Genomic DNA, 55,740 nt, shown 5'->3' on the forward strand with positions numbered 1-55,740 from the left:
GCGAGGAACATTCTCGCGGTCGGGCATGGCCGTCTACCTGTAGGAATCCCCGTCCTTTAGGGTGGGGAGGATGTCAATAGCTTAGACGAGCCGCGCAGGGTGCAATTTCGGCCCCGCTCCGCTAGCATTAGCGATCTTCCGCTCGATCAGGCTACGATGGTTTTTCGATGAGTTATCAGGTTCTTGCACGTAAATGGCGCCCGCGCTCGTTCCGCGAAATGGTCGGCCAGACCCATGTGCTCAAGGCCTTGATCAATGCCTTGGACAACCAGCGGCTGCACCACGCCTATCTGTTCACCGGTACCCGGGGCGTCGGCAAGACTACCATCGCCCGCATCATTGCCAAGTGCCTGAACTGCGAAACCGGTATCACCTCCACGCCGTGCGGCACCTGTTCGGTCTGTCGCGAGATCGATGAAGGGCGCTTCGTCGACCTGATCGAGATCGACGCCGCCAGCCGCACCAAGGTCGAAGACACCCGCGAACTGCTCGACAACGTGCAGTACGCGCCGAGCCGTGGCCGGTTCAAGGTCTACCTGATCGACGAAGTGCACATGCTTTCCACGCACTCGTTCAACGCCTTGCTCAAGACGCTGGAAGAGCCGCCGCCCTACGTCAAGTTCATCCTCGCCACCACCGATCCGCAGAAGCTGCCGGCCACCATCCTGTCGCGCTGCCTGCAGTTCTCGCTGAAGAACATGAGCCCGGAGCGCGTGGTCGAACACCTCAGCCACGTACTGGCGGCCGAGAACGTGCCGTTCGAGGCCGATGCGCTGTGGTTGCTCGGGCGTGCCGCCGATGGTTCGATGCGCGATGCCATGAGCCTGACCGACCAGGCCATCGCTTTCGGTGAGGGCAAGGTGCTGGCCGCCGATGTGCGCGCCATGCTCGGCAGCCTCGACCATGGTCAGGTCTACGGTGTGTTGCAGGCGTTGCTCGAAGGTGATGCGCGGGCGCTGCTGGAGGCCGTGCGGAACCTGGCCGAGCAGGGGCCGGACTGGAGCGGCGTACTCGCCGAGATGCTCAATGTGCTGCACCGCGTGGCTATCGCTCAGGCGCTGCCCGAGGCCGTGGACAACGGCCAGGGCGATCGTGAGCGCGTGCTGGCCCTGGCGGCGGCGCTGCCGGCCGAAGACGTACAGTTTTATTACCAGATGGGCCTGATCGGCCGTCGCGACCTGCCCCTGGCACCGGATCCGCGCGGTGGCTTCGAAATGGTCCTGCTGCGCATGCTGGCGTTCCGCCCTGCGGATGCCGAGAATGCGCCGACACCGGTGCTAAAGCCGGTGGGGATCAGCCAGGCCACAGCTGATCCTGCGAAACCGGTGGCAGCGATAGCGCCGGTGGCCGAGGTGCCAGCCGTTGTTGCGTCCGAGCCTGTGATTGAAAGCATTCAGGCGGTAGTGCCCGAGCCCGAGCCCGTCGCAGAACCAGAGCCGGAACCAGAGCCGGCGCCCGAACCGGTGGGTGCACCGCCAGCGGTTGCGTCGGTGCAGGAGGTTGTCGATCTGCCCTGGGAAGAGCCTGCTGTGGCGCCCGTGGCAACTCGTCCGACGCCAGCGCCCGCCGAGATCCCGGCGCCTGTCGCCAGCCAGCCGGACCACGACGAGCCGCCGTTCGATCCGTCCGCCTATTCCCCGGCCGGCATGGAGCGCGATGACGAGCCGCCTATGGACGAGGATTACTACGTCGGCGAGAGCGACCCGGTCGGCTTCAGCTACCTGGACGAGTTGGCCGAGCATGTCCAGGAAGAAACGCCCGCCGCCGCGCCCGAGCCGCTGCCGGCAGCGGCCCCGGCGACCGGTCTGGCCCTGCAATGGCTGGAATTATTCCCACAGTTGCCAGTGACTGGCATGACAGGCAACATCGCGGCTAACTGTACGTTGATAGCGGCCGACGGTGACGACTGGTTGCTGCATCTGGACCCGGGCCAGGGCGCGCTGTTCAATGCTACCCAGCAGCGCCGTCTGAACGAGGCCCTCAACCAGCACCTGGGGCGCACCTTGAACCTGCGTATCGAGCTGATCCGCCCGGAGCAGGAGACACCAGCCCAGGCCGCCTCGCGCAAGCGCGCCGAACGCCAGCAGGATGCCGTGGCCTCGATCGAGCAGGATCCGTTGATCCAGCAGATGATCAAGCAGTTCGGTGCCAAGGTGCGGCAGGATACTATTGAGCCTGTAGAGGCCCTGGTCAGCCAGGGTCAGTAACGGATAACCATGTGCCCAGCCCCTTGTCGGGCTGCACCCAATGACCCAATCGAGGTATACCCCATGATGAAAGGTGGCATGGCCGGCCTGATGAAGCAGGCCCAGCAGATGCAGGAAAAAATGGCCAAGATGCAAGAAGAGCTGGCCAATGCCGAGGTGACGGGCCAGGCCGGTGGTGGCTTGGTCAGCGTGGTGATGACCGGTCGTCACGACGTCAAGCGCGTCAGCATCGATCAGAGCCTGATGTCGACCGACGAAGACGACAAGGAAGTGCTGGAAGACCTGATCGCCGCGGCTTTGAACGATGCAGTGCGCAAGGTTGAGCAAAACAGCCAGGACAAGATGGGCAGCATGACCGCCGGTATGCAATTGCCGCCAGGCTTCAAGATGCCGTTCTAAGGCATTTTGCTTTGTGAAAGCCGCCGCTGGGGTTCAGGGGCGGCTTTTTTGATGCCTGTAGTAAGGAATTTGGCGCCTGTGAGATCGAGCGCCACCTCAACCCCCAAGACAAGCACCTAGTGGCTCGCACGCTCCAGGGCATGGTCGAATTTCCGGCAGGTTTGCTTGCCGAAAAGTGTCAACCTTGTCCCCGCACACCTGTCCACCCTGTGTCCGGTCCAGACACTTAAGGAAAGTGGCGCAAAACTGCTTGCTCCCACTTAAAGCCCCTACGCTGCGCTCTCGCTTTCACTAGTATCAGCTTTCGTTCGACAACTCGACCGAGCGTCGATGGGCCGCGCCAGTTGCAGCTTCAACCAAGGCGCGAAGCTGGCCCTGGGTTTCGAAGACATCGATTGCCGCTGCTGTCGTGCCGTTCGGCGAAGTGACTGCCACGCGAAGGTCGGTGAAATTGGCATGGGGTTGATGTTGCAGCGTTGCCGCGCCAAACGCGGTTTGTGCGGCCAGGCTGCGAGCCAGTTCCGGGTCGAGGCCCAGCTTGATGCCGGCCTCTGCCAATGCTTCGCTGAACAGGTGGTAGTAAGCCGGTCCACTGCCGCTGATGGCGGTAACGGCATCGAGCTGCTGCTCTTCGCTCACCCAATAGGCTGCGCCCACGGCCTCGAACAGGCGACTGATGACGGCTTGGCGTGAGGCATCGAAATGCTCGGTGGCGTACAGCCCGGTGCAGCCGGCACCGACCAGCACCGGAGTATTGGGCATGGCGCGTACCACCGGGCAACGCTGGCCAACGGCATTGCTCAGGGTGCGTTCGGTCACGCCCGCTGCGACGGAAACCACGGTAGCCTGCTGGCATTGATGATCAGTCAGTCCGGCCAGGGCTGCGGTGGCGTAGGCGGGCTTGACAGCGAGCACGATCAAGTCGAAAGCGCGGTGCTGCGGGACGTCTTCAAGACGGATGTAGCGACCTTGCTCGGCGTCTGCGGTGAGTCCTGGGTCGACGATGCTCAAATGATTGACCAATCCCGCTTGCAGCCAAGCATTACCCAGTGCGCCGCCCATCCGCCCATAACCAATAAAAAGCACGTTCATTGCTGCCTCGGTGTGTTTGTTGTTTTATCGGCGAATAGATTACGGTTTTTTTCAGACAAGGTGCAACCAGGTGCAACTTACACTTTGTCGCGCTTGATTGTTAATCAAGAGATGCACTGGTGACCGTGCAGTCACTGCGCACCAATTTGGTGAGTTCGGGTTTTTCTAGCTTTTTTGTGAATCAAAACAGCGCATTTTTTGGTCCATTACAAAATATTTGGAGATTAATCGTTTAATCAGGGTTGCACTTTTTTTTGCGCTTTGAATAAGATCCGCTCCGACACGGTGCAACCCGGTTGCTCTTCGCGCCAATTCACCTTGTGCTCGCCGACATAAAATCAAGAAACGTAGACTCGAATGACGCCTTCCAGCGCAACCCCCCCCTGCAATCCAGGGGCGTGGCCGAGCCTTGGTCGCCAGCCTTACTGGCAGTTCGATCGAATGGTTCGACTACTTCCTCTACGGGACCGCCGCCGCCCTGGTTTTCAACAAACTGTTCTTCCCTACTTCGATCCGGTGGTTGGCCTGTTGCTGGCTTACCTGTCGTTTTCCCTGACATTCTTTGTCCGACCCATCGGTGGCATCCTGTCCATCGCCGCGTTCATCGTGCCTTACTTCAAGTTGCTCGATACTCACACCGCTTGGGGGCTGCAAGTAGCCACGGTGATCGCCTTCGGTGTGCTCTGGGCGCCGGTGACCGCCGTGCTGGGTACCATGAGCTCGGAAATCTTTTCGACCCGTGTGCGTTATACCGGCATCACCCTGGGCTACCAGTTGGGCGCAGCCCTGGCCGGCGGTACCGCTCCGTTGATCGCTACCTATCTGCTCAGCCGCTACGACGGCAGCTGGCAGCCGGTCGCCCTGTACCTGCTCGGCACCGTGGTGATCTCGCTGATCGCCGTGCTGTCGGTGCGTACCGGCAAAGCCGACAAACCCGATACTCGAGGCGCCGTGCGGGTCTCCTGATCCAGTAGGGTTGTCATCCCATCGACAAGCCGGCTCTTCCAATCAAGGACGGGCCGGCTTGTTGCCGTCTGGGGCTAGCGATTTGACGCACAAGGCAGTGCTGGGTATAAACCGCCTCTTATTGATATGTCAGGCCTTTCCCCATGAGCTTCAGCCCTCTGATCCGCCAACTGATCGACGCCCTACGCATTCTGCCTGGCGTGGGTCAGAAAACCGCCCAGCGCATGGCCCTGCAACTGCTCGAGCGTGACCGCAGTGGTGGCGTGCGCTTGGCCCAGGCCCTGAGCCAGGCCATGGAGGGGGTCGGGCACTGTCAGCAGTGCCGGACCTTGACCGAGCAGACGCTGTGCCCGCAATGCGCCGATCCCCGCCGGGACGACACCCAACTCTGCGTGGTAGAGGGGCCGATGGATGTCTATGCGGTGGAGCAGACCGGCTATCGCGGGCGTTACTTCGTGCTCAAGGGGCATCTGTCGCCGCTGGACGGCCTGGGCCCGGAGGCGATCGGCATTCCACAACTGATGGCGCGAATCGAGGAGCAGGGCAGTTTCACCGAGGTGATCCTGGCCACCAATCCGACGGTAGAAGGCGAGGCCACTGCGCACTACATCGCTCAGTTGCTGGCCGAGAAGGGCCTGGTGGCCTCGCGCATCGCCCATGGCGTGCCATTGGGCGGCGAACTGGAGCTGGTCGACGGCGGCACGCTGGCGCATGCCTTTGCCGGGCGCAAGCCGATCGCGTTGTGACAAAGGGCCGCAGAGCGGCCCGGAAAGCGACTCAGTATTCGCTCAGGGAAAACTCGGTCAGGCAGAAGGTCGGTACCCCGGCCGCCTGCAGGCGGCGCGAGCCTTCCAGCTCGGGGAGGTCGATGATCGCTGCCGCCTCGAACACCTGCGCTCCGGTGCGGCGCACCAGGTTGACGGCTGCCAGCAAGGTGCCGCCGGTGGCGATCAGGTCATCGAAGATCAGCACCGAATCACCTTCGCACAGGCTGTCGGCGTGCACTTCCAGGAACGCTTCGCCATATTCGGTCTGGTAGCCTTCGGAGAGTACATCGGCAGGCAGCTTGCCTTGCTTGCGGAAGAGAATGAGTGGTTTGTTCAGCTGATGGGCGATAATCGAGCCGATCAAGAAGCCCCGCGCGTCCATTGCACCGATGTGGCTGAACTCGGCTTCGACATAGCGTTCGATGAACTGATCGGCCACGTAGCGCAGCCCACGCGGCGACTGGAACAGCGGGGTGATGTCGCGGAAGATCACGCCCGGTTTGGGAAAGTCCACTACCGGGCGGATGAGGGCTTTGAGGTCGAAGGCGTCGCTGTGCATCGTTGCGGGTATCCTGGAAAAACGAATGCGCCAGTATACCCTGTTCGCAGCGGGCTCAGGACTCCATTGCGCCACCGGCCAGTGCGCACAGCTGGATCGGGTCGAGGATGTGCACTTCCTTGCCTTCGGCACTGATCAGGCCATTCTGCTGGAAGCGGGTGAACACCCGCGACACGGTTTCGACCGCCAGACCCAGGTAGTTGCCGATCTCGTTGCGCGACATGCTCAGGCGGAACTGGTTGGCCGAGTAGCCGCGGGCGCGGAAACGTGCCGAGAGGTTGACCAGGAAGGTGGCGATCCGCTCGTCTGCGGTCTTTTTCGACAGCAGCAGCATCATTTGCTGGTCGTCGCGGATCTCCCGGCTCATCACTCGCATCAGCTGGCGGCGCAGCTGGGGCAGTTGCACCGACAGTTCGTCGAGGCGCTCGAAGGGGATTTCGCAGACCGAGGTGGTTTCCTGGGCCTGGGCCGACACCGGATAGGCCTCGGTGTCCATGCCTGACAGCCCCACCAGCTCACTGGGCAGGTGGAAACCGGTAATTTGCTCCTCGCCGCTGTCACTCAGACTGAAAGTCTTGAGGGCGCCGGAACGTACGGCATAGACCGAGCCGAAATTGTCACCCTGGCGGAACAGGAACTCGCCTTTCTTCAGCGGACGTCCGCGTTTGACGATCTCATCCAGCGCGTCCATGTCTTCCAGGTTGAGCGAGAGAGGCAGGCACAGGGGCGCCAGGCTGCAATCCTTGCAATGGGCCTGGTTGTGCGCGCGCAGTTTGACTGGCTCGGACATTTTCAATCGATCCTTGTGGGAAAACACACATTAGCCGTAAGGGTAACCCACGGCATGGGTCGGAAGCCAGCGCGCGCGATTGTGTCGCGGCCTGGCAGCGCTTCAGCGCTGGTGTCTGCGCAGCGCATTGCCTGCCCATAGTGGTCTTGGCAAGACGTATTGTCCATGTGGTTATTCGTCTCGGTCCTAGATGACTCGTGAGAAGCGCTGTCGGTTCTGTAGGGCCAAGTAGGCATCGAACAACATGCACACCGAACGAACCAGCAGTCGCCCCGCCGGCAGGATGCGGATGCCTTCGGCATCGAGATTGATCAGGCCGTCGCGTTGCATGCTTTGCAGTTGTGGCCAGAGGTCGTTGAAGTAGCCGCGAAAGTCGATGTTGAACGCCTGTTCGATGGGCTCGAAAGCCAGTTCGAAGTGACAGATCAACTGCTGGATCACCGCGCGGCGCAGGCGATCGTCGTCATTGCACAGCAGGCCGCGCTGGGTGGCCAATTGGCCGTTGGCGAGTGTCTCCTGGTAGGTGTTGAGGTCGCTGCTGTTCTGGCAATACAGATCGCCGATCTGGCTGATGGCCGAGACGCCCAGGCCGATCAGGTCGCAGTGCCCGTGGGTGGTGTAGCCTTGGAAATTGCGCTGCAGGGTGCCTTCCTCCTGGGCCACGGCCAGTTCGTCGTCGGGCAGGGCGAAGTGGTCCATGCCGATGTAGCGGTAGCCGGCCGCAGTGAGTTGTTCGATGGTGTTGCGCAGCATCTCCAGCTTGGCTGCGGGCGGTGGCAGATCGTTGCTGTCGATGCGCCGTTGCGGCATGAAACGCTCGGGCAGGTGGGCGTAGTTGAACACCGAGAGGCGATCGGGTTGCAGGCGGATCACTTCGTCGACGGTGCGGGCGAAGCCTTCTACGGTCTGCTTGGGCAGGCCGTAGATCAGGTCGAGGTTGACCGAGCGGTATTGCAGGGTGCGCGCCGCTTCGATCAGGGTGCGGGTCTGTTCCAGGCTCTGCAGGCGGTTGACCGCTCGCTGCACGGTCGGGTCGAGGTCCTGTACACCCAGGCTGACGCGGTTGAAGCCGAGTTCGCGCAGCAGACCCATGGTCGGCCAGTCGGCTTCGCGTGGATCGAGTTCGATTCCATAGTCGCCGTCATCGTCCTCGCACAGGTTGAAATGGCGGCGCAGGCAGGCCATCAGTTGGCGCAGCTCGGCGTGGCTGAGGAAGGTCGGGGTGCCGCCGCCAAAGTGCAGTTGCTCGACGCGCTGATGCGGGTCGAGGTGGCAGGCGATCATCTGGATCTCCTGCTCCAGGCGTTGCAGGTAGGGCGCGGCGCGACCGCGGTCCTTGGTGATCACCTTGTTGCAGGCGCAGTAGTAGCAGATATTGGCGCAGAACGGCACATGCACATACAGCGACAGGGGACGCACCGCCCGGCGGCTCTCGCGCAAGGCGTGGAGCAGGTCGAACGAGCCCACCTGGCTGTGCAGTTGCACGGCGGTCGGGTAGGAGGTGTAGCGTGGGCCGGCCGAATCGTAGCGACGAATCAGGTCGGCATCCCAACGTAGGTCGTCGAGCATGGAGGCGGTCCCCGGAAAGAGATGCAATGTCCGGAGTCTAGGGCCGCCGGTAACTGGCTGTGTTGACTTGTATCAAGGGGTATCGGTGCGCCGAGCGGCCCGCTCAATGCCCCATCAGCCAGTGTTGGTGGGGGCCTGGCAGGGTCCAGAGGCCAAACAGGATCACCAGCAACCCCCCGGCTACCCGTACGCTGCGTCGGCGCAGCAGCGTATTGACGCGTTCCGCTGCCAGTCCGGTGGCCAGCAGCACCGGCCAGGTGCCCACGCCGAACGCCAGCATCAAGGCCGCGGCATGCCAGACATTGCCCTGGCTGGCGGCCCACAGCAGGGTGCTGTACACCAGTCCGCAGGGCAGCCAGCCCCACAGTGCCCCCAGCAACAGCGCGCGGGGCATGCTCGATACCGGCAGCAAGCGCGTGGCCACGGGTTGCAGGTGCCGCCACAGCCCCCGACCCAACGCTTCGATGCGGGTCAGTCCGCTCCACCAGCCGGCCAGGTACAAGCCCATGGCGATCAGCAGCAGCGCCGCCACCACCCGCAATGCCAGTGCCGCCGGGCTGCTGGCCACGGCCCAGCCGGCAACGCCCAGCAGTAGCCCTGCGCTGGCATAGCTGAGAATGCGACCGAGGTTGTACGCCAGCAGCACGCGCAAGCGGCGGCTGCGTTGCTCGGGCGCAATGGCTAGGGTTAGCGCACCCATGAGTCCACCGCACATGCCCAGGCAATGGCCGCCACCGAGCAGGCCGAGGATCAATGCCGAGCCGAGCAGAGGGAGCAGATCAGCCACGGGGCGGTGGTTCCTGGTCGTCAGCTTCGGCGGGGTCGGGCTTGACCGCCGCCTGGTGGCGCGGATCCTGGTCGTCGAACAGGATGCTGTGGGCAGGGCTGTCCAAGTCGTCGTACTGACCGCTGTCCACCGCCCAGAAGAAGATGTACACGGCCACCCCGACGAGCAGCAGGGCGGCCGGGATCATCACATAGAGCGCGGGCATGGCGTGTTCCTTCCAGGCAGCGGTGTTTCGCTCGGGCACGGCGTCGTGTCAGCGGGCAGACGGGTCAGGCGCAGGGCATTGAGCACCACGATCAGCGAACTGACCGACATGCCGATGGCCGCCCACACCGGGGTGATCCAGCCGAGCGCGGCGAACGGCAACATGAGGCCATTATACAAGGTCGCCCACAGCAGGTTCTCAAGGATGTTGCGGCGGGTGCGCCGGGCCAGGTCGAAGGCTTGTGCCAGGGCCTGCAGGCGGTTGGACAGCAGCACCGCGTCGGCGCTGGTCTTGGCCAGGTCGGTGGCGCTGCCCATGGCTACGCTGATGTCGGCAGCCGCCAGTACTGGCACGTCGTTGACCCCATCGCCCAGCATCAGCACTTTGTGGCCCGCGGCCTGCAACGCCTTGAGGCGTTCGAGCTTGTCGTCCGGGCGCAGGCCGCCGATGGCATGGTCGATGCCCAGTTGCGCGGCCACTTCGGCGACCATCGGTGAACTGTCGCCCGACAGCAGCAGCGTACGCCAGCCCCGGGCCTTGCAGGCGGCCAGCAGGACCGGCGCATCCTCACGCAGGCGGTCGTCCAGGCCGAACCAGGCCAACGGACCGCTTGCGTCACCCAGCAGCAGCCATTGGCCGCGGGGCTCGGGCAATGGTGGGGGAGTGGCGCCACTGAGCGTACACACGAACGCAGCCTGGCCGATACGCAACTGCAGGCCGTCCACCCGTCCTTCCAGGCCCAGGCCGGGCACGTTGCGCACGGCCTCAGCCGGCAGGCTCGCCTGGCCAAAGGCGCGGGCGATAGGGTGCTCGGAGCGGTTTTCCAGGGCGGCGGCCAGGGCCAGGCAGCGTTCGGCGGAGACCGTGCCCAGTGGGCGGATGCTGCGCAGGGCCAGGCGGCCCTCGGTGAGGGTGCCGGTCTTGTCGAAGATGACCGTGTCGATCTGGTTGAGACCTTCGAGCACATGGCCACGGGTCACCAGCAGTCCCAGCTTGTGCAAGGTGCCGGTGGCGGCGGTCAAGGCCGTGGGCGTGGCCAGCGACAAGGCACAAGGGCAGGTCGCCACCAGCATCGCCAGGACGATCCAGAACGCCCTGGCCGGCTCCAGATACCACCACCCCAGGCCGATGAGCACGGCGGCGAGCAGGCTGAACAGCAGAAACCACTGCGCGGCCCGATCGGCGATCTGCGCCAGGCGTGGTTTTTCCGCCTGGGCACGTTCGAGCAGGCGCACGATGGCCGACAGCCTGGAGTCCGGGCCGAGGGCTTCGACTTCGATGTCCAGGGTGCTGTCCACGTTCAGCGTGCCACCGGTGACCCGCTCGCCGGCCTGGCGCGGCAGTGGCAGGTATTCGCCGGTCAGCAACGATTCGTCGACACTGGAGTGGCCCTCGACGATTCGGCCATCGGCCGGAATCACTGCGCCGGGCAGCACGCGTACGGTATCCCCGCGCTGCAGTTCGCGCAGCAGGATGCGCTCGGCGCTGCCGTCGCCGGCCAGGCGTAGGCACGAGGCCGGCAACAGGTTGACCAGTTGTGCGGTGGCCGCCGCGGTGCGTTCGCGGGCGCGCCGCTCCAGGTAGCGGCCGGTGAGCAGGAACAAGGCGAACATGCCCACGGTGTCGAAATACAACTCGCCAGTGCCGCTGATGGCGGTCCAGATTCCAGCGCCGAAGGCCAGGGCGATGGCCAGGGATACCGACACGTCCATGGTCAGGTGGCGCGTGCGCAGGTCTCGTGCAGCGCCCTTGAAGATCGGCGCGCAGCTGTAGAACACGATCGGAATGGTCAGAAACAGCGCCACCCAGCGCAGGATGGTATGCAGCTCGGGCGACAGGTCGATGTTGAATTCCGGCCAGGTGGCCATGGTCGCCATCATCGCCTGGAACCACAGCAATCCGGCCACGCCAAGGCGGCGCAGGGCGCTGCGGTTTTCCTCGGCCAGGCGCTCGGCAGCCTGGTCGGGCTGGTAGGGGTGGGCGGCGTACCCAATCTGGCGCAGTTCGGCCAGGAGCGTGGACAGTGGCGATTGGCGGTCGTCCCAGTTCAGCAACAGGCGGTGGTTGGAAAGGTTCAGCCGGGCTTCGGCGACGCCGGGCAGGTTGCGCAGGTGCTTTTCGATCAGCCAACCGCACGCGGCGCAGCTGATGCCTTCGACCAGCAAGGTGGCCTCGGCCAGGTCGCCGGTGTGGTGTACGAAGCCTTGTTGCACGTCGACGCGGTCATACAGCGCCAATTCGTCCTGCAACGGCCGGGGCAGTGCCTCGGGGTTGGCGCTGGTGTCGCTGCGGTGCTGGTAGTAGTGCTCCAAGCCGCCAGCGACGATGGCCTCGGCCACTGCCTGGCAGCCCGGGCAGCAGAATGAGCGGGGCTCGCCGAGCACCACGGCGGTGAAGTGGCTACCGGCCGGAACCGGCAGGGCGCAGTGGTAGCAGGGCGTGGGGTGGGTCATTACTGGCGCTCGGCACCTTGCAGCGCTTCATCGCCCAGCTGCAAGGTCACACCATGCTCGACCTTCTCTTCCTCGAACAGCCGCCACACATGATCGTCCTGGCTGCCCAGCAATTCGATGAAGCGCCGTCCCTCGACCTTGTCATCCAGTTGCCCGACATAACGCCCGGCCTCGACGCGGCTCAACGCTACCTTGCGGTCGCGCTCAGGTTGGGTCGGCGAGATCAGGTTCAGCTCCAGGCTCTGCGGGTCGCTGTTGCCGGTCAGGCGCAGGTCCACTTCGCCGGTCAGTTCGTCGAGGTGCACGCTGGCCTTGAGGTTGAGGGTCTGGGCCAGCAGTTCGCGGTCCAGCGAGCGATTGATGCCCTTGCCGGCCTCGTAGTAGTTGTCGTTGACCAGGTTGTCCGGATTGCGCACGGCGATGCTGACCATGGTCAGGCTCAGGCATACCGAGGTGGTCAGGATGCCAATGATGATCCAGGGCCAGAGGTGCTTGTACCAGGGGCTGGCGGCGGTGGCGGCAGGCATTGTGCGTGTTCTCTCTCAGCGGATCTGTGGGCCGATGAATCGGCTCTTGGCTTCAACCTGGCTGTCACCGTCATCGGCGCTCTTGAGGATGAAGGTGATTTCATTGGTGGTCGAGGGCAGTTTCTCGGGCGCGACCGACAACTGCACCGGCAGGCTGACGATGTCGCCGGCGGCCACGCTGATCTCGCGCTGGCCCTCCAGGCGCAGGTCCGGCAGGCCGGCGGCATCGAGCACGTAGACGTGGTCGCGCTGGTCCTTGTTCATGACCTTGAGGCTGTACACGTTCTCGATCCGCCCCTGGGCGTTCTCGCGGTACAGCACCCGGTCCTTGCTGACGTCGAAGCCGACCAGCGAGCGGGTGGCGAAGGCCGTGGCCAGGGCGCCGATCATCACCAGCAGCACCACTGCGTAACCGATCAGCCGTGGACGCAGCATATGGGTCTTCTGCCCGGACAGGTTGTGCTCGGTGGTGTAGCTGATCAGGCCGCGGGGGTAGTTCATCTTGTCCATGATGTTGTCGCAGGCATCGATGCACGCCGCGCAGCCAATGCACTCGATCTGCAGGCCGTCGCGGATGTCGATGCCGGTCGGGCAGACCTGTACGCACATGGTGCAGTCGATGCAGTCACCCAGGCCGTTGGCCTTGTAGTCGAAGTCCTTCTTGCGCGGGCCACGGGTTTCGCCCCGGCGCGGGTCGTAGGACACGATCAGGGTGTCCTTGTCGAACATCACGCTTTGGAAGCGGGCGTACGGGCACATGTACACGCACACCTGCTCGCGCAACCAGCCGGCGTTGCCATAGGTGGCCAGGGTGAAGAAACCGACCCAGAAGTAGGCCCAGCCATCGGCCTGGCCGGTGAAGAATTCGCTGACCAGTTCGCGGATCGGCGAGAAGTAGCCGACGAAGGTCATGCCGGTGACGAAGCCGATCAGCAACCACAGGCTGTGCTTGGCCAGTTTGCGCAAGAACTTGTTGCCGCTCATGGGCGCTTTGTCGAGCTTGATGCGCTGGTTGCGGTCACCCTCGGTGACCTTTTCACACCACATGAAGATCCACGTCCACACGCTTTGCGGGCAGGTGTAGCCACACCAGACCCGCCCGGCGAACACGGTGATGAAGAACAGGCCGAAGGCGGCGACGATGAGGATGCCCGACAGCAGGATGAAGTCCTGCGGCCAGATGGTGGCGCCGAAAATGTAGAACTTGCGCTCCGGGAGATTCCACCAGACTGCCTGATGCCCGCCCCAGTTCAGCCACACGGTGCCGAAATACAGCAGGAACAGCAGTGCACCGCCAACCATGCGCAGCCTGCGGAACAGGCCGGTGAAGGCGCGGGTATAGATTTTTTCCCGAGCGGCGTAGAGGTCGACGGAATCCTTCCCTTTGCTGGCAGGCGGGGTGACATCATGTACCGGAATTTGCTTGCTCATCATCAAGTCCCACGGCAGTGGAAAAACGCCGTGGCCAGTGCTTGCCGGCCACAGTCTGGCGCATGCGGTTAGCGCTCTGCGGTCCATGATACGCCGGTGATGGCACCGCGGGGTGGAGCTGCGACCTTTAGTCGCGTTGGGTTGGCGGGGTCAATCGTGTTATGGCGGGTGTCAATTGATCCAGGTCAGCTTGGACTGTTTTTACCAGCCTTTTCGCGGGCAAGCCCGCTCCTACAGACAATCATCGTTCCTGTAGCAGCGGGCTTGCCCGCGAAGGGGTCAGGCCTGCCTTACTCGGCCTTGGCCGGTTCCGCCTGATGCGACAGGCTGTACACGTAAGCGGCCAGCAAGTGCACCTTGTCGTTGCCCTGCAATTGTTCCTGGGCCGGCATCTGTCCCTGGCGGCCATAACGGATGGTCTGTTGCAGCTGGGCGAAGCTCGACCCGTAGATGAACGCCTGCGGGTGAGTCAGGTTCGGTGCCCCCATCGCCGGAGTACCTTTGCCTTCGGGCCCGTGGCAGGCCACGCAGTTGGCGGCGAAGATCTTCTGGCCGTTCTCGACATCGGCCTTGGCACCTTCAGGCAGGCTGCGGTTGTCGAGCTTGCTGATGACGAAGGCGGCGACGTCGGCCACACCCTGCTCGCCGATCACTTCGGCCCAGGCCGGCATCACGCCATGGCGACCGCCCATGATGGTGGTCTTGATGGTTTCCGGCTCGCCGCCCCAGCGCCAGTCATTGTCGGTCAGGTTGGGGAAGCCATAGGCGCCCTTGGCGTCGGAGCCGTGGCACACCGAGCAGTTGGAGGCGAACAGGCGACCGCCCATCTTCAGTGCTTGCGGGTCCTTGGCCACTTCCTCGATGGGCATGGCGGCGAACTTGGCGAAGATCGGTCCGAAACGGGCGTCGGCCTTGGCCATTTCCTTTTCCCACTCATGCACGCCGGTCCAGCCTGGCTGGCCGTTGGAGAACTCGGTCTGCTTGTCGTTATCCAGGTAGCTGTAGCCCGGCAGCATGCCTTTCCAGTTACCCAGGCCCGGGTACAGCACCAGGTAGCCGAGGGCGAAGATGATGGTGCCGACGAACAGCCAGAACCACCAGCGGGGCAGGGGGTTGTCGTATTCCTCGATGCCATCGAAGGCATGCCCGACGGTTTCGTCGGTGACCTCGTCGCGCTGGCCCTTGCGGGTCGACAGCAGCAGCCAGGTCAGCGAGAAGATGGTGCCCAGGGTCAGGACGGTGACGTACAGACTCCAGAAGGTTGTCATTGTTGTTTGCTCCCAGAAGCGTTTGCTTGCGCTTGCTCGACGTGGCGGGTGGCCTCGGGGTCATCGGCGAACGGTAGCTGGGTCGCTTCGTCGAAGTCCTTCTTACGCCGTGGGTTGAACACCCACAGCGCCAGGCCCACGAAAGCCACCATCACCAGGACGGTGCCCAGGCCGCGAATCATCCCGATATCCATCAGCGTCACCGTTTGCTCTTGATGATGGTGCCAAGACCCTGCAGGTACGCGACCAGGGCGTCCATCTCGGTCTTTCCCTTGACCGCGTCGCGGGCGCCGGCGATGTCCTCGTCGGTGTAGGGCACGCCGAGGGTGCGCAGGACTTCCATCTTCTTCGCGGTGTCCTTGCCGTCGAGCTTGTTCTCTACCAACCAGGGGTAGGACGGCATCTTCGACTCCGGAACCACGTTGCGGGGGTTGTACAGGTGCGCGCGGTGCCAGTCGTCAGAATAGCGACCGCCGACCCGTGCCAGGTCCGGACCGGTGCGCTTGGAACCCCACAGGAACGGGTGATCCCAGACGCTCTCGCCGGCCACCGAGTAGTGGCCGTAGCGCTCGGTCTCGGCGCGGAACGGGCGAATCATCTGCGAGTGGCAACCGACGCAGCCCTCGCGGATGTAGATGTCACGCCCTTCGAGTTCAAGGGCCGGGCGCGGCTTCATGCCTTCGACCGGTTTGTTGGTGACGTCCTGGAAAAACAACGGGACGATCTGGGTAAGGCCACCGACGCTGACGGCGATGACCATGAAGAAGGCCAGCAGGCCGATGTTCTTCTCGACGGCTTCATGCTTCATCAGTGCGCTCCCACGACGACGATCTTGGCGGCTTCCTCGGCTTGCGCCGGATTGGCGGCACGCACGGTACGCAGCACGTTGTAGGCCATCAGCAGCATGCCGGAGGCGAAGAACGCACCGCCCAGGGCACGGACGATGTAGCCGGGGTGGCTGGCCTGCAGGGCTTCGACGAAGGAGTAGGTGAGCGTGCCGTCATCGTTGATGGCGCGCCACATCAGGCCTTGGGTGATACCGTTGACCCACATCGAGGCGATGTACAGCACGGTGCCGATGGTGGCGAGCCAGAAATGCGCGTTGATCAGGCCGACACTGTGCATCTGCGCGCGGCCATACAGGCGCGGGATCATGTGGTAGACGGCGCCGATGGAGATCATCGCCACCCAGCCGAGAGCACCGGCATGCACGTGGCCGATGGTCCAGTCGGTATAGTGCGACAGCGAGTTGACGGTCTTGATCGCCATCATCGGGCCTTCGAAGGTGGACATGCCGTAGAACGCCAGCGACACCACCAGGAAGCGCAGGATGGGGTCGGTACGCAGTTTGTGCCAGGCACCGGAGAGGGTCATCATGCCGTTGATCATGCCGCCCCAGCTCGGCGCCAGGAGGATGATCGACATCACCATGCCCAGCGACTGCGCCCAGTCCGGCAGGGCGGTGTAGTGCAGGTGGTGCGGGCCGGCCCAGATGTACAAGGTGATCAGCGCCCAGAAGTGAACAATCGACAGGCGATAGGAGTAGATCGGCCGTTCGGCCTGCTTGGGCACGAAGTAGTACATCATCCCCAGGAAACCGGTGGTGAGGAAGAAGCCCACGGCATTATGGCCGTACCACCACTGGATCATCGCGTCGGTGGCCCCGGAGTAAGCCGAGTAGGACTTGAACAGGCTCACCGGCAACGAGATGTGGTTGACGATGTGAAGCATCGCGGTGACTACGATGAAGGCACCGTAGAACCAGTTGCCGACATAGATATGCTTGGTCTTGCGCTTGACGATGGTGCCGAAGAACACCAAGGCGTAGGTGACCCAGACGATGGCCAGGAGAATCGCCAGTGGCCATTCCAGCTCGGCGTATTCCTTGGTGGTGGTGTAGCCCATCGGCAGGGTGATCAGCGCACCGACGATCACCGCCTGCCAACCCCAGAAGGTGAAGGCGGCCATGCTGTCGGAGATCAGCCGGGTCTGGCAGGTTCGCTGCACCACGTAGTAGCTGGTGCCGAACAGCGCGCAACCACCGAAGGCGAAAATCACCAGGTTGGTGTGCAGCGGGCGCAGGCGACCGAAGCTGGTCCATGGCAGGTCCAGGTTGAGCTGGGGCCAGACCAGTTGCGAGGCGATGTAGACGCCCAGGCCCATGCCCAGGATCCCCCAGACCACCGTCATGATGGCGAACTGGCGGACGACCCTATAGTTGTAAGCGGTCGGACTGATTACAGTGCTCATTCTAAGGTTCCACGGTTTTGGTATTCTTGTTGGTTGGGACTTGGCGAGTGTACACAAATAAACGGTTGTAATGTGTACCGTTTTTCGCCTTTTTCTGATCGATCGGTCAAGCTTTTTCTGCCGGCGACGTCAGGCCCTGCGTCGCGTCTGCTTCGCCCATTGGAAGCGCAGTCGCTGTGGCAACAAGCTTAGTTCCGTTCGGAGGGGGTGCAAGGAGGGAGGTGCTGCGGGAGGGATGGGGCCGCAAGGCGCAGCCCCTGGTTTGTTGCAGGACAGATTATTCGGCGGTGACGGCACCTTGCGACAGGCTGTACACATAAGCGGCCAGCAGGTGCACCTTGTCGTTACCCTGGATCTCGGCCTGAGCCGGCATCTGCCCCTGGCGACCGTAGCGAATGGTCTGTTGCAACTGAGCAAAGCTCGAGCCGTAGATGAACGCCTGGGGGTGGGTCAGGTCCGGTGCGCCCATGGCCGGCGTGCCCTTGCCTTCGGGGCCATGGCAGGCCACGCAATTGGCGGCGAACAGTTTCTCGCCGTTCGCTGCGTCTGCCTTGGCACCTTCGGGCAAGGGGCGGTCATCGAGCTTGCTGAGCACGAACGCGGCGACATCGGCCACGCCCTGCTCGCCGATCACTTCGGCCCAGGCCGGCATCACCCCATGGCGACCATTCATGATCGAGGCTTTGATGGTCTCGGGTTCGCCACCCCAGCGCCAGTCGTGGTCGGTCAAGTTGGGGAAACCGTAGGCGCCCTTGGCGTCGGAGCCATGGCACACCGAGCAGTTGGAGGCGAACAGGCGGCTGCCCATCTTCAGCGCCTGTGGGTCCTTGGCCACTTCCTCCACAGGCATCGCGGCGTACTTGGCGAAGATCGGCCCGAACTTGGCGTCGGCCTTGGCCATTTCCTTTTGCCACTCGTTGGCGCCGGTCCAGCCGTTCTCGTAGCCCGGAAGGATGCCTTTCCAGTTGCCCAAGCCTGGGTACAGCACCAGGTAACCGGCGCCGAACACCAGGGTGCCGACGAACAGCCAGAACCACCAGCGCGGCAGTGGGTTGTCGTACTCCTCGATGCCATCGAAGCTGTGGCCCATGGTCTGGTCGGTGGTGCTGTTGCTCTGGCCCTTGCGGGTCGACAGCAGCAGCCAGGCCAGGCCGATCAGGCTGCCGATGGTCAGCACGCTGATATAGGTACTCCAGAAGGTGGTCATTGCCGATTCTTCCTCATGGCAGGTTCTTGCCCGGCGGGGGGCAGGCGGTCGTCGACGAAGGGCAGTAGGCGTGCTTCGGCGAAGTCATGATCGCGGCGGCGGTTGAAGACCCACAGCGTCAGGCCGATGAAGGCGACCAGCACCACCAGGGTGCCCAGCCCGCGGATCATGCCGATGTCCAGTTCCATCGCATTCACCTCTTGTTCTTGATGGCGGTGCCCAGCACCTGCAGGTAGGCGACCAGGGCATCCATTTCGGTCTTGCCCTTGACCGCGTCGCGGGCGCCGGCGATGTCCTCGTCGGTATAAGGCACGCCGAGGGTGCGCAGGGTACGCATCTTGGTGTCGGTATGACTGTTGTCGACCTGTTGCGCGACCAACCACGGGTAGGACGGCATCTTCGACTCCGGCACCACGTTGCGCGGGTTGTACAGGTGGGCGCGGTGCCAGTCGTCTGAGTAGCGGCCACCGACCCGGGCCAGGTCCGGGCCGGTGCGCTTGGAGCCCCACAGGAACGGGTGGTCCCAGACGCTTTCACCGGCAACCGAGTAGTGGCCGTAGCGCTCGGTCTCGGCGCGGAACGGGCGGATCATCTGCGAGTGGCAACCGACGCAGCCCTCGCGGATGTAAATGTCGCGGCCTTCGAGCTGCAGGGCGGTATAGGGCTTCATGCCTTCGACCGGCTTGTTGGTGACGTCCTGGAAGAACAGCGGGACGATCTGGGTCAAACCGCCGATGCTCACGGCAAACACCATCAGCAGGGCCAGCAGGCCGACGTTTTTCTCGATGACTTCATGTTTCATCAGGCACTTCTCCTCAAGCCGGCTGGGCAGTGGCGGTGGTGTCCAGGGCGACCGGTGCACGCACCGTGCGCCAGGTGTTCCAGGCCATCAGGAACATGCCGCCGAGGAAGATCGCGCCGCCTACGAAGCGCACCACGAAGCCTGGGTGGCTGGCCACCAGGGTTTCCACGAACGAGTAGGTGAGCGTGCCGTCGCTGTTCACCGCGCGCCACATCAGGCCCTGGGCGATGCCGTTGACCCACATCGAGGCGATGTACAACACAGTGCCGATGGTGGCGAGCCAAAAGTGCGCGTTGATCAGCCCGATGCTGTACATGCGCTCCTTGCCGAACACCTTGGGAATGGTGTGGTACAGCGCGCCGATGGAGATCATCGCCACCCAGCCGAGGGCGCCGGCGTGTACGTGGCCGATGGTCCAGTCGGTGTAGTGCGAAAGGGCGTTGACCGTCTTGATGGCCATCATCGGGCCTTCGAAGGTGGACATGCCGTAGAACGCCAGCGAGACCACCAGGAAGCGCAGGATCGGGTCGCTGCGCAGTTTGTGCCAGGCGCCGGACAGGGTCATCATGCCGTTGATCATGCCGCCCCAGCTCGGTGCCAGGAGGATCAGCGACATCACCATGCCCAGCGACTGCGCCCAATCGGGCAGTGCGGTGTAGTGCAGGTGGTGCGGACCGGCCCAGATGTACAGGGTGATCAGTGCCCAGAAGTGGACGATCGACAGGCGATAGGAGTACACCGGGCGCTCTGCCTGCTTGGGCACGTAGTAGTACATCATCCCCAGGAAGCCCGCGGTGAGGAAGAAGCCCACGGCGTTGTGGCCGTACCACCACTGCACCATGGCATCGGTGGCGCCGGCATACAGCGAGTACGACTTGGTCAGACTGACCGGCAGCTCCAGGTTGTTGACCACGTGCAGCATGGCCACGGTGAGGATGAACGCACCGAAGAACCAGTTGCCGACATAGATGTGCTTGGTGGTGCGTTTCATCAGTGTGCCGAAGAACACGATGGCGTAGCTCACCCAGACGATGGTGATCAGGATGTCGATCGGCCATTCCAGTTCGGCGTATTCCTTCGAGCTGGTGTAGCCCAGCGGCAGGGTGATGGCCGCGAGCAGGATCACCAGTTGCCAGCCCCAGAACGTGAACGCGGCCAGACCCGGTGCGAACAGGGTGGTCTGGCAGGTGCGTTGCACCGAATAATAGGAGGTGGCGAACAGCGCGCAGCCGCCGAAGGCGAAGATCACCGCATTGGTATGCAGCGGTCGCAGGCGGCCGAAGCTGGTCCAGGGGAGGTCGAAGTTGAGTGCGGGCCAGGCCAGTTGGGCGGCGATGAAAACGCCGAGCCCCATCCCGACGATTCCCCACACCACCGTCATGATGGCGAATTGGCGGACCACCTTGTAGTTATAGGCGGTACTGCTGGTTGTGTTCATGTATGGGTTTCCATCCACGGTTGTTTTGGCAGGCGTTACAGCGAGGCAAGCATGATTAATGGGCAAAGTGCCGGTATTGACGGGGATCAATGGGCGCAAGTCGGAAATGTCCCAGGCTTGCGCTGCGATGCGCCGCAGGTTCACGCGCATGGCAATGCGCCGTGCCTGATCCTGGCACATGGCGCGGGGGCGCCGATGGACAGCGAGTTCATGGAGGACATGGCGCGAAGGCTGACGCAACAAGGCGTTGCGGTTGTTCGCTTCGAGTTCCCGTACATGGCCGAGCGGCGTTGCGCAGGCGGCAAGCGCCCGCCCAATCCGCAGAAGGTGTTGCTCGAGCACTGGCGCGAGGTGTACCGCCAGGTGCGACCCCTGGTCGCAGGGCGCCTGGCGATCGGTGGCAAGTCGATGGGCGGGCGCATGGCCAGTCTGTTGGCGGACGAACTTGGCGCCGATGCACTGGTGTGCCTGGGCTATCCGTTCTATGCCGTGGGCAAGCCGGAGAAACCTCGGGTCGAGCACTTGGCGGCATTGCGTACGCCAACCTTGATCGTGCAGGGAGAGCGCGATGCGTTGGGTAATCGTGAGGCGGTGCAGGGGTATACGCTGTCACCTGCGATCGAGGTGAACTGGCTGGCGGCGGCGGACCATGATTTGAAGCCGCTGAAGGCTTCGGGATTCAGCCATGCGCAGCATTTGCAGGCGGCGGCTGAGAGGGTGGCGGGGTTCCTGACAGTCTGATACTGGCTTCTTCGCGGGACTAGCCCGCTCCTACAGGATCTTCACAGCAGTCCGAGCCGCGCCGGTCCTGTGGGAGCGGGCTAGTCCCGCGAAGAGGCCGGGACAGGCTACCGCTTAGTCGCGGTACTCGCACAGATAGGCGGTGTCAACGGCCACTTTCAGCTGGAACTTGCTGTCGGCCGGGACGTTGAACTGGCTGCCGGCTTTGAAGGTTTCCCAATTGTCGCTGCCTGGCAGCTTCACGGTCAGGGCGCCGGAAACCACGTGCATGATTTCGCGCTTGGCGGTACCGAACTCGTATTCACCCGGGGCCATCACACCGACAGTGGCCGGACCTTCTTCGCCCGCGAATGCGATCGACTTGACGGTGCCGTTGAAGTACTCGTTGACCTGGAACATGGGCGACTCCTGAACAGGGGATGAAAAAGGCTGGCCAGTATGCCCAAGGCCATGGGAGCCGTCATCTGCTTTCAGGTGTCACCGACTTCGAATGCGGGCAGGCACAACGGCAGCAGTCGCGCGGTGTTGCGCGCATCCTCCAGAGCGCGGTGCTGTTGCCCGCAAAACTGCATGCCGGCCAGTTGCAAGGCGCCATTGAGTCCTGCCGGTCGTTGCAGGTGGCGGGCCTTGGCAAAGCGTTGCTTGAGATTGATGTGCGCCACGCTGCGCAGCAGGCTGTCGACCTTGTGCCGCTGCCATTCCTGCACGAGTTGCTGGCGGTCGTAGTCACCCCAGCTGACCCAGGCGTGCAGCTGCCCCTGGTGGTGACCGAGCCAGCGCTCGAAGCAGGCCGATACCGTGACGAAGTCGTCGGCAGTATCGACATCCGCCTGACTGATGTGGGTCAGCTCGCGGCAGAACGGCGTCAATTGCGGTCGCCGGCGTGGCCGCACGAAACGCTGGAAGTGCTCGACTTCACGGCCTTCGCGCGTCACCAGGCTGGCGCCGATTTCAATGATTTCCATCTCCGTCACCGGCCAGCCACCCTCGTCGGTGGTGGCTTCCAGATCGATCACCAACCAATGGCCCATACCCGGCTCCCATGCAGATCCTGCTAGAGCGTAGCCAAATCCCGGCGCCACGACATCCCTGTGGCAGATTGCCGCTATTTTGGCCTATCCAGCAGTTGTGCCCGCCTGGGAAAACGCCTAGCTTAATCGCACCCTGGCATGAACCGTGATGAGTGTCCGTCTTGACTCCAGCGCCCGGCCTCAAGGCCTTGTCCACCCTGTTGATGCTGGCAGCTGCATGGCTGGCGGCACCGGCCTGGGCCGCCGAGACGATCGAGGTCAAGGTCGGTGCCGCGCATTTCCCACCCTACACCGTGCGACCCGAACAGGGCGCCGATACCGGCCTGCTACCGCAGTTGATCGACGCACTCAATACCTTGCAGGTCGACTACCGGTTCGTTCTTGTCCCCACGTCCATCCAGCGACGCTTCGGTGATTTCCAGCAGGGGCGTACCGACATGGCGATTTTCGAAAACCCGCAATGGGGCTGGCAGCAGATTGCGCACCAGAGCGTCGACATGGGGCTGGAAGATGCGGAAGTGTTCGTGGCCAGGCAGCGCGAAGGTCGTGACCAGCATTACTTCGATGACCTGCACGGCAAACGCTTGGCCCTGTTCAACGGTTACCACTACGCCTTCGCCAACTTCAATGCCGACCCGGCCTATTTGCGCCAGACCTTCGGCGCGACCCTGACCTATTCCCACGACAGCAACCTGTTGATGGTCCAGGCCGGACGGGCCGACATCGCTTTGGTCACCCGCTCCTACCTGAGCGACTTCATGACGCGTAACCCCGGCAGCCTCAATCAGTTGCTGACCTCCGAGCGCGTCGACCAGGTCTATCACCATTACGCGTTGCTGCGCCCCGGTGGCCCCATCAGCGCCAAGGCCTTTGCCGAACTGCTGCGCAACCTGCGCGACACTGGCCAGCTGGCGCGGATCTTCCAACCCTACCGCATCAGCGTGCAGGCTCCGGTCGACTAAATTCCCTTGGCATGGCCACGTTTTCCAAGTGAATCCATCTTTTTCCTGACCTGTGAGCCATGACCATGCCGTTCGATGCCGCTTCGCAGCCCCTGTCCGCGCCCCGCTGGCATGACCTGGGTGCCGATGAGACTGACCGCCAGCTAAGCCTCACCCTCGAAGGTCGACCTTTGATACAGGTCCGCCTGCAGCCCGGCGACCCCTTGCTCGTCCAACTCGTCAGTCTCTGCCCCGAGCGACCCCATCAGGCCCTGTGGGCAGCCTGCTATTGGTTGCTTGCCCGCGACCCGCAACGCCAACGCCTGGCCTGGCGTCTGCCAGAGGGCGCAGGGCAGGCCGTGTTTACCCAGGCACTGCTCAGCGGATTGTTACAGCAAAGCGAAACGCCCGAGGTGTTTCTGTGCGAACGCACGATGTTCTGGCAATTGCCGCAGCCTTGGCTGGGCGACTCGACCAGCGGTGTGTATCCGCAGCAGATGCAGATCAGCAACGGCAAGCGTCATCCCCGGCGTGCGCCTAAGCCGGTGGGCGAGGTGTACCGCCGTTTCGATGCCCGACTGGGCAGTTGGGTGTCGTTGCGCACCTTGGAGATCGACCGTGACCTGGAGCGCTTCAACCGTTGGCAGAACAATCCGCGCGTGGAGCAGTTCTGGCAGGAGGGGGGCTCGCTTGAGCAGCACCGTGAGTACCTCGACAAGCTCGCGGCCGATCCGCACACCCTGACCTTGATCGGCTGTTTCGATGACCAGCCGTTCGCCTATTTCGAGGCGTATTGGGCCAAGGAGGACCGCATCGCGCCGTTCTACGGGGCCGACGACTACGACCGCGGCATCCACATGCTGGTGGGGGAGGAGTCGCACCGTGGGCCGCATAAAGTGGCCAGTTGGCTGTCGGCGTTGGTGCACTATCTGTTCCTCGACGACCCGCGTACCCAGCGGGTGGTGGCCGAGCCACGGGCGGACAATGGCAAGATGATCGGTTACATGCACGACCAGTGCTTCCATTGCGACAAGGAGTTCGACTTCCCACACAAACGCGCGGCGTTGATGATCCTTGGACGAGAGCGCTTCTTCGACCGTTGCACGCTGGTCTAGCGACAGTGGCTGGCGGGCCGCGCGCAGGCCCGCCGCCAGACAAGCGGTTCAGCCCTGGCGGCTGGCCGTCTTGCGGCAATGCACCAGGGCATCGCGGATCATGAAGTTGACCAGGGTCGGGGAGACGCCGAGTTCCTTGGCGATGTCCTTCTGCGGCACGCCGTGCAGGCGGTACATCTCGAAGGCATAGCGGGTGCGTTGGGGCAGGTCGTCGAGGGCGTCGGCGATGTGTTCCAGGGCCGCCAGGTTGATATGGGTGGTCTCCGGCGATGCGTTCTGGATCACCACGTTCAGCCCCTCTTCTTCACTGCCTGAGTATTTCAGCTCCATCGCCTGCTTGCGATAGTGGTCGATCGCCAGGTTGCGCACGATCTGGAACAGGTAGCTGAGCTGGGCCTTGAACGACGAGGTGATCTGCGGCGCGGCGCCAAGCCGGAAGAACGCATCCTGGACCACATCCTCGGCGCGGGACCGGCAGCCGGTGATCCGTGCCGCGATCTTGACGAGGATGTTGCGGTTGTCGACGAACGCTTGCAGCAACGGTGAATCGCACTTACTTGTGGATAGTTGTTCCGCCATGGAAATCACCTAGTCTCTGGTAGGAAAGGGAGCACCCTCGACAGGGAAGCTTCCTACGACGAGCGACAAACTAGGCAATATGATAATGATTGTCAAATGCGAAAAGTAATGAATGTCTATTCGTTTCGGCTCTAAGCGCGGCGAGCTGGCGCCCCGAAGCCGGGGCGCCCCGTTCGATCAGCGTTTGCCGAGAATCCTGCCCAATACCTCAGGTTGCGGCGCCCCTTGCTGGGTTTGCAGGTTGCCGTTCTCATCCTGATAGAAAATCGCCGGAGTGGCCTGCAAGCCCAGCTCCTCGAGCAACGCCATGTTGCCTGCGAGCTTTGCCTGGACGGCTGGCGGTATCTCGTTCAGCGCCTTGAGGGTGCTGGCCTTGCCAGCTTTTTCGTGCTGCTGCAGCGCCTTGGCTGGATCCTTCGCCGCCAGCAGTGCTGCCGACTTGCCGGGGCTGTCCTCGCGAATGATGCCGACCATGATATGGCGAAGCTGCACCTTGCCCGACTCGACCCAGGGCCGCGCCTGCTCCCAGAACATGTTGCAGTAGGGGCAGTTCGGATCGCTGAACAGGTACACCACCCGCGGTGCATCGGCCTTGCCATCGGCGATCCAGGCGGCCTTTTCCATTTTTGCCCAGATAGCCTTGCTCATCGGCGCGTATACCAGTTTCTGCAACGGCTCGGCACTCAGGTCGCGGCCTTGCTCGTCGAACAAGCTCCCGACCAGCACGTGCTTGCCGTTGGGCGTCAGGTAGAACGCGATGCCGTTGTTGCGGTACTCGGCGGCGTAGCCGCGCAAGCCATCGGGGGCATCGAAGCTGCCTTTGATCACGGCGCCTTTGGCCTGCAGTTGCTGGATCGCCTTGGGCAGTTCTTCGGCCTGCAGGGGCGGTGCGGCCAGCGCAGCCAGGGTCAGGGGGAGCAGTGCAGTGAGTCGCATGTCAGTTTCCTTGTACGGCAGGGGCGGGCGCTGCGGCCCGTTCGAAAGGTTCCAGGGCATGGCGCAGGCTGCCCCGGGAGAGTTCGCCCAGGTGACTGCCGATCAGCCGCCCGTTGGCGTCGTAGAACAATGTGGTGGGCAAGGCCATCGAGCCGACGCGCTGAGCCAGTTGGCCGCTGCCGTCGAACAGCACATGGCTCAGGCTCAGGCCAGTGGTGGCGAGGAAGGTGCTGACGGTTTCCGGGGTCTCGCCTTGGTTGACGAACACGAAGCGCACGTGCGGATACTCGCCCTGGGCTTTCTGCAGCACCGGCATTTCCCGCCGACAGGGTGGGCACCAGCTGGCCCAGATATTGATGACCAGCGGCTGGCCACGGTACGTCTGCAGCGCCACCGGCTGTCCGCTGGCCGTGCGCAGGCTCAGGTCGGGTAGTTCGGTACCTTTGCTGTACAGGTGGCTTCCCAGGCTCGTCAGGCCCCAGAACAATGCACCGCTGAACAGCGCCCAGCCTAGCGATCGGCGCAGGCCCGGTTGGCGCCAGCCCTGCCACGCGGCGCCCAGCACCAGCCCGGCCAAGCCCGGCCAGAGCAGGAAGCCGCCGTCGCGGATGTCGATGATTTGCAGCGGCTCATCACGGTACATCGGCCAATAGGCCACCACGAAGCCCAGGCGGGCGCACGCCAAGCCGATCAGGAACAGGTTGAACAGCGCCGACTCGGGACTTTCGCCACCACGTCGGGCGACCCACCAGCCGACCAGGCAGGCGATGCCCAGGGCACTCAACAGCAGTAGATGGTTGAGGGCCATGGTCAAGGGGCCCAAGGTTACCGTCAGCATCAGCCCTGGCTCCGCGTCTGAGTCCAATGGTCGAGGAAAGACCGTGCATCCACCTCCCCGGTGATGCGTCGGGCCCGTCGCTCTTCACCCTGCGGATCGATCCACAGGATGCTGGGCGGCCCAGGGACCTGGTAGCGTTGCAGCAGTTCGCGGCTGGCCGGGGCATCGGCGGTCACGTCCAGGCGCAGCAGACGCACCCCGGCGAGGCTGGCCTGGACATCGGGTCGGGCGAACACGTTCTTTTCCATCACCTTGCAGGCCACGCACCAATCGGCATAGTAGTCGAGCATCACCCACTGGCCCTGGGCCTTGGCTTCGTCCAATTGGCGTTGCAGGTCCTGCGGCTGGCTGACAGTGACGAAGTGGTCTTCGCGCTGTTGCAGCGCCGCCGGTGCCGTTCCGGCGAACGGGCGCAACGGTTGCCAGAGGTCGTCGCCCCCAGCAGCGGCGCCGACCAGTAGCAGGCCGCCCCAGAGCGCGCCGAGCAGTGGCACCGCACGCAGCGCGGGCAGGCGCTGCAAGGCTGGCCAGGTGGCCCAACCCAGGGCGATCAACCAGGCGCCGCTCAAGGCCAGCAGCAGGGGGGCGTCGAGCAGGCTGCGCACGGTATACAAGGCCATGGCCAGGAACACGAAGCCAAACACGCCCTTGACGCGGTTCATCCAGGCACCGGGGCGGGGCAGGTAGCGGTTGCCCAGGGTCACCAGCAACAGCAGCGGTACGCCCATGCCCAGGCCCAGGCTGAACAGCACCAACGCGCCTTGCAGCACATCGCCGCTTTGCGCGATGTACAGCAAGGCGCCGGCCAGCGGTGCGGTCATGCACGGCCCCAACAGCAACCCGGAGAGTGCCCCGAGCAGCGCTGCGCCATAGACGTTGCCGCCGCGAGTACCTTGTCCGGCGCGGTCCAGCCGGTCGCGCAGGGCAGCTGGCAATTGCAGTTCGAAAGCGCCGAACATCGGCAGCGCGAGCACCACGAACAACGCCGCCAGGCTAGCCAGCAACCAGGGCTGCTGCAGCCAGGCTTGCAGGCTGGCGCCCAGCAGCGCGGCGATCACCCCGAGGCCGGCATAGACCAGCGCCATGCTCAGCACGTAGACCCCGGCCAGCAGCCAGCCGCGGCGGGCACTGGCACCGTTGCCAAGCACCAGGCCGGCGAGAATCGGCAACATCGGCAGCGAGCAAGGGGTGAATGCCAGCAGCAGGCCGAGACCGAAGAAGGCCAGCAGGCTCCAGGCCAGGCTGGCCTGTTGCAGGTCGCCGGCCAGGGCCTGGTCGCTGGCTTGTTCGCCGGCTGGGGCGACGGGCGCCGCGGCACTGCCGTCCAGGTCGATCACCGTGGTCTGCGGTGGATAGCACAGCCCGGCATCGGCGCAACCCTGCCAACCCAGGCGCAATTGGCCCTTGGCGTCGGCCGGTATCAGCAGTTCGAGCTGGTCACGATACACCGCGCTGTCGCCGAAGAACTCGTCGTGGTGGTTGAGCGCCGCTGGCAACGGCGGACGCTGCGCTTCGGTCAGCCCATCGAACTTCAAGCGCTTCTGGTAGAGGTAGTAGCCCGGCTTGATCTGGAAGTACAGGCGCATCTGGCCATCGGCCTGGCGGTCGTGGTTGAGCACGAAGGCTTCCTGGACCGGCAGGAAATCGGGTTTGACATCGAATGGATTGGCCTGCAGCGGGCCGGCCAGGAGGAAAGTCAGAAAGAGTAGGATGACGCGCATGTCTTCGCCTTGGCAGAGCTGTAAGTGTGGCCATCCTGGCCGTCGCCGATTAACCCAAGGTTAACCCGGTCTGACAGCCGTGGCGCAGGCGGTGTAGGGCCCGCTGGCGACCGCTACCCGGTGGCTGCGACAAAGGTTCATAATCCCCCCTTAATCCGCCCATAGTGCAATGCCCCTCACCTCATCCTGGGAGCTTTCACCATGCACGTTCTGCTCTGCGAGGACGACGACCTGATCGCCAGCGGTATCTGCGCCGGCCTCACTGCCCAGGGCTTGACCGTGGACCGGGTGGCCACGGCCGCCAGCGCGCGGGCCATGCTTCAGGCCGCGCAATTCGATGTGATGATCCTCGACCTGGGCTTGCCCGACGAGGATGGCCTGAAGCTGCTGCGCCGCCTGCGCCAGCAGGGCGAGTCCTTGCCTGTTCTGGTGCTCACTGCCCGCGACGCGGTCACCGACCGGGTCGATGGTTTGCAGGCCGGTGCCGACGACTACCTGCTCAAACCGTTCGACCTGCGTGAACTGGCTGCGCGTCTGCATACGCTGTTGCGCCGGGTGGCTGGACGAGCGGTGAATGTCATCGAACATGGACCGTTGCAGTACGACCCCAGTAGCTGCGAAGCGACCTTGGCCGGTCAGCCGGTCGACCTGTCGCGACGGGAACAGGCCTTGCTCCAGGCACTGTTGCAGAACCCGGGCCGGGTGCTCTCCAGCGAACAGCTCAAGGATTGCGTCTATGGCTTTGGCGACGAGGTGGAGAGCAACGCCCTGAACGTCCATATTCACCACCTGCGACGCAAGCTCGGCAACGGTATCGTCGAGACTGTGCGGGGCCTGGGCTACCGCCTTGGCCCAGCCCAGGCCCCGGGGCAGGTGGCCCCATGAGCCTGCGTGTGCGCCTGAGCCTGATCCTCGGCAGCGCCTTCGTGATCATCTGGGTGCTGACGGCGGCCTGGATGCTGCGCGACCTGCGCCAGCAGATGATGTTTTCCCTCGATCAGCGTCTGGTGGCGTCGGCACGCATGGTCGCCGGCCTCATCGACCAGCTGCCGCAACCGCTGGCAGCCAAAGGTGAGGATGCGCATTTTTCCGCCGACCAGTTCAGCGTGCCGGATGGCATGGCTTGCCAGGTCAGTTCGCTGCGCGGCGAGATTCTCGCCAGTAACCACAAGCATGATGGCGCCATGGACGACGAGCGCAGTGGCTTCCGTGACCAGACCATCGACGGTGCATCCTGGCGGACTTTCACCTTCAATCATGGTGATGTGCGTATCACCACGGCCGATCGCCACCAGGAGCGCGAAGCGCTGAACCAGTCGATCCTGCTGGCGGCCTCGGCGCCGGTGCTGATGGCACTGCTGGGTAGCCTCGGTATGCTCTGGATCGGTCTGGGCAAAGGCCTGGAGCCGCTCAATCGCATGCGCGATGCGTTGCGTCGCCGGCGTGCCGATAGCGTCGAGCCATTGCAGGTGACCGGCCTGCCCAGCGAACTGCAACCGCTGCTGGAGACGCAGAACCAACTGTTCTTGCGCATCGCCCAGACCCTAGAGCGCGAGCGGCGCCTGACCGACGACGCCGCCCACGAGCTGCGCAGCCCGTTGACCGCGATCAAGACGCACCTGCAGGTGGCCCGCATGACCGACGGCAGTGTCCGCGAGCAGGCTCTGGAACATGCCGAGCAAGGTGCCGATCGCATGCACCGGACCTTGGAGCAATTGCTCATGCTGGCCCGGGTCGAGGGTAGCCTGTCGTTCGAGGATGGCGTGCAATGCAGCGCCGAGCAGGTGGTGCGCCAGGCGGTCGAGGATGCTGGCGGTGGCGATAATCGGCGAATCGTCTTGCACCTGCCCGAGCAAGCAGCGCGTATCTACCTGAGCATGCCGGCACCGCTGGCGGTGGCGGCGCTGCGCAATCTGCTCGACAACGCCTTGCGCCATGGTGGCGACAGTGCGGTGGAACTCGATGTGCAGATGGCCGATGGGCAGGTCGGGTTCGTGGTTCGCGATCATGGGCCTGGCATTGCCGAAGCGGATCTGCAGCACCTGACCGAGCGTTTCTGGCGCCATGGTCAGAGCAGCGGTTGCGGGCTGGGGCTGGCGATCGTGCAGGCTATCGTCCAGCGCTGTGCCGGCAGTTTGCGTTTCGAGAGCCAGGGTGACGGCCTGAGGGTGCTGTTGCAGATGCCAGCTCGCTCGGCCAGCTGAGCGCAGGGCGCTGTCGGGGGAGCGGTTGCTGAGAATCATTATAATTTGTAAGATTGCACGCTGATATCACTCAGTCCCGCAACCCTGCACACCGACGTCGGGCAGGGCGACGCCAGGTGCCATCGTGGAACATTACTATCGCGAATTGGTGAGTTTTCTCTCGTCGCGCCTGGGTAGCCGCCAGGCGGCCGAGGATGTTGCCCATGATGCCTACCTGAGAGTGCTGGAGCGTACCGACAGCCAGCAGATCGAGCACCCGCGGGCGTTTCTGTACCGCACTGCGCTCAACCTGGTGGTCGATCGGCACCGCCGACACCAGGTTCGTCAGGCCGAATCTCTCGATGTGCTCGATCTCGACGAGCAATGGCATGGCCCAGCATTGACCCTCGACATGCAGCGCGATCAGCGACTGGCCTTGATGCAGAAGGCCCTCGATGAACTCAGTGGCGCGTGCCGCGACTGCTTTCTGCTGCGCAAGCTCGATGGCCTGTCGCACCAGCAGATCGCCGACCGCTTGGGTATTTCCCGCAGCCTGGTGGAAAAGCACATCGTCAATGCCATGAAGCACTGCCGCTTGCGTATGCGCCAGTGGGAGTCGTGAAACACGTTACGAACGCGAAGCGAAAATTAGTCTGCCAACAACTTGCGTTCTGCCTGTTTGACGACAACTATCAATGAAGACCCCACCGGAGACTGCCGGTCGGTAGCCTGCACGGGCGCAGTTCAGGTCAAGGAGTTTCGCTCATACCCACTGCCCAGGCCCGATCATGACGAACAAATCGTTGCGCATCCTCATAGCCGAAGAACACCCGGACCAGTGCCTGCAACTGGAGAAGATGCTCAATCGGCTGGGCTATTACCGCATCGCCCCCGTGGCCAGTTTCGAGGAGTTGCAGCGCCTGGTGCATTGCGCCCTGCAACCGTTCAACCTGCTGCTTGGCAGCATCGAACTGGGTAACCATGCCGGTGTCGACATGGCACGTTTCTGCCGGGTCAACACACAGATCCAGCATGCCTTGCTGTATCGCCCGCAGCATGTGACGGTCCCGGCCGTGCCGCCTGGGCAGCGCCAGGCGGTGAACGTTAGCCTGCCGCAGGTGCCGGATAACGAAGCCCTGGCGTCGTTCATGGCGATCATCGATGCACCACTGCTGATCGGCACGCTCGAACTGCCGCCCGCGGTCTCTGGGCGGGCGGGACATCTGCATTCGGCAGCGCGCCTGGGTCAGACGGTATTCCACCGCTAAGACGAGTCCATTGGCCAAAGGGCCGACGGCATTTGCTATCCTCTGGGCCTTTGCCGATCTTGCGGACCCTGCCATGCCTGTCATCGATACCGCCCGCCAGCCCCGGTTCAGCCGCGGCGACCACCGGACCTTGGGTCTGGCGGCCCTGGGCGGTGCCCTGGAAATCTATGATTTCATCATCTTCGTTTTCTTCGCCCTGACGCTCAGCCAGCTGTTCTTTCCGCCACAGATGCCGGAGTGGCTGCGTCTGCTGCAGAGCTTCGGGATCTTCGTCACCGGCTACCTGGCAAGACCGCTGGGTGGCATCCTCATGGCCCATTTCGCTGACCACCTGGGACGCAAGCGCGTCTTCAGCCTGAGCATCCTGATGATGGCGCTGCCGTGCCTGTTGATCGGGCTGATGCCCACCTATGCCGACATCGGATATGCCGCGCCGCTGATCCTGCTGGCCCTGCGTATCCTGCAGGGTGCTGCGGTCGGCGGCGAGGTCCCCAGCGCCTGGACCTTCGTTGCCGAGCATGCTCCGCCCGGTCGGCGCGGTTATGCCCTGGGCTTCCTGCAGGCGGGGCTGACCTTCGGTTACCTGCTGGGGGCGTTGACGGCGACCTTGCTGGCGCAAGTCTTCACGGCGCAGGAGATCCTCGACTACGCCTGGCGCTACCCCTTCCTGCTGGGCGGCGTGTTCGGCGTGATCGGCGTGTGGCTGCGCCGCTGGTTGAGCGAGACGCCGGTGTTCCTGGCGCTGCGTGAACGTCAGGAACGGCCGGTGGCCTTCCCGTTGCGCCAGGTGCTGGGCGAGCATCGTCAGGCGCTGATTCCCGCAGCCCTGCTGACCTGCGTGCTGACGTCGGCGGTGGTGGTGCTGGTGGTGATCACACCGACGGTGATGCAGCAACGCTTCGGCATGAGCGCCGGACATACCTTTGCCCTGAGCAGCGTCGGTATCGTGTTCCTCAATATCGGCTGCGTGCTCGCCGGGCTGCTGGTCGATCGCGTGGGCGCCTGGCGAGCGCTCATGCTCTACAGCGTGCTGCTGCCTATGGGCATCGGTGCGCTCTACGCAAGTCTGGTCGGACAGTGGGGCGCGACTTGGCTAGCCTACGCACTGGCCGGCCTGTCCTGCGGTGTGGTGGGGGTGGTGCCGTCGGTCATGGTTGGCTTGTTCCCGGCGCAGATCCGGGTGTCGGGGATCTCGTTCACTTACAATGTGGCCTATGCGTTGTGGGCCAGTACCACGCCGCTGGCGCTGATTGCCTTGATGCCTTGGAGTCCTTGGGTGTGCGTCGGCTTCTGTTTGATCATGGGGGCGGTCGGATTGTTGACGGCCTGGTACTTCGGGCGCCGTGAGTCGCTGGCATTCGGCGCCGAGCCGATGTCGATCATGTGCGTTGAAAAATAGGGGTAGGGCTCAGCTTGGCGATTGCTGGGGAGCGTAGATCGAGCGCTAGAAGCGCCACGGCGAACACCCACGAAAAAGCCCCTGGCTCTCGCGAGTCGGGGGCTTTTTCGTGGCGGCAGCCTTACATGTTCGGGTAGTTCGGCCCGCCGGCGCCTTCAGGGGTCACCCAGGTGATGTTCTGGGCCGGGTCCTTGATGTCGCAGGTCTTGCAGTGCACGCAGTTCTGCGCGTTGATCTGGAATCGCTTGCTGCCGTCTTCCTGGCTGACCACTTCGTACACACCCGCAGGGCAGTAGCGCTGGGCCGGCTCGTCGTACAGCGGCAGGTTGCTGGCGATCGGCACGTTCGGATCGGTCAGCTTCAGGTGGCAGGGCTGTTCCTCCTCGTGGTTGGTGCTGGAGAGGAACACCGAGCTGAGCTTGTCGAAGCTGAGCTTGCCGTCGGGCTTGGGGTAGTCGATCTTTTTCGAGTCCGCCGCGAGTTTGAGGCAGGCGTAGTCCGGCTTGGTGTCGTGCAGGGTGAACGGCAGCTTGCCACCGAACCAGTTCTGGTCGACGTAGTTGAACGCACCGCCCAGCAAGGGGCCGAACTTGTGCAGTGCAGGGCCGAAGTTGCGGCTGGCGAACAGCTCCTCATACAGCCAACTGGCCTTGAAGGCACTGACGTAGCCATTGAGCAGGTCGCCACCCTCGCTGCCGGCGATCAGGGCGTCGGCCACGGCGTCGGCGGCGAGCATACCGGACTTCATCGCGGTGTGGCTGCCCTTGATCTTGGAGAAGTTCAGGGTGCCGAGATCGCAGCCGATCAGCGCGCCTCCGTTGAAGACCATCTTCGGCAGCGAGTTCAGGCCGCCCTTGCAGATGGCGCGGGCGCCGTAGCTGATGCGCTTGCCGCCTTCGAGGTACTGACTCATCACCGGGTGGTGCTTGAGGCGCTGGAATTCATCGAACGGCGACAGATATGGGTTGGAGTACGACAGGTCGACGATCAGGCCGACCACCACCTGGTTGTTTTCCAGGTGATAGAGGAATGAGCCGCCGGTATTCTCGGCGCTCATCACATCCAGCGGCCAGCCGGCGGTGTGAACCACCAGGCCTTGCTCGTGCTTGGCCGGGTCGATCTCCCAGATTTCCTTGAGGCCGATGCCGTAGTGCTGGACATCCGACTCGTTGTCGAGGTCGAAGCGCTTGATCAGCTGCTTGCCGATATGGCCGCGGCAGCCTTCGGCGAACAGGGTGTACTTGGCGCGCAGTTCCATGCCCGGGGTGTACAGGCCGTCCTTGGGGTTGCCTTCGCGGTCGACGCCCAGGTCTCCGGTGACGATGCCGCGGACCACGCCGTTTTCATCGAACAGCGCTTCCTGGGCGGCGAAGCCTGGGTAGATTTCCACGCCGAGGTTCTCGGCCTGCTGGGCCAGCCAGCGGCACAGGTTACCCAGGGAGATGATGTAGTTGCCCTGGTTGTGCATGGTCTTGGGCACGAACAGGTCGGGGACCTTGGTCGAGCTGCCGGCATCCTTGAGCACGTAGATATCGTCGCGCTTGACCTCGGTGTTGAGCGGGGCGCCGAGTTCTTTCCAGTCGGGGAACAATTCGTTCAGGGCGCGGGGTTCGAACACCGCGCCGGAGAGGATATGTGCACCAACTTCCGAACCTTTTTCGACCACGCAGACGCTGATCTCGCTACCGGCTTCGGCGGCCTTCTGCTTCAGGCGGCAGGCGGCGGACAGGCCGGCGGGGCCTGCGCCGACGATGACCACGTCGAATTCCATGTATTCGCGTTCCACTGGTTCTCTCCTACTCATCAAGGCTCGTGCTGTTGCTTGGTCTTATTGGGTGCTGGACGTTCGTGCGCGGCTCGGCATCGGGGCCCGCGGCGGGGCCTGGCTGTAGCTGCGAAAAAGACGGACTACACCGTTTTTGTCCTGGCGCGCATTATATCTACACCACGTGGCGGGTCCAATACAAACGTTTGTTTGAAATTGCCGCAGGCCAGTAAAATCACAGGAAGGCGGCTGGAGGGTGACCGATTTGCCGTATTGACCGGATGGGGTGTTACGGTCAAGATACGAGCGGTTTTACGCTCGCCGTAGGCTGATCGTCGGGCGCAGGTGTACCCCTAAAGACCAGGCGTGGAGCAGGCTGTCTGGGCCAGAACGTGTTTTGTAGTGGAGTCTACACGCCACGACAGAAAATGACCCGCGGGTTTTTGCCGCGGCGGTCGAACAGAGACTGTTCGGTCACGTGAAGGTCGCTCCGTCCGGTTCGTTTTTAGAGGTGCCCTTGTACCCACGCGCATCGCCAGGGCATGGCCCCAGGCGACATTCTATTCACCGGAGAGTAACGAGGAATCCATGAAGGTTCTTGTAGCTGTCAAACGAGTGGTCGACTACAACGTCAAGGTTCGCGTCAAGGCGGATAACTCCGGCGTCGACCTTGCAAACGTCAAGATGTCCATGAACCCCTTCTGCGAAATCGCCGTGGAAGAAGCCGTACGCCTGAAAGAGAAGGGCGTGGCCAGCGAGATCGTCGTCGTTACCATCGGCCCGACCGCTGCCCAGGAGCAACTGCGTACCGCCCTGGCTCTGGGTGCTGACCGGGCCATTCTGGTCGAAGCTGCCGAAGAGCTGAATTCCCTGGCCGTGGCCAAGGCACTGAAAGCCGTTGTCGACAAGGAACAGCCGCAGTTGGTGATCCTCGGCAAGCAGGCCATCGACAGTGACAACAACCAGACCGGCCAGATGCTGGCTGCGCTGACCGGCTTCGCCCAGGGCACTTTCGCCTCCAAGGTGGAAGTGGCTGGCGACAAGCTCAATGTCACCCGTGAAATCGATGGCGGCCTGCAGACCGTTGCACTGAACCTGCCAGCCATCGTCACCACCGACCTGCGCCTGAACGAGCCACGCTACGCGTCGCTGCCGAACATCATGAAGGCCAAGAAGAAGCCGCTGGAGACCGTGACTCCAGACGCGCTGGGCGTATCGCTGACCTCCACCAACAAGACCGTGAAGGTTGAAGCCCCGGCTGCCCGCAGCGCTGGCATCAAGGTCAAATCGGTGGCCGAACTGGTCGAGAAGCTGAAGAACGAAGCGAAGGTAATCTAAATGACTATCCTGGTTGTCGCTGAATACGAAGCCGGTGCCGTAGCCCCGGCCACCCTGAACACTGTCGCCGCTGCCGCCAAGATCGGTGGTGATATCCACGTTCTGGTCGCTGGCCAGAACGTGGGCGGCGTCGCCGAATCCGCGGCCAAGATCGCTGGCGTGGCCAAGGTGTTGGTCGCTGATAACGCGGCCTACGCCCATGTGCTGCCGGAAAACGTCGCGCCGCTCATCAAAGAGCTGGCCAGCGGTTACAGCCACGTGCTGGCCCCGGCCACCACCAATGGCAAGAACATCCTGCCGCGCGTTGCTGCGCTGCTGGACGTCGACCAGATCTCCGAGATCATCTCGGTCGAGTCCGCCGACACCTTCAAGCGCCCGATCTACGCCGGTAACGCCATTGCCACCGTGCAATCGAGCGCTGCGATCAAGGTCATCACCGTGCGTACCACCGGCTTCGACGCCGTGGCCGCCGAAGGTGGTTCGGCTGCCGTCGAGGCCGTCGGTGCCGCCCATGACGCCGGTATCTCGAGCTTTGTCGGCGAAGAGCTGGCCAAGTCCGATCGCCCAGAGCTGACCGCTGCCAAGATCGTCGTCTCCGGCGGTCGCGGCATGGGCAATGGTGACAACTTCAGCCACCTGTACAGCCTGGCCGACAAGCTCGGCGCTGCTGTCGGTGCCTCGCGCGCCGCGGTCGACGCGGGCTTCGTGCCTAACGACATGCAGGTCGGCCAGACCGGCAAGATCGTCGCCCCGCAGCTGTACATCGCCGTCGGTATCTCCGGCGCGATCCAGCACCTGGCAGGCATGAAGGACTCCAAGGTGATCGTGGCGATCAACAAGGACGAAGAGGCGCCGATCTTCCAGGTGGCCGACTACGGGCTGGTCGCCGACCTGTTCGAAGCCGTTCCGGAGCTGGAAAAGCTGGTCTGATCCGGCTGCTTCACTTATAAAGAAGCCCGGCCCTCGTCATGAGGGCCGGGTTTTTTTTGCGGTATCGGCACGGGCCTCATCGCCGATGAATACGAACGAGGAGTGAAGGATGGTGTTATCCAAAGCGGGCAGGGTGCTGGCATGCATGACTGCGCTGCTGTCTCCCCTGGCGCTGGCGGCAGGCAAGTGCGAGCGCCTGGTGGCCACCGGCAGCCCGGATGCGCCGCCGTACTCCTGGCAGGACCCGAAGGACCCGCGCCATCTGATCGGGGCCAATGTCGACCTGTTGCGCCAGGTGGCCAGCGAGCTCGGTATCAAGGTCGAGGTGCTGCACGCCGGCAAGCGCGACCAGGCCCTGGAGGAAGTGCGCAGCGGGCGCATCGATCTGTTGCTCGATACGCCCATGCAGGTCGAGCAACTCACCGCGCTCGACTACATTCATCCACCGTTGCTGCTCAACGAATACCTGGTATGGACCCGCCATGATGGGCAGGTGGTGTTCGACGGTCCTGCAGACCTGGCCCGTTACCAGGGCAGCCTCTCCGAACGGGCGCGGTTGACGCCGGCGTTCGACGCGTTCGCCAAGGCCCAGCTGCATCTGGTGGTCGCGCAGAACCTGACCCAGGCGTTCCAGAAGCTGGTATTGGGGCAGGTCGATTATGTGCTGGCCGGTCGCTATGCGGGCATGGCGATGACCCAGGGCCTCGGTATGAGCAATGACCTGATCGCCCGTGGTCTACCGGTGGACCGTCCAGGCTTGTATCTGGCGGTTTCGCATAATTCGGCCTGCAACGACAGCTGGCTGCGTGGGCAGTTGGCGAAAAAACTGACAGAATTGCCGATCTCCGGTACGTCCGACGCCGTGTTGCAGCGCAACGTCGAGCGCTGGAAAGCGCAGATGCAGCTTTCCCCGGACGCCCCCAAACAGTAGGAAGCGTGTGTGAGAACCCAATCACTGATCCTTGCCGCGGCCATGTTCGGCCTGGCCGGCTGCGCCAACGACCCGGCGCCCAACGAACAGATGCGCATTGCCGAGCAGGCGCTGGAGCAGGCCAAGGCGGTCGGCGCCACCGAGGACAACCCGGCATTCAAGATGGCCAGCGACAAGCTCGATCGGGCCAGGAGCAACATGCTCGGAGAAAGCTATCGCGACGCACGCATGCGTGCCGAGCAAGCCGAACTGGATGCTCGCCTGGCCGAGGCCCAGGTCCTCAATCAGAAGAGCGATGAGCAGCTCGCAGTGTTGCAGTCGCGGATCAAGCGTTTGCGCAAGCAGTTGGAGGTGCAGCCATGATGGGTGCCAAACCAATGGCCGCGCTGGCCCTTATGGTGCTGACGGCGGGCTTGCAAGGCTGCGCCAGTCAGCGCAGCGAGGCGGCCCTGGACGAGGCTGCGGCCAGCTTCCAGAAGGTCAAGGACGATGCCGATGTGCTGCGCAGTGCGCCGCGTGACGTCATCCGCGCGGGTGAGTCGTTGTCCCGCGCCGAGCGCTTGTCGAGCTATGTGGGCACGGGCAGTGATGTGCGCCACTACGCCTATCTGAGCCAGCGCTACAGCGAGATCGCCAGCGAGCATGCCAAGTTGGCCCTGAATCAGGAGCGCCGGGCCAAGCTCGACCTTGAGCGTCAGCGCCTGCAGTTGGCGCTGCGCGAGGCCAAGCTGGCCAGCGTGCAACAGCAGGGTAAATGGGTCGAGTCGCAAATCGCCGCACTGGCTTCCGAGCAGGCTGATCGTGGTCTGGTCATGACCCTGAGCGATGTGCTGTTCGACACCGGGCGTGCCGATCTGAAGAACTCGGCCAGCCGTACCGTGCTCAAGCTGGTTCAGTTCCTTCAATTGAACCCGCGTCGTGTGGTGCGTATCGAGGGCTACACCGACAGCACCGGTGCGCCGGAGGACAATCTCAAGCTGTCCCGTGACCGCGCCCAGGCCGTGGCCGACATGCTGGTGGATCTGGGTATAGACGAGAAGCGCCTGCAGGTCGAAGGCTACGGCGACCAATATCCTATCGAGGCCAACGCTTCGGAGCGGGGCAGAGCACAGAACCGTCGTGTGGAAATCGTGTTCTCCGATGACAAGGGCAGACTCGCGCCGGCGCGCTGAAGTCGTCAGGGTGTCTCGGCGTGTCATTCGTCTCGTTCGTTAGTGGTTGACTGTACGGTTGGCTATTCTGCAATCTGTGCCAGTACACTTTGCAACTGTTACGGTATCCTCTACCGTCAGTGAGCCACACAAGAACAACGAGCCTGTCTGCGCGCCGAGATCTCGCCATGACCAACCTGCTGCTCTACCAGCGTATTGCCCAGCAACTTGCCGATGATATCCGTCGGGGTGTCTATCAGCCCGGCGAGCGAGTGCCTTCGGTACGCAAGATGAGTGCCCAGCTCAACGTCAGCCACGCCACGGTCTTGCAGGCTTACGCCAATCTGGAAGATCAGGGGCTGATCCGGGCACGCCCGCAGTCGGGCTACTACGTGCACCAGACGCCGGCCCTGACCGCGCAGACGCCCGACATCGCGCGCGTCGAGCGGCCCGGCCTGGTCACCCGTGCCAGTATCATCCAGCAGGTGCTCACCGAAGCTCGTCGAGATGGCGTGTTCCCGTTCGGCGCGGCGGTGCCCCACGTCGACTATCTGCCGGTGCGTGCCCTGCACCAGCAGATCGCCAAGGTCACTCGTTTCCACAGTCCGCGCGCGTTCAGCTATATGTTCAGCCCGGGATTCGAGCCGTTGCGCCGGCAGATCGCGATCCGCATGCGCGATGCTGGCGTGTTGGTCGATCCGCGGGAAGTAGTGGTCACCCATGGTTGCGTCGATGCCTTGCAGATGTCGTTGCGTGTGCTCACCCGGCCTGGCGATCTGATCGCTGCCGAATCGCCAACCTACTATGGCTTGCTGCAGTTGGCTGACCTGCTCGGCCTCAAAGTGATCGAGATTCCCAGTGACCCGTCCACGGGCATCAGTCTGGAGGCGCTGCAACTGGCGGCCAACCAGTGGTCGATCAAGGCGTTGGTGCTGACCACGCGCTTGAGTAACCCGCTGGGCGGCACCATGCCGGAGGAACGACAGAAACAGTTGTTGCGGCTGGCCTCGGACTACGACATCCAGGTGGTCGAGGACGATATCTACGGCGAGCTGATGTTCGAGCAGGGCAAGACCAAGGCGCTCAAGGCCTTCGACCGGCTGGATCGGGTCATCTACTGCTCGAGCTTCTCCAAGACCTTGTCGCCCGGCGTGCGGGTGGGTTGGATGATTGCCGGGCGCTATCAGGAAGAGATCCAGCGCCTGCAGACCTTCACCACTCACTCGGCGTGCAGCGTGACGCAAATGGGTGTAGCGGCTTACCTGGAGAACGGCGGCTACGACCGGCATCTGCGCTACATCCGCCAGGAATACCGCAAGAACCTCAGTGCCTATCAGTTGGCAGTGCAACAACATTTCCCTGAAGGCACGCAGATGACCCGGCCCACGGGCGGCTTCATCCTCTGGGTGAGCCTGCCGGGGCGGGTCAACACTCAGGAGTTGCATGTGCGTGCGTTGGAACAGGGCATCAGCATCGCGCCGGGGCTGATCTTCAGCAATACCGAGCAGTTCAACCACTGTATCCGCCTCAATTGCGGGATTCCCTGGAATAAGGAGGCCGAGCGTGCGGTGATCACCTTGGGCCTGTTGGCTCAGCAATTGTGCAGGGAGTCGACAGGTTCGCCGTTGTAGTCTTGCCAGCGGGCCGCGGAACGGAGAGCATACGCACTTTTCCAGTCTGCCCATCGGTAACCATGAATCTGTTGCGCGCTTTTGCTTTTGCCGTATGCCTCGTGCCAGTCTGCCTGTCGGGTGGTATGGCGGTGGCTGCGCAACCAGCGGCGCAGGCGGCTCCATCCAAGGTCAAGCCTGCGCAGAAAACGGTGCAGAAGAAGAGCCAGTCGGTGCCCAGAAAAGCGGCGAAACCTGCCAGCGCCAAGCGCAAGACTGCCAAGCCCGTCAGCAAGGCGGTCGCCAAGCCGCTGCCCAAGCCCAAGCTCGACCTCAGTCTGCCGGTGGAAATGGTCAATGATCTCGAGCCCAGCCTCGGCAGCAAGACCGGGCGTCGCAAACCTTTGCTGCCATCGATGTTTCCCAGTAAGCCGGTAGAAGACGACAGCCCCTTCCAGCTCAATGGCCGGCTCATCAGCAACGAAATGCAGCTTCAACTGCGCAACGACAGCCGCCGTGATGTGGAAGGGGCGGCGATCGAGTTCGAGTACCGCCAATAGCCTGGGGCAACTGACTGCCGGGTCATGGCAGATTTCATCCGTGTGGCAATTTCAAACGTATGTTTGAGCGGTTACTATCCAGGGACGTTCGTCCCGTTCTGTTCCAGGGAGTCCTGATCTTGGTGAATCACCATGAATTGCCGTGAAGGTTGCGGCGCCTGCTGCATCGCGCCGTCCATCACCTCTGCCATGCCCCGTATGCCCCAGGGCAAGCCGGCGGGTATGCGCTGCCTGCATCTGACGGCGACAAACCTCTGCGACCTGTTCGGTAAGCCTGAGCGCCCGGCGGTATGCGGTGGTTTCAAGGCAGATGTCGAGGTGTGTGGCAGCGACCGCGACGAGGCGATCAGGATTCTTGGTTGGCTGGAGCAAGTGACGGCGGCGTAACGGTTGGCTCTTCGACAACAAGGATAAAGATGATGAGATCGATCAAGCGTATTGCACTGCTGTGTGGCATCGGCGTTCTTCTGGCGCCGGTGGCCTGGGCCGAGGACTGGCAGGTGGCCAAGGACGAGGAGGGTATCAAGGTGTCCCTCAGTGAAGTGGCAGGCTCCAAGTACAAAGCTTATCGCGGCGTGACGCTGATCAAGGCGCCGCTGGCCAAGGTCCTGGCGCTGCAGGAAGACGTGGTGGGGGCCTGTGCCTGGATTCACGAGTGCAAGTCGCAGAAGCTGCTCAAGCACGAGGGTGATCAGAGCTGGACCTACACCCAGTTCAATACACCATGGCCGGTGACCCCGCGTGACTCGGTGCTGCAGGTGAGTACGGTCAAAGAGGCTGATGGCAGCGTGGTGCGCAATCTCAAGGAGCTGCCGGCCTATATCCCGGAAGAGAAAGGATTCGTGCGCGTGGCCCAGGTCGAAGGTTTCTGGAAGCTGGTACCCAGGGGCGATAGCACCGAGGTGACCTACCAGGTCCACACCGAACCGGGAGGGAGTGTGCCGTCGTGGTTGGCCAACAAGTTCGTCGTCGATGCGCCGTTCAATACCCTCAAGGCGTTGCGCGAGCGGGCCGAGAAGAACTGAGATTCATTGGGGGCTTTGCTGGCTTCTTCGCGGGCTTGCCCGCGAAGAGGTCCGTATAGGCAAATAAACAAGGTTCTTCCCGGATTGGTTTAGCGGCAGCTCGGTGGGAGGCACTAGGTGCTTGTCTTGGGTGCTGAGGTGGCGCTCGATCTCAAAGGCGCCAAATACCTTACAGGCATTAAAAAGGCTGCCCGAGGGCAGCCTTTTTGCTTTCGGCGTCAAGCGCTTACTTGCGGTCCTTCAGTTCGACGATGTCGCGATGCAGTTCGCCGGTGTACAGCTGGCGCGGGCGGCCAATCTTGTACGGGCTGGAGAGCATTTCTTTCCAGTGCGAGATCCAGCCGACGGTACGCGCCAGGGCGAAGATCACGGTGAACATGCTGGTCGGAATGCCGATCGCCTTGAGGATGATCCCCGAGTAGAAGTCGACGTTCGGGTACAGCGAGCGCTCGATGAAGTAAGGATCGGTGAGGGCGATCTCTTCCAGGCGCATGGCCAGTTCCAGCTGCGGATCGTTCTTGATGCCCAGCTCGCCCAGGACTTCGTCGCAGGTCTGCTTCATCACGGTGGCGCGCGGGTCGCGGTTCTTGTACACGCGGTGACCGAAGCCCATCAGCTTGAACGGGTCGTTCTTGTCCTTGGCCTTGGCGATGTACTTGTCGATGTTCGAGACATCGCCAATTTCATCGAGCATGGTCAGCACGGCTTCGTTCGCGCCGCCGTGGGCCGGGCCCCACAGTGCAGCGATGCCGGCAGCGATACAGGCGAACGGGTTGGCGCCCGAGGAGCCTGCCAGGCGCACGGTGGAGGTGGAGGCGTTCTGCTCGTGGTCGGCGTGGAGGATGAAAATCCGGTCCATTGCCTTGGCCAGCACCGGGCTGATCGGTTTGATCTCGCACGGGGTGTTGAACATCATGTGCAGGAAGTTTTCCGCGTACGACAGGTCGTTGCGCGGATACATCATCGGCTGGCCCATGGAGTACTTGTAGACCATCGCGGCCAGGGTCGGCATCTTGGCGACCAGGCGCACCGCGGAGATTTCGCGGTGTTGCGGGTTATTGATGTCCAGGGAGTCGTGATAGAACGCCGACAGGGCGCCGACCACGCCGCACATCACCGCCATCGGGTGAGCGTCGCGACGGAAGCCGTTGAAGAAGGACTTCAGCTGCTCGTGAACCATGGTGTGGTTCTTCACGGTGCTGACGAACTGGGCCTTCTGCTCGGCATTCGGCAGTTCGCCGTTGAGCAGCAGGTAGCAGGTTTCGAGGTAGTCCGATTTCTCGGCGAGTTGTTCGATCGGGTAGCCGCGGTGCAGCAGCACGCCCTTGTCGCCGTCGATGTAGGTGATCTTCGACTCGCACGAGGCGGTCGCCATGAAACCTGGGTCGAAGGTGAAGTGACCAGTGGCCCCCAACCCGCGGACGTCGATTACATCAGGACCAACGGTGCCGGTTAAAATGGGCAGCTCGACGGGGGCAGCGCCCTCGATGACCAACTGCGCTTTTTTGTCAGCCATGTGGCCTCCTATTAATGCTTGAAATCATCAGACAGACCCCCCACGCAGGGCCCGCACCACTATAGAGGGATAAATTCGAATGTCAATTTGCCTAAAGGCTGGTTGAAACCGCCTCGCAGCCTTGATTTTTCGCGAATTTCTCGCCCGTTTACGCCTTTTGTTCATTAAAGGCAATGCGCTATTTGGGCTAGCCCCTCACGTTGTCATGAGCAGCCTAACTGTCTATACTCGGCAGCCGACCGCCAAGGGCTTGCAAGCCCGAACTGCTGGGGGTCGCCGTTCTCTGGGTGGTGGGTACCTGACCAGTACACTTACCAACAACTTTGCCCTGATTCGCTAGGGGCTCTTCAGTGTGAAAAAAGCCGTGAAAAGCCAACGACCTGTAAACCTAGACCTAAGGACCATCAAGCTTCCTGTCACTGCGTACACGTCCATTCTGCACCGTATCTCCGGCGTCATCCTGTTCCTGGGCCTTGCCATCATGCTTTATGCATTGGGCAAGTCGCTGGGTTCCGAGGAAGGCTTCGGTGAGGTGAAGGCGTGTCTGACCAGCCCGCTGGCCAAGTTCGTGACCTGGGGCCTGCTGTCCGCCCTGCTTTATCACCTCGTGGCAGGTGTACGCCACCTGATCATGGACATGGGTATCGGTGAGACGCTGGAAGGCGGCAAGCTGGGCTCGAAAATCGTGATCGTCATCTCCGTGGTGCTGATCGTTCTGGTGGGAGTTTGGGTATGGTAACCAATGTCACGAACCTGTCGCGTTCGGGCCTCTATGACTGGATGGCGCAGCGCGTATCGGCGGTCGTTCTCGCGGCTTACTTCATTTTCCTGATCGGCTACGTGGTCTGCCACCCAGGCATCGACTACACCCAGTGGCATGGTCTGTTCTCCAACAACGCGATGCGGATCTTCAGTCTGCTGGCCCTCGTTGCCCTGGGCGCTCACGCCTGGGTCGGCATGTGGACCATCGCCACCGACTACCTGACGCCGATGTCGTTCGGCAAGTCGGCGACTGCGATTCGTTTCCTGTTCCAGGCGGTATGCGGCGTTGCGATGTTCGCTTACTTCGTCTGGGGTGTGCAGATTCTCTGGGGTATCTGATCCATGGCTAGCATTCCTACTATTTCCTTCGACGCCATCATCATCGGTGGCGGCGGTGCCGGCATGCGCGCAGCGCTGCAGCTGGCTCAAGGCGGTCACAAGACAGCCGTTGTCACCAAGGTCTTCCCGACCCGTTCGCACACCGTATCCGCCCAGGGCGGCATCACCTGCGCCATCGCTTCGGCCGACCCGAACGACGATTGGCGCTGGCACATGTACGATACCGTCAAGGGTTCCGACTACATCGGTGACCAGGACGCTATCGAATACATGTGTCAGGAAGGCCCGGCTGCGGTCTTCGAGCTGGACCACATGGGTCTGCCGTTCTCGCGTACCGAAACCGGTCGTATCTACCAGCGTCCGTTCGGTGGCCAGTCCAAGGACTTCGGCAAGGGTGGCCAGGCTGCCCGTACCTGCGCAGCCTCCGACCGTACCGGTCACGCGCTGCTGCACACCCTGTACCAGGGCAACCTGAAGGCCGGCACCACCTTCCTCAACGAGTACTACGCCGTTGACCTGGTGAAGAACCAGGACGGCGCGTTCGTCGGTGTGATCGCGATCTGCATCGAAACCGGCGAAACCCTGTACATCAAGTCCAAGGCCACCGTGCTGGCCACCGGCGGTGCGGGCCGTATCTACGCCTCGACCACCAACGCCCTGATCAACACCGGTGACGGTATCGGCATGGCCCTGCGTGCAGGCGTCCCGGTCCAGGACATCGAGATGTGGCAGTTCCACCCGACCGGTATCGCCGGCGCCGGCGTTCTCGTGACCGAGGGCTGCCGTGGTGAGGGTGGCTACCTGATCAACGCCCACGGCGAGCGCTTCATGGAGCGTTACGCGCCGAACGCGAAAGACCTGGCTGGCCGCGACGTGGTCGCCCGTTCCATGGTCAAGGAAATCATCGCCGGCAACGGTGTGGGCCCGAACAAGGACCACGTACTGCTGAAGCTGGACCACCTGGGCGAGGAGGTGCTGCACAGCCGCCTGCCAGGTATCTGCGAGCTGTCCAAGACCTTTGCCCACGTCGACCCGGTGGTCGCACCGGTACCGGTCGTACCGACCTGCCACTACATGATGGGCGGCGTTGCCACCAACATTCATGGCCAGGCCATCACCATGGACGCCGAAGGCAAGGATCAGATCATCCCAGGCCTGTTCGCCGTAGGTGAAGTGGCGTGCGTATCGGTTCACGGTGCCAACCGCCTGGGCGGCAACTCGCTGCTCGACCTGGTGGTCTTCGGTCGTGCTGCCGGTCTGCATCTGGAAAAAGCGCTGAGCGAAGGCGTGGAGTACCGCGATGCCAGCGACACCGACGTCGACGTTGCCCTGAACCGCCTGAACAAGCTCAACGAGCGTACCACTGGCGAAGACGTCGCCAGCCTCAAGCGTGAACTGCAGAGCTGCATGCAGAACTACTTCGGTGTATTCCGTACCGGCGAATACATGCAGAAGGGTATCGAGCAGCTGGCTGGCCTGCGCGAGCGCATCGCCAACGTCAAGATCAACGACAAGTCCCAGGCCTTCAACACCGCGCGTATCGAAGCGCTGGAGCTGCAGAACCTGCTGGAAGTCGCCGAAGCTACCGCCATCGCGGCCGAAGCCCGTAAAGAGTCCCGCGGCGCGCACGCCCGTGAAGACTACGAAGACCGTGACGACGAAAACTGGCTGTGCCACACCCTGTACTACCCGGGTGAGAAGCGCGTGGCCAAGCGTGGCGTCAACTTTGCGCCGAAGACTGTTCCAGCCTTCGAACCAAAAGTCCGGACTTACTAAGGGTGGCTGCTATGTTGAAAGTCGAAGTTTATCGTTACAACCCGGACACCGACGCGGCGCCCAAGATGGAGTCGTTCGACGTCGATACCGGCGGCAAGGACCTGATGGTGCTGGACGTACTGGCACTGATCAAAGAAAAGGACGAAGGTTTCTCGTACCGTCGCTCCTGCCGTGAAGGCGTTTGCGGTTCCGACGGCATGAACATGAACGGCAAGAACGGCCTGGCCTGCATCACCCCGCTGTCGGGCGTGGTCAAGGGCAACAAGCTGGTTCTGCGTCCGCTGCCAGGCCTGCCGGTCATTCGTGACCTGGTGGTCGACATGAGCATCTTCTACAAGCAGTACGAGAAGGTGAAGCCGTTCCTGCAGAACGACACGCCGGCCCCGGCCATCGAGCGCCTGCAGTCGCCTGAAGATCGCGACAAGCTGGACGGTCTGTACGAGTGCATCCTGTGCGCCTGCTGCTCGACTTCCTGCCCATCGTTCTGGTGGAACCCGGACAAGTTCCTGGGCCCCGCCGCACTGCTGCAGGCCTATCGCTTCCTGGCCGACAGCCGTGACACCAAGACCCAGGAACGCCTGGCGTCCCTGGATGACCCGTTCAGCGTATTCCGCTGCCGCGGGATCATGAACTGCGTGAACGTTTGCCCGAAGGGTCTGAACCCGACCAAGGCGATCGGCCACGTACGTAACATGCTGCTGCAGAGCGGCACCTGATTCAAAGCGTTGTACCTGCAAGATGCCAAGGTGCGGGTGGTGAGCCCGCACTGAGGTAAAACCCGAGCAAGGGCCCACAAAGCCCGCGCTCATTACCTATGAAGATGAGACCAGCAGGGGCTTCCGGGCTGGTACCCGGAAAATCAGCAGGATCCAGGTGGCGTGGTTCAGTCGCTTTGCTCGGACTTATCCAGGTTTGCTGTGGCTCTCGCCGATCAGTCCCCTAACCGAGGGTGACCAAGCATGCAAGAAAGCGTGATGCAGCGCATGTGGGATAGCGCCCACCTTTCAGGTGGTAACGCTGCATATGTGGAAGAACTCTACGAGCTCTACCTGCACGACCCTAACGCTGTGCCAGAAGAGTGGCGCACCTACTTCCAGAAGTTGCCCGCCGACGGCAGCACCGCTACCGATGTATCGCACTCGACAATCCGCGACCATTTCGTACTGCTGGCAAAGAACCAGCGCCGCGCCCAACCGGTATCTGCCGGGAGCGTGAGCAGTGAACACGAGAAGAAGCAGGTTGAAGTTCTGCGACTGATCCAGGCCTATCGTATGCGCGGCCATCAGGCTGCCAAGCTCGACCCGTTGGGGTTGTGGCAGCGCCCTGCGCCCGTAGACCTGTCGATCAATCACTACGGCTTGACCAATGCCGATCTTGATTCGACTTTCCGTGCCGGCGACCTGTTCATCGGCAAAGAGGAAGCGAGCCTACGTGAGATTTTCGAGGCGCTCCAGAAGACATATTGTCGCACCATTGGCGCCGAGTTCACCCACATCACCGATTCCGAGCAGCGCAGCTGGTTCCAGCAGCGCCTGGAAAGCGTGCGCGGTCGTCCGGAGTTTTCCGCCGACGTGCAGACCCACCTGCTCGAGCGCGTGACCGCTGGCGAAGGCCTTGAGAAATACCTGGGCACCAAGTACCCAGGCACCAAGCGTTTCGGCCTCGAGGGTGGCGAAAGCCTGATCCCGATGCTGGACGAAATGATCCAGCGCTCCGGTTCGTATGGCACCAAGGAAGTTGTGATCGGCATGGCCCACCGTGGCCGTCTCAACGTCCTGGTCAACACCTTCGGCAAGAACCCGCGCGAGCTGTTCGACGAGTTCGAAGGCAAGAAGATGAACGAGCTGGGCTCCGGTGACGTGAAGTATCACCAGGGCTTCTCCTCCAACGTGATGACCCCAGGCGGCGAAGTCCACCTGGCCATGGCGTTCAACCCGTCCCACCTGGAAATCGTTTCGCCAGTGGTGGAGGGTTCGGTACGTGCTCGCCAGGACCGTCGCAACGACACCGTCGGCGACAAGGTGCTGCCGATCTCGATCCACGGCGATGCTGCATTCGCCGGCCAGGGCGTGGTCATGGAAACCTTCCAGATGTCGCAGACCCGCGGTTTCAAGACCGGCGGTACCGTGCACATCGTGATCAACAACCAGGTTGGTTTCACCATCAGCAACCCGCTGGACTCGCGTTCCACCGAGTACGCCACCGACGTTGCCAAGATGATCCAGGCGCCGATCCTGCACGTGAACGGCGATGACCCGGAAGCGGTCCTGTTCGTGACCCAGCTGGCCATCGACTACCGCATGCAGTTCAAGCGTGACGTGGTCATCGACCTGGTCTGCTACCGCCGTCGCGGCCACAACGAGGCCGACGAGCCGAATGGCACCCAGCCGTTGATGTACCAGCAGATCAGCAAGCAGCGCACCACCCGTGAGCTGTACGCCGAGGCACTGATCCAGGCCGGCCGCATCGACGCCGAGCGCGCCCAGGCGAAGATCGACGAGTACCGCAACGCCTTGGACAACGGTTTGCACGTGGTCAAGAGCCTGGTCAAGGAGCCGAACCGTGAGCTGTTCGTGGACTGGCGTCCGTACCTGGGCCACGCCTGGACCGCGCGCCACGACACGCGTTTCGACCTCAAGACCCTGCAGGAGCTGTCGGCCAAGCTGCTCGAGCTGCCGGAAGGCTTCGTCGTCCAGCGTCAGGTCGCCAAGATCTACGAAGACCGCCAGAAGATGCAGGCCGGTGGCTTGCCGATCAACTGGGGTTACGCCGAGACCATGGCGTACGCCACGCTGCAGTTCGAAGGGCACCCGATCCGCATGACCGGCCAGGACATCGGCCGTGGCACCTTCTCGCACCGTCACGCGGTGCTGCACAACCAGAAGGACGCCAGCACCTACGTGCCGCTGCAGAACCTGTTCCCGGGCCAGCCGAAGTTCGAGCTGTACGACTCCTTCCTTTCGGAAGAAGCCGTTCTGGCATTCGAATACGGTTACTCGACCACCACGCCGAACGCGCTGGTGATCTGGGAAGCCCAGTTCGGCGACTTCGCCAACGGTGCCCAGGTGGTGATCGACCAGTTCATCACCAGCGGCGAGCACAAGTGGGGCCGTCTGTGCGGTCTGACCATGCTGCTGCCTCACGGCTATGAAGGCCAGGGTCCGGAGCATTCCTCCGCGCGTCTGGAGCGTTACCTGCAGCTGTGCGCCGAGCACAACATCCAGGTCTGCGTACCGACCACGCCGGCACAGATCTACCACCTGCTGCGTCGCCAAGTCATCCGTCCGCTGCGCAAGCCGCTGATCGTACTGACGCCGAAGTCGCTGCTGCGCCACAAGCTGGCCATCTCGACCTTGGAAGAATTGGCCGAAGGCTCGTTCCAGACCGTCATTCCGGAAATCGACGCGATCGATCCGGCCAAGGTCGAACGCCTGGTCATGTGCAGTGGCAAGGTGTACTACGACCTGTTGGAAAAACGCCGTGCCGAAGGCCGCGAAGACATCGCGATCCTGCGTATCGAGCAGCTGTATCCGTTCCCTGAGGACGATCTGGTCGAAATCCTGGCGCAGTACACCAACCTCAAGCATGCGGTCTGGTGCCAGGAAGAACCGATGAACCAGGGTGCCTGGTACAGCAGCCAGCACCACATGCGCCGAATCCTGGGCCGCCACGACAAGGCGCTGGTCCTGGAATACGCCGGCCGCGACGCTTCTGCCGCGCCTGCATGTGGTTACGCATCGAAGAGCGCCGAACAGCAGGAAAAACTGCTGCAAGACGCCTTTACTGTCTAACGCCTTCGCGCACCTGAAACCGAATTTAAGGAAACACTGATAATGGCTATCGAGATCAAAGCCCCAACCTTCCCGGAATCGGTTGCCGACGGCACCGTTGCCACCTGGCACAAGCAGCCGGGCGATGCCGTCAAGCGTGACGAGCTGATCGTCGACATCGAGACCGACAAAGTCGTCCTGGAAGTGCTGGCCACCGCCGATGGCGTGCTGGGCGCAATCGTCAAGGGCGAGGGCGACACCGTCCTGTCCGACGAAGTGCTGGGTTCGATCGTTGAAGGCGGAGCCGCTGCCGCCGCTCCTGCTGCTGCCCCGGCCGCTGCTGCCCCGGCTGCCGCTGCTGCTGCCGACGCGGGTGAAGACGACCCGGTCGCCGCTCCAGCTGCGCGCAAGCTGGCTGAAGAGAACGGCATCGACCTGGCTACCGTTGCCGGTACCGGCAAAGGCGGTCGTGTGACCAAGGAAGACGTGGTGGCTGCCGTCGCCAACAAGAAAGCCGCGCCGGCCCCGGCTGCCAAGCCAGCTGCCGCTCCTGCCGCTGCAGTCGTCGCCGCTGCCGGCGATCGCACCGAGAAGCGTGTGCCGATGACCCGCCTGCGTGCCAAGATCGCCGAGCGTCTGGTCGAAGCCCAGTCGAGCATGGCCATGCTGACTACCTTCAACGAAGTCGACATGACCGAAGTCATGGCCCTGCGTTCGAAGTACAAGGACCTGTTCGAGAAGACCCACAACGGCGTACGCCTGGGCTTCATGTCGTTCTTCGTCAAGGCCGCCACCGAAGCACTGAAGCGCTTCCCGGCTGTCAACGCCTCGATCGACGGCAACGACATCGTCTACCACGGTTATGCCGACGTCGGCGTTGCCGTGTCCAGCGATCGTGGCCTGGTGGTACCGGTCCTGCGTAACGCCGAGTCGATGAGCCTGGCCGAAATCGAGAACGGCATCGCCACCTTCGGCAAGAAGGCCCGTGACGGCAAGCTGGCCATCGAAGAAATGACGGGTGGTACCTTCACCATCACCAACGGTGGTACATTCGGCTCGATGATGTCGACCCCGATCGTCAACCCGCCACAGGCTGCCATCCTGGGTATGCACAACATCATCCAGCGCCCGATGGCGATCAATGGCCAAGTGGTCATTCGCCCGATGATGTACCTGGCGCTGTCCTACGACCACCGTCTGATCGATGGCAAGGAAGCCGTGACCTTCCTCGTCACCATCAAGAACCTGCTGGAAGATCCGTCCCGCCTGCTGCTGGACATCTAAACGCGCAGCTGCAAGCTGCAAGCGGCACGCTTCGAGTGAAGGCGTGCCGGCCTTGCGGCTTGCAGCTTGCCGCTTGAAGCTAAAAAGGAATCTTTTATGACCCAGAAATTCGATGTAGTGGTGATTGGTGCAGGTCCCGGCGGCTATGTTGCCGCTATCAAGGCCGCACAACTTGGTCTGAAGACTGCCTGTATCGAGAAGTACACCGACGCCGAGGGCAAGCTGGCCCTGGGCGGTACCTGCCTGAACGTGGGTTGCATTCCTTCCAAGGCGCTGCTGGACAGCTCCTGGAAATACAAGGAAGCCAAAGAGAGCTTCAACGTCCACGGCATCTCCACTGGTGAAGTGAAGATGGACGTCGCCGCGATGGTGGGCCGCAAGGCCGGCATCGTGAAGAACCTGACCGGTGGCGTCGCCACTCTGTTCAAGGCCAACGGCGTCACCTCGATCCAGGGCCACGGCAAACTGCTGGCTGGCAAGAAAGTCGAAGTCACCAAGGCTGACGGCACCACCGAAGTCATCGAAGCCGAGAACGTGATCCTGGCTTCGGGCTCGCGTCCGATCGACATTCCACCGGCTCCGGTCGACCAGAACGTCATCGTCGACTCCACCGGCGCTCTGGAATTCCAATCGGTACCCAAGCGCCTGGGCGTGATCGGTGCTGGCGTCATCGGTCTGGAGCTGGGTTCGGTCTGGTCCCGCCTGGGTGCCGAAGTGACCGTTCTGGAAGCCCTGGACACCTTCCTGATGGCCGCCGACACCGCGGTTTCCAAGGAAGCCCAGAAGACCCTGACCAAGCAGGGCCTGGACATCAAACTGGGCGCTCGTGTGACCGGTTCCAAGGTCAACGGTGAAGAAGTCGAAGTCACCTACACCGACGCCAATGGCGAGCAGAAGATCGTCTTCGACAAGCTGATCGTCGCGGTCGGCCGTCGTCCGGTCACCACTGACCTGCTGGCTGCCGACAGCGGTGTGAACATCGACGAGCGTGGCTACATCTACGTCGACGATCACTGCGCCACCAGCGTTCCAGGCGTCTATGCCATCGGCGACGTGGTCCGTGGTCTGATGCTGGCACACAAGGCCTCGGAAGAGGGCATCATGGTCGTCGAGCGCATCAAGGGCCATAAAGCCCAGATGAACTACGATCTGATCCCATCGGTCATCTACACCCACCCGGAAATCGCGTGGGTCGGCAAGACCGAACAGGCCTTGAAGGCAGAGGGCGTTGAGGTTAACGTGGGCACCTTCCCGTTCGCGGCCAGCGGCCGTGCGATGGCAGCCAACGACACCGGTGGTTTCGTCAAGGTCATCGCCGATGCCAAGACCGACCGCGTCCTGGGTGTTCACGTGATTGGCCCATCGGCTGCCGAACTGGTGCAGCAGGGTGCGATCGCGATGGAATTCGGCACCAGTGCCGAGGATCTGGGCATGATGGTCTTCAGCCATCCGACCCTGTCCGAAGCGCTGCACGAAGCAGCGCTGGCTGTGAATGGCGGCGCCATTCACGTAGCCAACCGTAAGAAGCGTTAATTATAAAAACCACGGCGGATCGCCCGTCGTGAGTCTTGCGTGCATGGCTCACCGCGGAACGTCCGCCGGACCGGATCACAAGGGATAACCCAGGGTCAACGGTCACAGGTGGTGCGGCGCCAAACTTGGCGCAGCACCGAAGCGCAGTACCTAACGAAGACGGTAAAAAGCATGAATCTTCACGAGTATCAGGGTAAGCAGCTGTTCGCTGAGTACGGCCTGCCAGTTTCCAAGGGTTTCGCTGTCGACACCCCTGAGCAAGCGGCAGAAGCCTGCGACAAGATCGGCGGTTCGGAGTGGGTGGTAAAAGCCCAGGTCCACGCCGGTGGTCGCGGTAAAGCGGGCGGCGTCAAGCTGGTTCGCAGCAAAGAAGACGCCAAGGCGTTCGCTGCGCAGTGGTTGGGCAAGAATCTGGTCACCTACCAGACCGATGCCAACGGTCAACCAGTTTCCAAGATCCTGGTCGAGTCCTGCACTGACATCGCCAAAGAGCTGTACCTGGGCGCTGTAGTGGATCGTTCGAGCCGCCGTATCGTGTTCATGGCCTCCACCGAAGGTGGCGTGGACATCGAGAAAGTCGCTCACGACACCCCCGAGAAGATCCTCAAGGCTACCATCGACCCGCTGGTCGGCGCTCAGCCGTTCCAAGGTCGTGAGCTGGCGTTCCAGCTGGGTCTGGAAGGCAAGCAAGTTCAACAGTTCGCCAAGATCTTCGTCGGTCTGGCCAAGCTGTTCAAGGATCACGATCTGGCCCTGCTGGAAGTGAACCCGCTGGTGATCAAGGCCGATGGCGACCTGCACTGCCTCGATGCCAAGATCAACATCGACGCCAACGCCATGTACCGTCAGCCTAAGCTGAAGACCTTCCACGATCCGTCGCAGGACGACGCCCGTGAAGCCCACGCTGCCAAGTTCGAACTGAACTACGTTGCCCTCGAAGGCAACATCGGCTGCATGGTCAACGGTGCCGGCCTGGCCATGGGTACCATGGACATCGTCAACCTGCACGGCGGCAAGCCAGCCAACTTCCTCGACGTTGGCGGCGGCGCTACCAAAGAACGCGTTACCGAAGCGTTCAAGATCATTCTGTCCGACAGCAATGTCGCGGCCGTACTGGTCAACATCTTCGGCGGCATCGTTCGCTGCGACATGATTGCCGAAGGCATCATCGGTGCAGTGAAAGAAGTCGGCGTCAAGGTTCCGGTCGTCGTTCGCCTCGAAGGCAACAACGCCGAACTGGGCGCTAAAGTACTGGCAGAAAGCGGTTTGAACATCATTGCGGCCACCAGCCTGACCGACGCTGCTCAACAAGTTGTCAAAGCTGCGGAGGGCAAGTAATGAGCGTCCTGATCAATAAAGACACCAAAGTCATCTGCCAGGGCTTCACCGGCTCGCAGGGTACTTTCCACTCCGAACAAGCCATCGCCTACGGCACCAAGATGGTTGGCGGCGTGACTCCGGGCAAGGGCGGCACCACTCACCTGGGTCTGCCAGTGTTCAACACCGTGAAAGAAGCGGTAGAAGCCACCGGCGCCGACGCTTCGGTCATCTACGTTCCGGCTCCTTTCTGCAAGGATTCGATCCTGGAAGCGGCCTTCGGCGGCATCAAGCTGATCGTCTGCATCACTGAAGGCATTCCTACCCTGGACATGCTGGATGCCAAGGTCAAGTGCGACGAACTGGGCGTGACCCTGATCGGCCCGAACTGCCCCGGCGTGATCACCCCAGGCGAGTGCAAGATCGGCATCATGCCAGGTCACATTCACCTGCCAGGCAAGGTCGGTATCGTTTCGCGTTCCGGCACCCTGACCTATGAAGCAGTCAAGCAGACCACCGACGCCGGCTTCGGCCAGTCGACCTGCGTCGGTATCGGTGGCGACCCGATCCCAGGCTCGAACTTCATCGACATCCTGAAGCTGTTCCAGGAAGATCCGAAGACCGAAGCGATCGTCATGATCGGTGAGATCGGCGGTTCGGCCGA

General features: G+C 62.7%; 55 protein-coding genes (1 of these 55 only partly in view). 30 read left to right on the top strand and 25 right to left on the bottom strand.

Translation table 11 applies throughout. From position 1 onward, the window contains the following. Nucleotides 1-167 precede the first annotated feature (167 nt). Both dnaX and KY379_RS20040 read left to right on the top strand, forming a co-directional pair. On the top strand, nt 168-2,207 hold the full coding sequence (gene dnaX / locus KY379_RS20035) for a DNA polymerase III subunit gamma/tau (protein WP_261241228.1): 2,040 nt from the start codon (nt 168-170) through the stop codon (nt 2,205-2,207). A 63-nt stretch (nt 2,208-2,270) separates the two neighbouring features. Beyond that, nucleotides 2,271-2,606, top strand: a complete 336-nt coding sequence (locus tag KY379_RS20040; RefSeq protein WP_054899968.1) for a YbaB/EbfC family nucleoid-associated protein — start codon at nt 2,271-2,273, stop codon at nt 2,604-2,606. Between the two features lie 297 nt (nt 2,607-2,903). On the opposite strand, the gene proC is transcribed toward KY379_RS20040, so the two are convergent. Continuing rightward, nucleotides 2,904-3,698 carry a pyrroline-5-carboxylate reductase gene (gene proC, locus KY379_RS20045; protein ID WP_196172613.1) on the bottom strand — a complete coding sequence of 265 codons (795 nt, stop codon included), beginning with the start codon at nt 3,696-3,698 and terminating at the stop codon, nt 2,904-2,906. Nucleotides 3,699-4,226: 528 nt separating this feature from the next. On the opposite strand from proC, the gene KY379_RS20050 reads away from it, so the two are divergent. Together KY379_RS20050 and recR are read left to right on the top strand one after the other, a co-directional pair. Further along, nucleotides 4,227-4,664, top strand: a complete 438-nt coding sequence (locus KY379_RS20050) for a hypothetical protein (protein WP_261241225.1) — start codon at nt 4,227-4,229, stop codon at nt 4,662-4,664. 143 nt (nt 4,665-4,807) lie between these two features. Continuing rightward, nucleotides 4,808-5,410, top strand: coding sequence for a recombination mediator RecR (gene recR, locus KY379_RS20055; protein WP_133331526.1), 603 nt, complete (start codon nt 4,808-4,810; stop codon nt 5,408-5,410). 31 nt (nt 5,411-5,441) lie between these two features. Here recR and KY379_RS20060 read toward each other — a convergent pair whose 3' ends face one another. The 16 genes from KY379_RS20060 to ccoN (KY379_RS20135) form a co-directional block, all read right to left on the bottom strand. Further along, nucleotides 5,442-5,990 carry an adenine phosphoribosyltransferase gene (locus KY379_RS20060; protein ID WP_196172616.1) on the bottom strand — a complete coding sequence of 183 codons (549 nt, stop codon included), beginning with the start codon at nt 5,988-5,990 and terminating at the stop codon, nt 5,442-5,444. 55 nt (nt 5,991-6,045) lie between these two features. Then, the gene (fnrA, locus tag KY379_RS20065; RefSeq protein ID WP_133331522.1) at nt 6,046-6,780 is read right to left on the bottom strand and encodes a Crp/Fnr family transcriptional regulator FnrA; all 735 of its coding nucleotides are present in this window, start codon (nt 6,778-6,780) and stop codon (nt 6,046-6,048) included. A gap of 186 nt (nt 6,781-6,966) precedes the next feature. Continuing rightward, complete coding sequence (gene hemN / locus KY379_RS20070; protein ID WP_261241224.1) at nt 6,967-8,349, bottom strand: oxygen-independent coproporphyrinogen III oxidase; 1,383 nt, start codon at nt 8,347-8,349, stop codon at nt 6,967-6,969. A gap of 103 nt (nt 8,350-8,452) precedes the next feature. Further along, nucleotides 8,453-9,136 carry a sulfite exporter TauE/SafE family protein gene (locus tag KY379_RS20075; protein ID WP_133331518.1) on the bottom strand — a complete coding sequence of 228 codons (684 nt, stop codon included), beginning with the start codon at nt 9,134-9,136 and terminating at the stop codon, nt 8,453-8,455. Then, nucleotides 9,129-9,341 (bottom strand): cbb3-type cytochrome oxidase assembly protein CcoS, encoded by a 213-nt coding sequence (ccoS, locus tag KY379_RS20080; protein WP_133331516.1) that lies wholly within the window; start codon nt 9,339-9,341, stop codon nt 9,129-9,131. Before ccoS ends, KY379_RS20075 begins: the two co-directional genes overlap by 8 nt. Next, nucleotides 9,323-11,794 carry a heavy metal translocating P-type ATPase gene (locus KY379_RS20085; RefSeq protein ID WP_261241221.1) on the bottom strand — a complete coding sequence of 824 codons (2,472 nt, stop codon included), beginning with the start codon at nt 11,792-11,794 and terminating at the stop codon, nt 9,323-9,325. The genes ccoS and KY379_RS20085 overlap by 19 nt, the downstream gene beginning before the upstream one ends. Then, complete coding sequence (locus KY379_RS20090; protein WP_196172622.1) at nt 11,794-12,321, bottom strand: FixH family protein; 528 nt, start codon at nt 12,319-12,321, stop codon at nt 11,794-11,796. The genes KY379_RS20085 and KY379_RS20090 overlap by 1 nt, the downstream gene beginning before the upstream one ends. 15 nt (nt 12,322-12,336) lie before the next feature. After that, complete coding sequence (ccoG, locus tag KY379_RS20095; RefSeq protein WP_261241219.1) at nt 12,337-13,752, bottom strand: cytochrome c oxidase accessory protein CcoG; 1,416 nt, start codon at nt 13,750-13,752, stop codon at nt 12,337-12,339. Between the two features lie 290 nt (nt 13,753-14,042). Continuing rightward, complete coding sequence (gene ccoP, locus KY379_RS20100) at nt 14,043-15,020, bottom strand: cytochrome-c oxidase, cbb3-type subunit III (protein ID WP_133331508.1); 978 nt, start codon at nt 15,018-15,020, stop codon at nt 14,043-14,045. After that, a complete protein-coding gene (locus tag KY379_RS20105; RefSeq protein ID WP_133331578.1) occupies nt 15,017-15,214 on the bottom strand; it encodes a cbb3-type cytochrome oxidase subunit 3 in 198 nt (65 codons plus the stop codon). The genes ccoP (KY379_RS20100) and KY379_RS20105 overlap by 4 nt, the downstream gene beginning before the upstream one ends. 5 nt (nt 15,215-15,219) lie before the next feature. Beyond that, entirely contained in the window at nt 15,220-15,828 is a 609-nt protein-coding gene (gene ccoO / locus KY379_RS20110; RefSeq protein WP_133331506.1) for a cytochrome-c oxidase, cbb3-type subunit II, read from the bottom strand. Next, nucleotides 15,828-17,270 (bottom strand): cytochrome-c oxidase, cbb3-type subunit I, encoded by a 1,443-nt coding sequence (gene ccoN / locus KY379_RS20115; protein ID WP_133331504.1) that lies wholly within the window; start codon nt 17,268-17,270, stop codon nt 15,828-15,830. Before ccoN (KY379_RS20115) ends, ccoO (KY379_RS20110) begins: the two co-directional genes overlap by 1 nt. Before the next feature lie 277 nt (nt 17,271-17,547). Continuing rightward, entirely contained in the window at nt 17,548-18,477 is a 930-nt protein-coding gene (gene ccoP / locus KY379_RS20120; RefSeq protein WP_196172624.1) for a cytochrome-c oxidase, cbb3-type subunit III, read from the bottom strand. Continuing rightward, nucleotides 18,474-18,665 (bottom strand): cbb3-type cytochrome oxidase subunit 3, encoded by a 192-nt coding sequence (locus KY379_RS20125; protein WP_133331500.1) that lies wholly within the window; start codon nt 18,663-18,665, stop codon nt 18,474-18,476. The genes ccoP (KY379_RS20120) and KY379_RS20125 overlap by 4 nt, the downstream gene beginning before the upstream one ends. A 5-nt stretch (nt 18,666-18,670) precedes the next feature. Next, nucleotides 18,671-19,279, bottom strand: a complete 609-nt coding sequence (gene ccoO, locus KY379_RS20130) for a cytochrome-c oxidase, cbb3-type subunit II (RefSeq protein WP_023381403.1) — start codon at nt 19,277-19,279, stop codon at nt 18,671-18,673. A gap of 13 nt (nt 19,280-19,292) precedes the next feature. After that, a complete protein-coding gene (gene ccoN, locus KY379_RS20135) occupies nt 19,293-20,717 on the bottom strand; it encodes a cytochrome-c oxidase, cbb3-type subunit I (protein ID WP_133331498.1) in 1,425 nt (474 codons plus the stop codon). Nucleotides 20,718-20,768: 51 nt separating this feature from the next. On the opposite strand from ccoN (KY379_RS20135), the gene KY379_RS20140 reads away from it, so the two are divergent. After that, nucleotides 20,769-21,458: an alpha/beta family hydrolase gene (locus KY379_RS20140; RefSeq protein ID WP_261241215.1), complete on the top strand. Its 690-nt coding sequence runs from the start codon at nt 20,769-20,771 to the stop codon at nt 21,456-21,458. Nucleotides 21,459-21,572: 114 nt separating this feature from the next. Here KY379_RS20140 and KY379_RS20145 read toward each other — a convergent pair whose 3' ends face one another. Together KY379_RS20145 and KY379_RS20150 are read right to left on the bottom strand one after the other, a co-directional pair. Beyond that, the gene (locus KY379_RS20145) at nt 21,573-21,857 is read right to left on the bottom strand and encodes a pyrimidine/purine nucleoside phosphorylase (RefSeq protein WP_133331494.1); all 285 of its coding nucleotides are present in this window, start codon (nt 21,855-21,857) and stop codon (nt 21,573-21,575) included. A gap of 71 nt (nt 21,858-21,928) precedes the next feature. Further along, a complete protein-coding gene (locus KY379_RS20150) occupies nt 21,929-22,489 on the bottom strand; it encodes an exonuclease domain-containing protein (RefSeq protein ID WP_196172626.1) in 561 nt (186 codons plus the stop codon). Between the two features lie 161 nt (nt 22,490-22,650). Between KY379_RS20150 and KY379_RS20155 the strand changes: the two genes are divergently transcribed. Together KY379_RS20155 and KY379_RS20160 are read left to right on the top strand one after the other, a co-directional pair. Continuing rightward, entirely contained in the window at nt 22,651-23,451 is an 801-nt protein-coding gene (locus tag KY379_RS20155; protein WP_196172658.1) for a substrate-binding periplasmic protein, read from the top strand. A 65-nt stretch (nt 23,452-23,516) separates the two neighbouring features. Beyond that, nucleotides 23,517-24,545, top strand: a complete 1,029-nt coding sequence (locus KY379_RS20160; protein WP_133331576.1) for a GNAT family N-acetyltransferase — start codon at nt 23,517-23,519, stop codon at nt 24,543-24,545. A gap of 48 nt (nt 24,546-24,593) precedes the next feature. Here the strand turns inward: KY379_RS20160 and KY379_RS20165 are convergent, their stop codons facing one another. The 4 genes from KY379_RS20165 to dsbD form a co-directional block, all read right to left on the bottom strand. Continuing rightward, nucleotides 24,594-25,124: an RNA polymerase factor sigma-70 gene (locus KY379_RS20165; protein WP_133331490.1), complete on the bottom strand. Its 531-nt coding sequence runs from the start codon at nt 25,122-25,124 to the stop codon at nt 24,594-24,596. A 177-nt stretch (nt 25,125-25,301) separates the two neighbouring features. Beyond that, a complete protein-coding gene (gene dsbG, locus KY379_RS20170; RefSeq protein ID WP_133331488.1) occupies nt 25,302-26,060 on the bottom strand; it encodes a thiol:disulfide interchange protein DsbG in 759 nt (252 codons plus the stop codon). Between the two features lies 1 nt (nt 26,061). Next, on the bottom strand, nt 26,062-26,898 hold the full coding sequence (locus tag KY379_RS20175; protein WP_133331485.1) for a TlpA family protein disulfide reductase: 837 nt from the start codon (nt 26,896-26,898) through the stop codon (nt 26,062-26,064). Next, a complete protein-coding gene (dsbD, locus tag KY379_RS20180) occupies nt 26,898-28,619 on the bottom strand; it encodes a protein-disulfide reductase DsbD (protein WP_261241212.1) in 1,722 nt (573 codons plus the stop codon). The genes KY379_RS20175 and dsbD overlap by 1 nt, the downstream gene beginning before the upstream one ends. Nucleotides 28,620-28,820: 201 nt before the next feature. Here dsbD and KY379_RS20185 point away from each other — a divergent pair, with 201 nt between their 5' ends. From KY379_RS20185 to KY379_RS20205, 5 genes are all read left to right on the top strand, one after another. After that, a complete protein-coding gene (locus tag KY379_RS20185) occupies nt 28,821-29,504 on the top strand; it encodes a response regulator transcription factor (RefSeq protein ID WP_133331481.1) in 684 nt (227 codons plus the stop codon). Beyond that, complete coding sequence (locus KY379_RS20190; RefSeq protein WP_261241211.1) at nt 29,501-30,823, top strand: ATP-binding protein; 1,323 nt, start codon at nt 29,501-29,503, stop codon at nt 30,821-30,823. The genes KY379_RS20185 and KY379_RS20190 overlap by 4 nt, the downstream gene beginning before the upstream one ends. A 124-nt stretch (nt 30,824-30,947) precedes the next feature. Beyond that, entirely contained in the window at nt 30,948-31,424 is a 477-nt protein-coding gene (locus tag KY379_RS20195; protein ID WP_133331477.1) for a sigma-70 family RNA polymerase sigma factor, read from the top strand. A gap of 166 nt (nt 31,425-31,590) precedes the next feature. Next, nucleotides 31,591-32,070 carry a histidine kinase gene (locus KY379_RS20200; protein ID WP_133331475.1) on the top strand — a complete coding sequence of 160 codons (480 nt, stop codon included), beginning with the start codon at nt 31,591-31,593 and terminating at the stop codon, nt 32,068-32,070. Between the two features lie 73 nt (nt 32,071-32,143). Continuing rightward, nucleotides 32,144-33,469 (top strand): MFS transporter, encoded by a 1,326-nt coding sequence (locus KY379_RS20205; RefSeq protein WP_261241207.1) that lies wholly within the window; start codon nt 32,144-32,146, stop codon nt 33,467-33,469. A 121-nt stretch (nt 33,470-33,590) separates the two neighbouring features. Here KY379_RS20205 and KY379_RS20210 read toward each other — a convergent pair whose 3' ends face one another. Next, nucleotides 33,591-35,273 carry an electron transfer flavoprotein-ubiquinone oxidoreductase gene (locus KY379_RS20210; RefSeq protein WP_133331471.1) on the bottom strand — a complete coding sequence of 561 codons (1,683 nt, stop codon included), beginning with the start codon at nt 35,271-35,273 and terminating at the stop codon, nt 33,591-33,593. 549 nt (nt 35,274-35,822) lie between these two features. On the opposite strand from KY379_RS20210, the gene KY379_RS20215 reads away from it, so the two are divergent. From KY379_RS20215 to KY379_RS20255, 9 genes are all read left to right on the top strand, one after another. Further along, nucleotides 35,823-36,572, top strand: coding sequence for an electron transfer flavoprotein subunit beta/FixA family protein (locus KY379_RS20215; RefSeq protein ID WP_133331467.1), 750 nt, complete (start codon nt 35,823-35,825; stop codon nt 36,570-36,572). Then, on the top strand, nt 36,573-37,502 hold the full coding sequence (locus KY379_RS20220; protein ID WP_133331465.1) for an electron transfer flavoprotein subunit alpha/FixB family protein: 930 nt from the start codon (nt 36,573-36,575) through the stop codon (nt 37,500-37,502). It begins immediately after the preceding gene. A 109-nt stretch (nt 37,503-37,611) separates the two neighbouring features. Next, nucleotides 37,612-38,433, top strand: a complete 822-nt coding sequence (locus KY379_RS20225) for a substrate-binding periplasmic protein (protein ID WP_196172634.1) — start codon at nt 37,612-37,614, stop codon at nt 38,431-38,433. Between the two features lie 9 nt (nt 38,434-38,442). Next, nucleotides 38,443-38,796, top strand: a complete 354-nt coding sequence (locus KY379_RS20230) for a DUF4398 domain-containing protein (protein WP_133331461.1) — start codon at nt 38,443-38,445, stop codon at nt 38,794-38,796. Next, complete coding sequence (locus KY379_RS20235) at nt 38,793-39,605, top strand: OmpA family protein (protein ID WP_196172636.1); 813 nt, start codon at nt 38,793-38,795, stop codon at nt 39,603-39,605. The genes KY379_RS20230 and KY379_RS20235 overlap by 4 nt, the downstream gene beginning before the upstream one ends. A gap of 167 nt (nt 39,606-39,772) precedes the next feature. Continuing rightward, the gene (locus KY379_RS20240; protein ID WP_133331456.1) at nt 39,773-41,215 is read left to right on the top strand and encodes a PLP-dependent aminotransferase family protein; all 1,443 of its coding nucleotides are present in this window, start codon (nt 39,773-39,775) and stop codon (nt 41,213-41,215) included. A 62-nt stretch (nt 41,216-41,277) separates the two neighbouring features. Continuing rightward, entirely contained in the window at nt 41,278-41,754 is a 477-nt protein-coding gene (locus KY379_RS20245; protein WP_261241203.1) for a hypothetical protein, read from the top strand. A gap of 132 nt (nt 41,755-41,886) precedes the next feature. Then, complete coding sequence (locus tag KY379_RS20250) at nt 41,887-42,141, top strand: YkgJ family cysteine cluster protein (RefSeq protein WP_133331452.1); 255 nt, start codon at nt 41,887-41,889, stop codon at nt 42,139-42,141. Nucleotides 42,142-42,173: 32 nt separating this feature from the next. After that, a complete protein-coding gene (locus tag KY379_RS20255; RefSeq protein ID WP_261241201.1) occupies nt 42,174-42,779 on the top strand; it encodes an START domain-containing protein in 606 nt (201 codons plus the stop codon). 226 nt (nt 42,780-43,005) lie between these two features. Here the strand turns inward: KY379_RS20255 and gltA are convergent, their stop codons facing one another. Beyond that, nucleotides 43,006-44,295, bottom strand: coding sequence for a citrate synthase (gltA, locus tag KY379_RS20260; RefSeq protein WP_133331448.1), 1,290 nt, complete (start codon nt 44,293-44,295; stop codon nt 43,006-43,008). A gap of 352 nt (nt 44,296-44,647) precedes the next feature. Here gltA and sdhC point away from each other — a divergent pair, with 352 nt between their 5' ends. The 9 genes from sdhC to sucD all read left to right on the top strand — a co-directional run. Further along, the gene (gene sdhC, locus KY379_RS20265) at nt 44,648-45,034 is read left to right on the top strand and encodes a succinate dehydrogenase, cytochrome b556 subunit (RefSeq protein WP_012315350.1); all 387 of its coding nucleotides are present in this window, start codon (nt 44,648-44,650) and stop codon (nt 45,032-45,034) included. Next, complete coding sequence (sdhD, locus tag KY379_RS20270; RefSeq protein ID WP_027921320.1) at nt 45,028-45,396, top strand: succinate dehydrogenase, hydrophobic membrane anchor protein; 369 nt, start codon at nt 45,028-45,030, stop codon at nt 45,394-45,396. Before sdhC ends, sdhD begins: the two co-directional genes overlap by 7 nt. A 3-nt stretch (nt 45,397-45,399) precedes the next feature. Continuing rightward, the gene (gene sdhA / locus KY379_RS20275) at nt 45,400-47,172 is read left to right on the top strand and encodes a succinate dehydrogenase flavoprotein subunit (protein ID WP_196172640.1); all 1,773 of its coding nucleotides are present in this window, start codon (nt 45,400-45,402) and stop codon (nt 47,170-47,172) included. A gap of 11 nt (nt 47,173-47,183) precedes the next feature. After that, a complete protein-coding gene (locus KY379_RS20280) occupies nt 47,184-47,888 on the top strand; it encodes a succinate dehydrogenase iron-sulfur subunit (RefSeq protein ID WP_133331444.1) in 705 nt (234 codons plus the stop codon). A gap of 243 nt (nt 47,889-48,131) precedes the next feature. After that, the gene (locus KY379_RS20285) at nt 48,132-50,963 is read left to right on the top strand and encodes a 2-oxoglutarate dehydrogenase E1 component (protein ID WP_133331442.1); all 2,832 of its coding nucleotides are present in this window, start codon (nt 48,132-48,134) and stop codon (nt 50,961-50,963) included. Nucleotides 50,964-51,005: 42 nt separating this feature from the next. Further along, on the top strand, nt 51,006-52,226 hold the full coding sequence (odhB, locus tag KY379_RS20290) for a 2-oxoglutarate dehydrogenase complex dihydrolipoyllysine-residue succinyltransferase (protein WP_133331440.1): 1,221 nt from the start codon (nt 51,006-51,008) through the stop codon (nt 52,224-52,226). Nucleotides 52,227-52,322: 96 nt separating this feature from the next. Further along, nucleotides 52,323-53,759, top strand: coding sequence for a dihydrolipoyl dehydrogenase (lpdA, locus tag KY379_RS20295; RefSeq protein ID WP_133331437.1), 1,437 nt, complete (start codon nt 52,323-52,325; stop codon nt 53,757-53,759). A gap of 171 nt (nt 53,760-53,930) precedes the next feature. Further along, the gene (gene sucC / locus KY379_RS20300; protein ID WP_029612068.1) at nt 53,931-55,097 is read left to right on the top strand and encodes an ADP-forming succinate--CoA ligase subunit beta; all 1,167 of its coding nucleotides are present in this window, start codon (nt 53,931-53,933) and stop codon (nt 55,095-55,097) included. Continuing rightward, nucleotides 55,097-55,740 carry the 5' portion of a succinate--CoA ligase subunit alpha gene (gene sucD, locus KY379_RS20305; RefSeq protein ID WP_004376004.1) on the top strand. Its footprint extends 241 nt past the window's final position, so the window shows 644 of its 885 coding nt (coding positions 1-644); the start codon lies at nt 55,097-55,099; its stop codon lies beyond the right edge, outside the window. The genes sucC and sucD overlap by 1 nt, the downstream gene beginning before the upstream one ends.

It is taken from the genome of Pseudomonas sp. HD6422 (assembly GCF_025377065.1).
GTDB classification, from domain to species: Bacteria; Pseudomonadota; Gammaproteobacteria; order Pseudomonadales; family Pseudomonadaceae; genus Aquipseudomonas; species Aquipseudomonas putida_U.

Excerpts from the sequence above, each read along its gene's own strand:
- dnaX (WP_261241228.1), top strand. The coding sequence starts at position 168 with ATGAGTTATCAGGTTCTTGCACGTAAATGGCGCCCGCGCTCGTTCCGC.
- KY379_RS20040 (WP_054899968.1), top strand. The coding sequence starts at position 2,271 with ATGATGAAAGGTGGCATGGCCGGCCTGATGAAGCAGGCCCAGCAGATG.
- proC (WP_196172613.1), bottom strand. The coding sequence starts at position 3,698 with ATGAACGTGCTTTTTATTGGTTATGGGCGGATGGGCGGCGCACTGGGT.
- recR (WP_133331526.1), top strand. The coding sequence starts at position 4,808 with ATGAGCTTCAGCCCTCTGATCCGCCAACTGATCGACGCCCTACGCATT.
- KY379_RS20060 (WP_196172616.1), bottom strand. The coding sequence starts at position 5,990 with ATGCACAGCGACGCCTTCGACCTCAAAGCCCTCATCCGCCCGGTAGTG.
- fnrA (WP_133331522.1), bottom strand. The coding sequence starts at position 6,780 with ATGTCCGAGCCAGTCAAACTGCGCGCGCACAACCAGGCCCATTGCAAG.
- hemN (WP_261241224.1), bottom strand. The coding sequence starts at position 8,349 with ATGCTCGACGACCTACGTTGGGATGCCGACCTGATTCGTCGCTACGAT.
- ccoS (WP_133331516.1), bottom strand. The coding sequence starts at position 9,341 with ATGCCCGCGCTCTATGTGATGATCCCGGCCGCCCTGCTGCTCGTCGGG.
- KY379_RS20085 (WP_261241221.1), bottom strand. The coding sequence starts at position 11,794 with ATGACCCACCCCACGCCCTGCTACCACTGCGCCCTGCCGGTTCCGGCC.
- KY379_RS20090 (WP_196172622.1), bottom strand. The coding sequence starts at position 12,321 with ATGCCTGCCGCCACCGCCGCCAGCCCCTGGTACAAGCACCTCTGGCCC.
- ccoG (WP_261241219.1), bottom strand. The coding sequence starts at position 13,752 with ATGAGCAAGCAAATTCCGGTACATGATGTCACCCCGCCTGCCAGCAAA.
- ccoP (WP_133331508.1), bottom strand. The coding sequence starts at position 15,020 with ATGACAACCTTCTGGAGTCTGTACGTCACCGTCCTGACCCTGGGCACC.
- KY379_RS20105 (WP_133331578.1), bottom strand. The coding sequence starts at position 15,214 with ATGGATATCGGGATGATTCGCGGCCTGGGCACCGTCCTGGTGATGGTG.
- ccoO (WP_133331506.1), bottom strand. The coding sequence starts at position 15,828 with ATGAAGCATGAAGCCGTCGAGAAGAACATCGGCCTGCTGGCCTTCTTC.
- ccoN (WP_133331504.1), bottom strand. The coding sequence starts at position 17,270 with ATGAGCACTGTAATCAGTCCGACCGCTTACAACTATAGGGTCGTCCGC.
- ccoP (WP_196172624.1), bottom strand. The coding sequence starts at position 18,477 with ATGACCACCTTCTGGAGTACCTATATCAGCGTGCTGACCATCGGCAGC.
- KY379_RS20125 (WP_133331500.1), bottom strand. The coding sequence starts at position 18,665 with ATGGAACTGGACATCGGCATGATCCGCGGGCTGGGCACCCTGGTGGTG.
- ccoO (WP_023381403.1), bottom strand. The coding sequence starts at position 19,279 with ATGAAACATGAAGTCATCGAGAAAAACGTCGGCCTGCTGGCCCTGCTG.
- ccoN (WP_133331498.1), bottom strand. The coding sequence starts at position 20,717 with ATGAACACAACCAGCAGTACCGCCTATAACTACAAGGTGGTCCGCCAA.
- KY379_RS20140 (WP_261241215.1), top strand. The coding sequence starts at position 20,769 with ATGATTAATGGGCAAAGTGCCGGTATTGACGGGGATCAATGGGCGCAA.
- KY379_RS20145 (WP_133331494.1), bottom strand. The coding sequence starts at position 21,857 with ATGTTCCAGGTCAACGAGTACTTCAACGGCACCGTCAAGTCGATCGCA.
- KY379_RS20150 (WP_196172626.1), bottom strand. The coding sequence starts at position 22,489 with ATGGGCCATTGGTTGGTGATCGATCTGGAAGCCACCACCGACGAGGGT.
- KY379_RS20160 (WP_133331576.1), top strand. The coding sequence starts at position 23,517 with ATGCCGTTCGATGCCGCTTCGCAGCCCCTGTCCGCGCCCCGCTGGCAT.
- KY379_RS20165 (WP_133331490.1), bottom strand. The coding sequence starts at position 25,124 with ATGGCGGAACAACTATCCACAAGTAAGTGCGATTCACCGTTGCTGCAA.
- dsbG (WP_133331488.1), bottom strand. The coding sequence starts at position 26,060 with ATGCGACTCACTGCACTGCTCCCCCTGACCCTGGCTGCGCTGGCCGCA.
- KY379_RS20175 (WP_133331485.1), bottom strand. The coding sequence starts at position 26,898 with ATGCTGACGGTAACCTTGGGCCCCTTGACCATGGCCCTCAACCATCTA.
- dsbD (WP_261241212.1), bottom strand. The coding sequence starts at position 28,619 with ATGCGCGTCATCCTACTCTTTCTGACTTTCCTCCTGGCCGGCCCGCTG.
- KY379_RS20185 (WP_133331481.1), top strand. The coding sequence starts at position 28,821 with ATGCACGTTCTGCTCTGCGAGGACGACGACCTGATCGCCAGCGGTATC.
- KY379_RS20190 (WP_261241211.1), top strand. The coding sequence starts at position 29,501 with ATGAGCCTGCGTGTGCGCCTGAGCCTGATCCTCGGCAGCGCCTTCGTG.
- KY379_RS20200 (WP_133331475.1), top strand. The coding sequence starts at position 31,591 with ATGACGAACAAATCGTTGCGCATCCTCATAGCCGAAGAACACCCGGAC.
- KY379_RS20205 (WP_261241207.1), top strand. The coding sequence starts at position 32,144 with ATGCCTGTCATCGATACCGCCCGCCAGCCCCGGTTCAGCCGCGGCGAC.
- KY379_RS20210 (WP_133331471.1), bottom strand. The coding sequence starts at position 35,273 with ATGAGTAGGAGAGAACCAGTGGAACGCGAATACATGGAATTCGACGTG.
- KY379_RS20215 (WP_133331467.1), top strand. The coding sequence starts at position 35,823 with ATGAAGGTTCTTGTAGCTGTCAAACGAGTGGTCGACTACAACGTCAAG.
- KY379_RS20220 (WP_133331465.1), top strand. The coding sequence starts at position 36,573 with ATGACTATCCTGGTTGTCGCTGAATACGAAGCCGGTGCCGTAGCCCCG.
- KY379_RS20225 (WP_196172634.1), top strand. The coding sequence starts at position 37,612 with ATGGTGTTATCCAAAGCGGGCAGGGTGCTGGCATGCATGACTGCGCTG.
- KY379_RS20235 (WP_196172636.1), top strand. The coding sequence starts at position 38,793 with ATGATGGGTGCCAAACCAATGGCCGCGCTGGCCCTTATGGTGCTGACG.
- KY379_RS20240 (WP_133331456.1), top strand. The coding sequence starts at position 39,773 with ATGACCAACCTGCTGCTCTACCAGCGTATTGCCCAGCAACTTGCCGAT.
- KY379_RS20245 (WP_261241203.1), top strand. The coding sequence starts at position 41,278 with ATGAATCTGTTGCGCGCTTTTGCTTTTGCCGTATGCCTCGTGCCAGTC.
- KY379_RS20250 (WP_133331452.1), top strand. The coding sequence starts at position 41,887 with ATGAATTGCCGTGAAGGTTGCGGCGCCTGCTGCATCGCGCCGTCCATC.
- KY379_RS20255 (WP_261241201.1), top strand. The coding sequence starts at position 42,174 with ATGAGATCGATCAAGCGTATTGCACTGCTGTGTGGCATCGGCGTTCTT.
- gltA (WP_133331448.1), bottom strand. The coding sequence starts at position 44,295 with ATGGCTGACAAAAAAGCGCAGTTGGTCATCGAGGGCGCTGCCCCCGTC.
- sdhD (WP_027921320.1), top strand. The coding sequence starts at position 45,028 with ATGGTAACCAATGTCACGAACCTGTCGCGTTCGGGCCTCTATGACTGG.
- sdhA (WP_196172640.1), top strand. The coding sequence starts at position 45,400 with ATGGCTAGCATTCCTACTATTTCCTTCGACGCCATCATCATCGGTGGC.
- KY379_RS20280 (WP_133331444.1), top strand. The coding sequence starts at position 47,184 with ATGTTGAAAGTCGAAGTTTATCGTTACAACCCGGACACCGACGCGGCG.
- KY379_RS20285 (WP_133331442.1), top strand. The coding sequence starts at position 48,132 with ATGCAAGAAAGCGTGATGCAGCGCATGTGGGATAGCGCCCACCTTTCA.
- odhB (WP_133331440.1), top strand. The coding sequence starts at position 51,006 with ATGGCTATCGAGATCAAAGCCCCAACCTTCCCGGAATCGGTTGCCGAC.
- lpdA (WP_133331437.1), top strand. The coding sequence starts at position 52,323 with ATGACCCAGAAATTCGATGTAGTGGTGATTGGTGCAGGTCCCGGCGGC.
- sucC (WP_029612068.1), top strand. The coding sequence starts at position 53,931 with ATGAATCTTCACGAGTATCAGGGTAAGCAGCTGTTCGCTGAGTACGGC.